Consider the following 55,544-nt stretch of genomic DNA (forward strand, 5'->3'; position numbering starts at 1 on the left):
ATACCTTATTAATCCATTTATGGGGAAGTAGGAAAAAATGCACCCCATTTTATATTTGTCACTTGTCAGAAATAGAAATTTATTGTATAATTAAGTGGTTGTGATGTTATAACAGCGATGAAGCAAGAGGTTGCCGGACTTCCGGGTAATTCTTGATTGAGTATGCCATGGTCTTGAACCAGGTGACGGTGCTTTTGTAAAAGGTCACTTTGCGTAAATTAAATGAAACGCCTGGTACAGTTTACAGAATGTGTCCGCTGTTGTACGTAAGAAGCATAGCGTGCATGAAAAGGAGGGAAATAATAATGGCAAAACAGAAAATAAGAATAAGATTGAAGGCTTTTGATCATACCATATTGGATCAATCATCTGAGAGAATAGTGGAAACTGCTAAATCCACGGGAGCAAAGGTAGCGGGACCAGTACCACTGCCGACTGAAAAAGATGTAGTTACAATCTTAAGGGCTCCACATAAATATAAGGATTCAAGAGAACAGTTTGAGATAAGGACTCACAAAAGGCTTATAGATATAATAAGTCCATCACCTAAAACTGTTGATGCTTTGATGAGATTGGACTTACCGGCGGGCGTAGATATAGAGATTAAATTATAAATTAAGAATTATTACTGACTATTATGACCGTTTATGCGATCCGCTAATACGTTTAGGAGGTGTATTTAAATGAAGAAGGCTATACTGGGTAAAAAACTCGGAATGACCCAGATATTTGATGAAAGTGGGAAGGTAATTCCTGTTACAGTTATTGAAGCAGGTCCTTGTGTAGTTGTTCAGAAAAAAACAGTAGAAAAAGATGGATATAATGCTATACAGGTGGGATTTAATGATATAAGAGAAAAGCTTGTTAACAAACCGTTAAGGGGTCATTTTGCTAAAGCAGGTGTTCCGCTAAAAAGATTTATAAAAGAGTTTAAAGTTGATGATGCAGACAAATATGAAACCGGACAGGAAATAAAGGTAGATGTATTTGTTGAAGGTGATAAGGTAGATGTGTCAGGAGTTTCAAAAGGTAAGGGATTTCAGGGTACTATAAGAAGATGGAATGCTCAAAGGGGGCCAATGTCACATGGTTCAAAATTTCATAGGGCTGTTGGTTCGATGGGAGCTTCGTCTGATCCATCTAGAACTTTTAAAAATATGAAAATGCCGGGACATATGGGCAATAAAAATGTCACGGTATTAAATTTACAAGTTGCGAAAGTTATTCCTGAAAAAAATGTTATTTTAATAAAAGGTGGAATACCAGGGCCTAATAAAAGTTTTGTAATGATAAGAAATACTGTTAAGGCTTGATTTTAATAGAAAGGAGGATGCAGAATGCCTAATGTAGGATTATTTAATAAAGAAGGACAAAAAATTGGAGAATTTGAATTATCAGATAATGTATTTGGAACTAGAGTGAATCAATATGCTCTCCATCAAGTAGTGGTAGCACAACTTGCAAATAAGAGACAGGGAACACAGTCAGCGAAAACTAGAGCTGAAGTTTCTGGCGGTGGAATTAAACCTTGGAGACAAAAAGGAACTGGTAGAGCAAGGCAGGGATCTATAAGAGCTCCTCAGTGGATTCACGGTGGTATAGTTTTTGCAGTGAAGCCAAGGGATTATAGAATTTCAGTTCCAAAATCAGTTAGAAAAGTAGCTATGAAATCAGCTTTATCCAGTAAGGTTGAAGAGAACGAAATGGTAGTCCTGGATAATTTGGAGATAGATGTTCCAAAAACAAAGGAAATAGTAAAATTGTTGAATGTATTTGACGCAAAAAAAACATTGATTGTTACAGTTGAATCAAGTCAAAATGTATACAGATCAGCGAGAAATATACCAGGAGTATCAGTTATTCCTGTTAATAATTTAAACGTGTATGATATATTAAAATTTGACAAACTTATGATAACTAAGGATGCTGTATCAAAAATTGAGGAGGTGTATGCATAATGAAATATACTAATTATGATATCATAAAAAGACCTGTTATAACAGAAAAAAGCATGGGCTGCATGAATGATAAAAAATATACCTTTATAGTTGATATACATGCCAATAAATTAATGATAAAAAAGGCTGTAGAAGATGTATTTGATGTGACTGTTGAAACTGTAAATACAGCAAGATATGTGGGAAAGAAAAAAAGAGTTGGTGTTCATATTGGAAAACGACCTGATTATAAGAAGGCCATTGTTAAACTTACAGAAGACAGTAAGACTATAGAATTTTTTGAAGGAATGCAGCAGTAAATAAAGCAATGAATGAAGCAGTTATTGGAGAAATCCAGATAAGCGAAAAAAGGGAGGGAATACCGTTATGGCAATTAAAGGATTTAAGCCTACCACACCTTCAAGAAGACATATGACAGTAAATGCATTTGAGGAGATAACTACAGATATGCCAGAGAAATCACTTCTAGTGGCTTTAAAGAGAAGCGGTGGTAGAAATGCTCACGGTAAAATAACAGTTCGCCATATAGGTGGCGGTACAAAACAAAAATATAGAGTAATAGATTTTAAAAGGAATAAGGATGGAATACCAGCGAAGGTAGCTACAATAGAATATGATCCTAATAGATCAGCATTTATAGCTCTTGTAGCCTATGTGGACGGAGAAAAAAGATACATAATAGCTCCAGTGGGTTTAAAGGTTGGAGATATAATAGTATCTGGATCGGATGCGGATATAAAGATTGGAAATTGTCTTCCACTCTCAAATATACCTGTTGGTACGATAATTCACAACGTAGAATTACAAGTTGGGAAAGGAGCACAGCTTGTAAGATCTGCAGGTGCCTCTGCACAACTTATGGCTAAGGAAGGCAAGTATGCTACATTGAGACTTCCAAGCGGTGAGATGAGACATATAAGAATAGAATGTAGAGCGACTATAGGAACAGTTTCCAATTTAACTCATGAGATAGTCAACATAGGTAAGGCAGGAAGAAAAAGACATATGGGAATAAGGCCAACAGTCAGAGGTTCTGTAATGAATCCTAATGACCATCCACATGGTGGTGGTGAAGGTAAAGCACCAGTAGGACACCCAGGACCACTTACTCCTTGGGGGAAACCTGCTCTTGGATTTAAAACCAGAAAGCATAATAAATATTCAGATAAACTTATGGTAAAAGGGAGAAATAGTAAATAGTTTGAAGAGAATGTACATTCTCTTCACTGGTTTAATTTATTGCTTATTTTAATATAAAAATAGTTTCATAATTAGTTATATATTTTATGAAGGGAGGCTAAAAAGTGAGTAGATCAGTTAAAAAGGGACCTTATGTACAGGAATCACTTTTAAAGAAGATAAATGAGTTAAATAAAAATGGTGAAAAAAAGGTTATAAAGACATGGTCGAGAAGTTCAACGATATTTCCTCAGATGATAGGCCATACTATAGCAGTGCATGATGGAAGGAAACATGTCCCAGTGTATATATCAGAAGATATGGTTGGACATAAATTAGGGGAATTTGCATTAACCAGAACATACAGAGGACACTCTGCTGAAAAAGTTGATAAGACTGAAAAGACAACTAGTGTTGCTCAACAATAGGGGACTAGGAAGGAGGTAGTGTACAAATGGAAGCTAAGGCTATAGCTAGATACGTAAGAATGTCCTCAATGAAAGTAGGAATTGTACTTGATTTAATTAGAGGAAAAAATGTAAATGAGGCTTTTGCCATATTGAAATATACTCCAAAAGATGGAGCGGTAGTGGTCAATAAGCTTTTGAAATCGGCAGTTGCAAATGCAGAGAATAATTTGGATTTAGATAAGGATAATTTGTATATTTCAGAAGCGTATGCCTGCGAGGGTCCAACGTTAAAGAGATTTCAAGCACATGCTCAGGGAAGAGCATTTAGAATAAATAAAAGAAGCAGTCACATAACTTTAATAGTTAAGGAAAGAGAGTAAAAAGGAGGGAACTAGATGGGACAGAAAGTACATCCACATGGCTTAAGAGTTGGTGTAATTAAAGACTGGGATGCTAAATGGTATGCAGATAAAAAAAATTTTGCAGATAATCTGATTGAAGATAATAAAATTAGGACATTTGTAAAGAAAAAAACTGCTGTAGCTGGAGTTTCAAAAATTCAGATTGAAAGAGCAGCTAAAAGAGTTAAATTAAATATATTTACAGCTAAACCTGGAATGATAATAGGTAAAGGCGGTCAAGGGATTGAAGCTTTAAAATCTCAGCTTCAGAAAATAGTTGAAGGTAAAACTATATTGATAAATATAGTTGAAGTAAAAGTTGCAGAAGCTGATGCCCAGCTTATGGCAGAAAATGTAGCACTACAGCTGGAAAAGAGAATATCTTTTAGAAGAGCTATGAAGCAAACTATACAGAGATCAATGAAATCTGGTGTTAAGGGAGTCAAAATTACATGTTCCGGTAGGCTTGGGGGAGCTGAAATTGCAAGAGCTGAATCCTACCATGATGGAACAATTCCGCTTCAGACATTAAGAGCTGATATAGATTATGGATTTGCAGAGGCAGATACAACATATGGGAAAATTGGTGTAAAAGTATGGGTATATAAAGGAGAGATACTTCCAACTAAAAAATCTGTTGAGGATAAGAAAAAAGCTAATGCATAGGAAGGAGGAATAGGATTATGTTAATGCCTAAAAGGGTTAAGCATCGTAAAGTGCAGCGTGGTAGAATGAAAGGCAAAGCTACAAGGGGCAACTTTATAGCATATGGTGATTATGCTATACAGGCTACAGAATGTGCGTGGATAACTGCTAGCCAAATAGAAGCAGCCAGAGTAGCTATAAATAGATATATAAAAAGAGGAGGAAAACTTTGGATAAAGATTTTCCCAGATAAGCCAATTACTCAAAAACCTGCTGAGACACGTATGGGTTCTGGTAAAGGAGCACCGGAATATTGGGTGGCAGTTGTTAAGCCAGGCAGAGTATTGTTTGAATTGTCAGGTGTATCTGAAGAAATAGCAAGAGAAGCAATGAGACTTGCATCACATAAATTGCCTATAAAAACTAAGTTCGTCACAAGAAAAGATTTTGAAGAAGTGGGTGGTGAAAGCAATGAAGGCTAGAGAATTGAAAGAATTGAGAGAAAACAGTCCTCAAGATTTACAAGCTAAGGTACTGGATCTTAAATCTGAATTGTTTAATTTGAGATTTCAATTAGCTACAGGCCAGCTGGAAAATCCCATGAGGATAAAGGAAGTTAAAAAGTCTATAGCCCAAATTAAAACCATTCTCAGAGAAGAAGAACTAAGATCGTTAGAACAGTAGGCTGAAAGGAGGTTTATTCTGTGGAAAGAGGATATAGAAAGACAAGAGTAGGAAGAGTTATTTCCGATAAAATGGATAAGACTATAGTAGTTGCAGTTGAGACAAAAGTTCGTCATCCGTTATATGGTAAAACAGTCAACAGAACTACTAAATTTAAGGCTCATGATGAAAAAAATGAAGCTAAAAATAATGATAGAGTATTGATAATGGAAACAAGACCTTTATCTAAAGATAAAAGATGGAGACTTGTAGAAATAGTGGAAAAGGCTAAATAGTAGAATAGCTGAAAGGAGGGTTTTCAATGATTCAACAACAGACATTATTGAAAGTTGCAGATAATTCCGGTGCTAAGGAAATTATGTGTGTAAGAGTTTTAGGCGGCTCCAATAGAAAATGGGGAAATATCGGCGATATAATAGTTGCCAGTGTTAAAAATGCAACACCAGGCGGTGTTGTTAAAAAAGGAGAAATTGTGAGGGCTGTTATTGTGAGATCTGTGAGAGGACTTAGAAGAACAGACGGTTCATATATAAAATTTGATGAAAATGCTGCTGTTATAATAAAAGATGATAAGCAGCCAAGAGGGACTCGTATATTCGGACCAGTTGCAAGAGAGCTAAGGGATAAAGATTTTACGAAAATATTATCGTTAGCGCCTGAAGTTTTATAGATGAGGAGGTGGCTATAATGGCAAAAGTGCATGTTAGAAAAAAGGATACGGTTATGGTAATATCAGGTAAAGACAAAGGAAAGACAGGAGAAGTTCTGTCAGTAATGCCTAAAGTGGGAAGAGTTATTGTCAAGGGTGTCAATATAGTTTCAAAACATCAAAAACCAAATAAGCAGAATATGGAAGGTGGTATAATTCATAAAGAAGCTCCCATATACAGCTCTAAGGTTATGTTGTACTGTGACAAGTGTAAAAATGTGACTAGAATAAGTCATAAAATATTGGAAGATGGAACAAAGGTAAGAGTATGTAAAAAGTGCGGAGAAACATTCTAATCTTTGAAAGGAGGGCAAAAATATGAGTTCGAGATTACAGGAAAAATATAAAAAAGAAGTAGCTCCTGCTTTAATGGAGAAGTTTAAATATACCAATGTTATGCAAGTACCAAGACTTGAAAAAGTGGTTATTAATATGGGTGTAGGAGAAGCCAAAGACAATCCGAAAGTCTTAGAATCAGCAGTAAATGATCTTGCTATAATTACGGGTCAAAAGCCAGTATTGACTAGAGCGAAGAAATCCATAGCAAATTTTAAGATAAGAGAAAATATGCCTATAGGATGTAAAGTTACTTTGAGGAAGCAGTATATGTATGAGTTTGCAGATAAATTAATAAATGTTGCACTGCCTAGAGTTAGAGATTTTTCGGGAGTTTCGGATAAATCTTTTGATGGCAGAGGAAATTATTCATTGGGAATTAAAGAACAGTTAATATTTCCTGAGATAGAGTATGATAAAATAGATAAAGTAAGGGGCATGGATGTAGTCTTTGTTACTACGGCTAATACTGATGAAGAAGCAAGGGAATTACTTAAATTCCTCGGGATGCCATTTGCTCAAAGATAAGGAGGGAAAAATATGGCACGTAAAGCTTTAATAGAGAAATGGAAGAAACAACCTAAGTATGCAACTAGAGCCTATACAAGATGCAGAATATGTGGTAGGCCCCATGCAGTACTTAAGAAATATGGTATATGTCGTATATGTTTTAGAGAATTGGCATATAAGGGTGAAATACCTGGATGTAGAAAAGCAAGTTGGTAAAATGTTAGTTATTGATGAAAGGAGGCACAATAAATGGTAATGACTGATCCTATAGCAGATTTACTTACACGTATAAGAAATGCAAATGTTGTTAGGCATGAGGTGGTAGAAGTACCTTCTTCAGTTATTAAGAAGGAAATATTGAATATAATGCTTCAAGAAGGATATATAAAGGATATAGAGGAATATGCGGATGGTTCTGTTAATATGATAAGATTTTCCATGAAATATGGTAAAAATAAAGAGAGAGTTATAACTGGACTCAAGAGGATATCTAAACCAGGGTTAAGAGTTTATTGCAGAAAGGAAGAAATCCCTAAAGTGTTAAATGGTCTTGGAATTGCAGTGATATCCACTTCCCGAGGGATTGTTACTGATAAAGAAGCAAGAAAATTAGGTGTGGGCGGAGAAGTACTATGCTACATATGGTAGTTCATTTTAATGTGAGATAAGATTTATGTGGAATATAAAAAGAGTAGCAACGATCGACGATAGTTGTTACCAACCTATGAGTAATACAGGAGGTGTAATGATGTCAAGAATAGGAAGGCTTCCAATAGCTGTTCCAAGTGGTGTCACCGTTACAGTAACGCCAGATAACGTTGTTACTGTAAAAGGGCCTAAGGGCCAGCTTGTTAAAGCTATGAGAAAAGACATAAATATAACTTTGGAAGACAATACAGTAATATGTAAGAGAAATGATGATGAAAAACAAACTAAAGCTCTGCATGGACTTACAAGAGCATTGATAAATAATATGATTATTGGCGTAACTGAGGGATATTCAAAAACGCTGGAATTAGTAGGTGTTGGATATAGAGCTCAATTACAGGGTAAAAAATTAGTTCTACATTTAGGATATTCCCATCCAGTTGAAATAGAATCAATTGAAGGCATAACTTTTGAGACACCGGCTGCTACAAAAATTGTAGTTAAAGGTATTGACAAGGAATTAGTAGGGTATGTTTCGGCAAATATAAGATCATGGAGAAAACCTGAGCCTTATAAAGGAAAAGGTATTAAATATGAAGATGAAGTTATAAGGCGTAAAGAAGGGAAAACTGGTAAGAAGTAGTAGAAAGGAGTGAACCTTATGTTTAAAAAAGATGATAGAAAAAAGTTGAGGGAAAAACGTCATCTTAAAGTTCGTAAAAAGATTTTTGGAACAACTGAAAGACCAAGACTTTCGGTATACAGAAGTGATAAGAATATATATGCTCAAATAATAGATGATATAAAGGGAGCAACTCTAGTTTCTGCTTCAAGTTTGGATAAGGATTTTCAAGGTATAGGGAGTAATAAAGAAGCAGCAAAAGTTGTTGGAGAAGCTATAGCAAAAAAGGCTATGGAAAAAGGAATTAAAAGAGTTGTTTTTGACAGAGGTGGATATGTATACCATGGAAGAGTACAAAATTTAGCTGATGGAGCAAGAGAAGCTGGATTGGAATTTTAAAAGAGGAGGGAAGTAAATGAGAATTGATCCTAGCACTTTAAATCTTAAAGAAAAAGTTGTATTTATAAATAGAGTTGCTAAAGTTGTTAAAGGTGGTAGAAACTTTAGATTTAGTGCTCTAGTTGTAGTGGGCGACGAAAACGGCCATGTAGGAGTGGGAACGGGAAAATCTATAGAAATACCCGAAGCAATTAGAAAAGGAATAGAAGATGCAAAAAAGAATTTAATTGATGTACCAATTTTCGGTACAACAGTGCCACACGACATAACAGGTCAATTTGGAACAGGAAAAGTATTTATAATGACAGCACCTGAAGGTACTGGAATTATAGCAGGTGGACCTTCTAGAGCGGTGCTTGAACTTGCGGGATTAAAGGATGTTAGAGCAAAATCAGTGGGTTCTAATAATCCACGAAATATGGTAAATGCTACTATTGATGGTTTATCAAAACTAAAGACAGCAGAACATATAGCTAGTCTTAGAGGTAAAACTGTCGAAGAGATTTTAGGTTAGGAGGGAATGACCTTGGCTAAACTTAAAATAACTTTAAAGAAAAGTTTAATAGGCAGAAAAAAAGATCACATTGCTACTGTTAATGCTCTTGGATTAAAGAAAATAGGGAAGATTGTAGAGCAAGAGGATACTCCTCAGATAAGAGGCATGATCAAAAAAGTTAGCTATCTTTTAGATGTGGAAGAAGCATAGTACAGAGGAGGTGTAAGTATAAATGAAACTTCATGAGTTAAAACCAGCAGAAGGCTCAAGAAAATCACGTAAAAGAATTGGAAGAGGTACTGGTTCAGGTTTTGGAAGAAATGCCGGAAAAGGTGAAAAAGGTCAAAAAGCCAGATCCGGCGGTGGAGTGAGAATAGGATTTGAAGGCGGACAAATGCCACTTTATAGAAGACTTCCTAAAAGGGGCTTCACTAATATATTTGCAAAAGAGTATTTTGAATTGAATGTTGAACGATTGAATATATTTGAAGATGGGACAGAAGTTACACCGGAATTACTTTTAGAAAAGAGAATTATAAGAGGATCAAAAGATGGATTGAAGGTACTTGGAAATGGCGAGCTTAAAAAGAAGCTCACGGTAAAAGCAGCTAAATTTACAAAAACTGCAGCAGAAAAGATAGAAGCGGCTGGAGGAAAAGTAGAGGTGATATAAGGTGCTATCGACCTTACGTAATGCTTGGAAGGTTCCTGAACTTAGAAAGAGATTGATATTTACTATACTTATGGTAGTAGTATTTAGGTTGGGTAATTTTATTCCTGTTCCAGGGATTGATACCACTAAATTGACTAATTTAACTCAAAATGGATCGTTATTTGGATTCTATGATCTTTTAGCAGGAGGTGCATTTAGCAGATTTAGTATATTTGCTATGGGAGTTATCCCTTTTATCAATTCCTCCATTATATTTCAATTGCTTACAGTTGCTATACCTCGTTTAGAACAATTGTCTAAAGAGGGAGAGGAAGGAAGAAAGAAAATACAGGAATATACAAGATATGCATCAATACCACTTGGAGTAATTCAAGGCTTTAGCATATATGCTATAATAAGTAGAGCTGGTGCGCTGGTAGATCCATCTAATAAAATAAATATAATTATGATAATATTTACTGTAACTGTGGCATCGACTTTTCTCATGTGGCTTGGTGATAGAATCACGGAGCATGGCATTGGAAACGGAATTTCTCTTATAATATTTGTAAATATTATTTCGAGGTTTCCGTCTGCTGTATCCAGTATATTTAATCTTCAGCAAGTTGGAACGGTTAATTTTGTGGAATTAATAGGATTTGGAGCGGCAATAATTATACTGTTTATAGCAGTTGTACTCATGAGTTTGGCTGAAAGAAGAATCCCAATACAATATGCTGGCAAAACCAATGGTGGTAGAATGTATAAGGGACAGTCAACGCATATCCCCATTAATGTAAATGGAGCAGCTGTTATTGGAATTATATTTGCCATATCGGTTATGCAGTTTCCAGCTACTATAGGTCAGTTTTGGCCTGATTCTGCTTTTAATAACTTTATAACAGTAAGCTCATTTAGTCCATTTAAAGAGAGCAATTGGCAATATTCGGTGCTGTATTTCTTATTGACAATTTTTTTCACTTGGTTTTATACCGAAGTTACTCTTAAGCCGGAGGAAATGGCTGAGAATATGAATAAATCATCTGGGTTTATACCGGGAATAAGACCAGGAGAACCAACAACCATATTCATAGAAAGGGTTTTGGCTAGAGTATCATTTTTAGGAGGAGCTTTTGCCGGCATAGTGGCTATATCACCTATAATAGCAGAAACCTATACTAATTTTAAAGGTATATATTTTGGTGGAACAGGATTGCTTATCATAGTGAATGTTGCTATTGAGACTGTAAGGCAGATAGAATCCCAGCTGTTAGTGCGTCATTATCGTGGATTTTTGAATTAATAAATTATTTTGGAGATGATGCTATTTGAAGATAATCTTATTAGGACCTCCGGGAGCAGGAAAGGGAACTCAGGCTAAATTTATCAGCGAGAGGTATTTTATACCACATATATCTACTGGTGATATATTTAGAAAGAATATTTCAGAAAAAACTTCCCTTGGGGTTGAGGCTAAAAAATATTTAGATGAAGGAAAATTAGTACCTGATGAAATTACTATAAGTATGATGAAAAATAGATTGGCTGTGGATGACTGTAAAAAAGGGTTTTTGCTAGATGGATTTCCAAGGACAGTAACTCAAGCCAAAGCTTTAGATTTATTTCTGAGTAATACAGGGGGAAGGATAGATGTAGCTCTTCTTATTGATGTTCCTAAAGACTTGATTCTTAATAGGATAACGGGAAGAAGGGTTTGCCCATCTTGTGGTGCAAGCTATCATATAAAATTTAATCCACCTAAAGTAGAGGGAAAATGTGATGTGTGTCATAATGACATTGTACAGAGGAAAGATGATACCGAAGCCACTGTTAAAAGTAGGTTGGATGTGTATGACAAGCAGACTGAACCCTTGATTGACTATTATGAAGCCCAGGATGTACTTTCTACAGTGAATGGGACTGGTGAAATAGATCAAGTTTTTCAGAATATAAAAGATGTTTTGAAAGATATTCACAAATAAAAATGTTCTAGAAGGTTATATTGTCTAGTTATGAGGCATTATATGATAAGTTGGTGAAATGTAGAATAAACTATTGAAGGGTTGGATAGAATTTCAAAGAGGCTGTAGACAGAAATATTGTTGAAGTTGAGTGATTATTGTTGCTACAGGTGTAGTGTAAAAATTCATTTTTGAAGTATTCAATAATGGAGTATTGACTAATGTAAATTAAAAGAGTATAATATTATCTTTATAATATACTAGAAGTGATATTAAAGAATGGTTTCGCAGTCAGCAATAACAAGGAGGTTTGATTACCTTATGTCAAAAGATGATGTTATTGAAATGCAGGGTACTGTCTTGGAGGCTTTGCCCAATGCAATGTTTGAAGTAGAATTAGAGAGCGGACATAAAATATTGGCACATATATCGGGTAAATTGAGAATGAATTTTATAAGAATACTTCCAGGTGACAAGGTTACAGTAGAACTTTCCCCATATGATCTAACTAGGGGAAGAATAACCTGGAGGGCAAAGTGATTGAGGGGAGGGTTAGCGATGAAAGTAAGGCCATCAGTTAAGCCTATGTGTGAAAAATGTAAGATCATAAAGCGAAAGGGAAGAGTAATGGTTATATGTGAAAACCCTAAGCATAAACAAAAACAGGGATAAATTAGTTAAAAATGAGGCTAAGTATAAAATGTATATTATATAGATAGAACAAATAATGTGCTAAATTGATATTTTATAATGTAAATTTTACGCTAATCATGTTTTAAAGTGCGGCTGCAGCAAAATATTTTATATATTCTGCTGACTTTAAAACTTTATATAATAAATATAAATAAATCTTTATCCATTAGATACTCAGGAGGTGTAAATTTTAATGGCAAGAATAGCAGGTATTGACCTACCAAAGGAAAAAAGAGTTGAGATAGGTCTCACTTATATATATGGTATAGGGTTACCTACTTCTCAAAAAATCCTAAAAGAAGCTAATGTCAATCCAGATACCCGAGTTAAGGATTTAACAGAAGAGGAAATTAACTCGCTGAGAAATTATATAAAAAATTTAAGGATTGAGGGGGATTTAAGAAGAGAAGTTGCTCTCAATATAAAGAGATTAGTAGAAATAGGTTCATATAGAGGAATAAGACATAGGAAGGGTCTGCCAGTTAGAGGGCAAAAAACTAAGACAAATGCGAGAACTAGAAAAGGACCTAAGAAAATAGTAGGAGCTAAAAAGAGGTTAGTAAAATAATAAGGAGGCAAGGGAAAAGATGGCAGCTGGAAAAGTTAAAAAGACTACCAGAAGAAAAAAAGAGAAAAAAAATGTTGAACATGGCTGTGCACATATAAGATCAACTTTTAATAACTCAATAGTTACTATTACAGATGCTGCTGGAAATACTTTATCTTGGGCCAGTGCAGGCGGTTTAGGATTTAAAGGTTCTAGAAAAAGTACGCCATTTGCTGCACAAATGGCAGCTGAAACATCAGCTAAGGCAGCTATGGAACATGGATTGAGGAGTATTGAAGTATATGTAAAAGGGCCAGGTGCGGGCAGAGAAGCGGCAATAAGATCACTCCAAGCAGCAGGACTTGAAGTTACTTTAATTAAAGATGTAACTCCAATACCGCATAATGGATGTAGACCACCAAAGAGAAGAAGAGTTTAGTAATAGGAGGTGTAAATTTTAATGGCAAGATATACTGGGTCAGTATGTAGACTTTGCAGGAGAGAGGGTTTAAAACTATTCCTCAAAGGCGATAGATGTTATACAGATAAATGTGCATTTTCAAGAAGAGGGTATGCACCGGGACAGCATGGGCAGGGAAGAAAGAAAATATCAAACTATGGCCTGCAATTAAGAGAGAAACAGAAAGCTAAGAGAATATATGGAATATTAGAAGGACAGTTTAGAAGATACTATGAAAAAGCTGATATGAAAAAGGGTATAACAGGTGAAAACTTATTGGTTTTGCTTGAAACAAGACTCGATAATATAGTTTACAAACTTGGCTATGGTCAGTCAAGATCAGAGGCTAGACAATTAGTAACTCATGGTCATTTCTTAGTTAATGGTAAGAAGGTAAATATTCCTTCTTTTAAAGTGTCAATTAATGATGTAATAACTGTGAATGATAAGAGCAAAACATCAGAAAAATTTAAAACTTTTGCAGAAAATCCTAAAACTTTACCAGCTTGGTTAGAAGGAGATATAGAGAACTTTCAGGGAAAGGTTATTAGAGAACCATCAAGAGATGAAATAGATGTCCCTGTTAATGAAACATTAATAGTAGAGTTGTACAGTAAGTAATTAATATAGAATCAGTTGCCCTCGAGGATACATTATTAGATAAATAGAAGGAGGGTTATATTCATGTTAGAAATAGAAAAACCCAAAATTGAATGTGTTGAAACTAGCGAAGATGGTAGCTACGGAAAATTTGTAGTAGAACCGCTGGAGAGAGGTTATGGTATTACTCTTGGAAATGCACTTAGAAGGATTCTTCTCTCTTCACTTCCAGGAGTGGCTGCTAACTATATAAAAATAGATGGTGTGCTTCATGAGTTTTCAACTGTACGTGGGGTAAAGGAAGATGTAGCAGAGCTAATCTTAAATATAAAGGAATTAGCTTTAAAAATGAATGGAGAAGGTCCTAAAACAATATATATAGATGCTCAGGGCCCAGGAGAAGTTATAGCGGGAGATATAAGGACAGATGGCGATGTCGAAATAATCAATAAAGATTTACATATAGCTACTCTGGATGAAGATGCTAAGCTCTATATAGAAATTACCGTAAATAGCGGTAGGGGATATGTTTCTCAGGCAAGAAATAAATCTGAAAATATGCCAATAGGTACAATCCCTGTAGATTCAATATATACACCTATTAGAAGAGTTAATTTTGCTGTAGAAAATACGAGAGTTGGCCAGATAACTGATTACGATAAATTGTCCTTGGAAGTGTGGACAAATGGAACTATATTGCCGGATGAGGCTGTAAGTTTATCTGCTAAAATTCTTATAGAGCATTTTAAGTTATTCATGACTTTAACTGATCATGCTAATAATGTAGAGATAATGGTTGAAAAAGAAGAAGATAAGAAAGAAAAAGTCCTTGAGATGGCAATAGAGGAGTTAGAGCTTTCTGTAAGAAGCTATAATTGTTTAAAAAGAGCTGGCATAAATACAGTACAGGAATTAACTGAGCGAACTATGGATGATATGATGAAAGTTAGAAACTTAGGTAAAAAGTCCTTAGAAGAAGTTGAACAAAAACTTGATGCTCTGGGATTATCGCTAAAGCAAAACGAAGATTAAAAATTTGGAGATAAATTCTGATAGGATTATTTAATAACAACAGTAGTAAGGAGGGATATAAATGGCACAGTACCGTAAGTTAGGGCGACCATCTGATCAAAGAAGAGCTATGCTTAGAAATCTTGTTACTAGTTTTCTTAAACATGGAAAGATACAGACAACGGGAACAAGGGCGAAGGAAACGAGAAATATAGCAGAAAAAATGATAACTCTTGCCAAAAGAGGAGATCTTCATGCTAGGAGACAAGTACTTTCTTTCGTAACTGAAGAAGAAGTTGTAAAAAATTTATTTACTGATATAGCTCCTAAGTATGCTGAAAGAAATGGCGGTTACACCAGAATGTATAAAATAGGTCCAAGAAGAGGCGATGGAGCTGAGTTAGTTATACTAGAGTTAGTATAATATGGAGGGAATATGGAGGGATTAAGTAAGTTAGCTTAATCCCTGTTTTTCTATTATGATATTAAAGCGCTTATCCAATTAGCGAGGTGTTTCTATGGAAAAAAAGATGATATTATGTGAAAAAGTAAAATATAGGTATGAGGACAGTGATAAGGGGAATTCTAAATTTGCCATAGATGACGTTAGTCTTCAAGTAGAAAAGGGAGAATTTCTTGTGATTTTGGGAAGAAATGGTTCGGGAAAGTCTACCATAGCAAAGCATATGAATGCGTTGTTAAATCCAACTAGCGGTAAAGTGTATGTAGAGGGGTTGGATACGTCAGATGAGAAAAATACCTGGAGTATTAGAAATAAAGCAGGAATGGTTTTTCAAAATCCCGATAATCAGATAGTTGCAACTATTGTGGAAGAAGATGTTGCTTTTGGACCGGAAAATTTAGGTGTGCCACCTGAGGAAATAAGATTGAGAGTTAATGAATGTTTAAAAAGAGTACATATGTATGAATATAGAAAACATGCACCTCATTTGCTTTCAGGAGGGCAGAAACAAAGAGTAGCTATTGCTGGGGTACTTGCTATGAGACCGGATTGTATAATATTTGATGAATCTACTGCAATGTTGGATCCTTCAGGTAGGAAGGAAGTACTGAATACAATAAAAGAGATAAACAGTAAGTATGGTATGACTGTGATTCTTATTACTCATTATATGGAGGAAGCAGTTGATGCTGATAGGATAATTGTCATGGATAAAGGTAAAATTATAATGGAGGGTTCTCCGAGAAATATATTTAGTCAAGTAGCTAAAATGAAAGATATTGGACTTGATGTGCCTCAGATAACTGAATTAGCTTATGAACTCAGAAATAGTGGAGTCAATATTAGAACCGATATATTAACTATAGATGAGATGGTGAGTGAATTATGTCAATTAAAATAGAAAATTTAACTCATGTATATATGAAAGGTTCGCCTTTTGAAAAAAAGGCATTGGATAATATAGATATTGAAATTAAAGATGGAGAATTTGTTGCTCTTATAGGACACACCGGCTCAGGAAAATCTACACTTATTCAGCACATAAATGGTCTTTTAAAACCAACTTCAGGAAAGATCATAATAGATGGTGTGGATATTACCGAAAAAAAGATCAATTTGAATTTTATCAGAAAAAAAGTTGGACTTGTATTTCAATATCCAGAATACCAATTGTTTGAAGAAACCATAGAAAAAGATATTGCTTTTGGGCCTAAGAATTTGGGATTAACCAATGATGATATAGTTAAAAGAGTAAAAAGAGCTATGAATATGGTTGGGCTAGAATATGAAGAGTATAAGGACAAATCTCCTTTTGAATTAAGTGGCGGACAGAAAAGAAGAGTTGCCATAGCTGGAGTAGTTGCTATGGAACCTAAAGTACTTATACTAGATGAACCTACTGCAGGCCTTGATCCCAAGGGAAGAGATGATATCCTAGGAGAAATAAGGAGTTTACATGATGAATACAATATGACTATAATACTTGTGTCACATAGTATGGAAGATGTAGCTAAACTTGCAGATAGAATAATAGTAATGAATAAGGGAAAGTGTATATTGGATGGATCACCAGCAAAAGTTTTTAATAGAGTTGATGTTTTAGAAAATGTGGGGCTTGCAGTACCGCAAGTAACTTATATGGTAAAAAAGCTTAGGGAAAAGGGAATTAATATATCAAAAGATGTGTTTACTGTAGAGCAAGCAAAAGAAGAACTGCTTAAAATACTGAATAAAAGTTAGGAGAGCTGGCAAATGATTAAAGATATTACGATAGGACAGTATATACCTGGAGATTCTTTTGTTCATAAATTGGATCCGAGAGTTAAGATATTGATATCTTTAATATATATTGTGGATTTGTTTATAGTGAACAGCTTTAAAGGGTATATATTTATAGTAGCATTTACTGTAATTTCAATACTTGTATCTAGGGTACAATTTGTATATATATATAGAGGGCTTAAGCCCATATTTATTTTGGTACTTATAACTGCAATATTAAATATGTTTATGACCGGCGGAGTCAATCCACCAATATTTAAATGGAAGTTTTTAGTTGTATATAGAGAAGGATTGATTATGGCTGCATTTATGACTATCAGACTTATATTTTTAATTGTGGGAACATCGCTTCTAACATTGACTACATCTCCAATTGAATTGACTGATGGCATAGAAAAACTTTTAAATCCGATGAAAAAAATAGGTGTACCTGCTCATGAGCTAGCTATGATGATGACTATTGCTCTCAGATTTATACCTACTTTAATGGATGAAACGGATAAAATAATGAAAGCACAGATGGCAAGAGGAGCAGATTTTCAGTCAGGAAGTATTATTCAGAGAGCTAAAAGTCTTGTACCAATTTTAGTTCCACTTTTTATAAGCTCTTTTAGGCGGGCAGATGAATTGGCCATGGCTATGGAGGCCAGATGTTATAGAGGTGGAGAAGGCAGGACCAGAATGAAACAGCTTAAATTGACCAATAGAGATTTTATAGCATCAGCATGCACTGCAGTATTAGTATTTATTTCTGTACTAGGTAGAATGTGGTGGCATTGATGAAAAATATTAAATTGACAATACAATACGATGGTACCAATTATTCTGGTTGGCAGAGACAAAAAAATGCTGTTACTGTTCAGGAAAAGCTGGAAGATGCAATTAGAGAAACTACAGGTAGTTTCTCAGAAACCATAGGTTCCAGTAGAACTGATGCGGGAGTTCATGCTAAAGAATTTGTGTGTAATTTTTTTACGGACAGTAAAATACCTGCAACTAACTTTAAAATGGTATTGAATGGAGTACTTCCAGAAGACATAGTTGTACTAAAATCCGAAAGAATGGATGATAATTTCCATGCCAGATTTCACAGTATAGGCAAAAAATATGTCTATACTATAATAACAGGGAACAACAGGCCTGTTATAGGAAGACAATATGTCTACTATTTTAGAAGAAAATTGGATATAGAAAAGATTAAAATAGCATGTAAATATTTTTTGGGAATGCATGATTTTTCTGCTTTTAAGAAAAAAGGAGGTTCAGTGAGATCTTCTGTTAGAACTATAAGTGAAATGACAGTTGTACAAGAGGGAAAATTGATTAAATTCAATGTAATAGGAAATGGATTTTTGTATAATATGGTAAGGATAATGGTGGGAACTCTTTTGGAAGTAGGAGTGGGAAGATTTAAACCCGAGGATGTGAAATATATTTTGGAATCAAAGGACAGATCAAGGGCAGGTAAACCTGTTCCAGCAAGGGGTCTTTGTCTTGAGAAGGTGTTTTATTAATTGACACGCCAGGATCATTGTATTATAATATAAATGTTTGTAATTTTGATTATAAAGGATCCACTAGCCCCGGATCTTTCTATAGAGAAGCGTGTATTAAAATTATTAAATTAAAAGAGAAGTTAATTAAGAGAGGAGTTGAGAACCGTTATTTTTTAACGGGAAAGATGAAATCATATATAGCAAAACCCAATGAGATTGAAAGAAAATGGTACATTGTCGATGCTGCGGGAAAACCACTTGGAAGAGTAGCGAGTCAAGTTGCATCCATATTGAGAGGTAAAAATAAGCCTATATTTACACCACATGTGGATACGGGAGATTTTGTAATAATAATAAATGCTGAGAAAGTAGTTCTGACTGGGAAAAAACTGGATCAAAAAATGCTGAGACATCACACATTATATCCAGGTGGACTAAAAGAAATTCCCTATAGAGATGCATTGACAAAAAAACCTGAATTTGTATTTCAAGAAGCTGTCAGAAGAATGCTTCCAAAAGGAGTACTTGGAAGACAGATGTTGAAAAAGTTGAAGGTATACAGAGGCAGTGAGCACAATCATGAGGCTCAGAAGCCAGAAGTATTGGAATTAAGATATTAATTGGAGACTGAAGGGAGGATAAAAAATGGCTAAAGTTCAATATTGCGGAACAGGAAGAAGAAAAGAATCAATAGCAAGAGTTAGACTTGTACCTGGAGAGGGTAAAGTAATTATAAATAAAAGAAGTATAGAAGATTATTTTGGATTGGAAACTTTAAGAGTTATAGTTAATCAACCATTTGAATTAACTTCAACTGCCGGTAAGTTTGATGTTCTGGTGAATGTTCATGGTGGAGGCTTTACTGGCCAGGCTGGAGCTATACGACATGGCATATCAAGAGCGCTGTTGAAAGCAGATGAAAATTTAAGATTAGAACTTAAAAAAGCAGGCTTTTTAACTAGAGATCCTAGAATGAAAGAGAGAAAGAAATATGGTCTTAAAAAGGCCAGAAGAGCTCCACAATTTTCAAAGAGATAATGGAATTATGTCTAAGCTTCTAGAGGTAAAAGGTATTCTTACTTTTATCTCTAGAAGCTTTTTAATTTAGTGTAAATTTTATTAATATTTCTTAAAGATGTAGGTAAAGATATATAGTAAAGCTTTCAGACTATTATAAGGAGTTGATATAAGTGGTATGAAGGAGAAAAAAACCAATTTTACTATATTGTTAATATTATTACTTACATTTAGTATTGATATTTTCAGTTCTGCCAGGGTTTTAGGAAGCTATGACACTGCTGCTGGATGCGATAATAAAAATATAATTCTCATAGATCCTGGACATGGAGGTATTGACAGCGGTGCGGTATCAAAAGATGGAGTGATGGAAAAGGAAATAAATTTAAAAATAAGTAATAAACTTAAGAATAAGTTAACAAAAAGAGGTTATAAAATATTTATGACTAGAGAAGGGGACAATGGTCTTTATACTGAAGAAGGTAGAGTTAGAAAGAAAAAAATTGAGGATTTAAATAACAGATGTAAATTGAAAGAAAGTACAAAATGTGATATGTTTATAAGCATACACTTGAATATGTTTCCTCAATCTAAATATTATGGGGCACAGGTATGGTATTCAAAAAATGAAAATAGTAAAAAACTAGCTGCTATCCTTCAGAACAATTTAATTAATGATTTAGATAAAAACAATAACAGAAAAGAAAAAGCCGCATTGAATTCATATAAGGTACTTAGATGCAAATACGATATACCTTCTGTATTGATAGAATGTGGTTTTTTATCTAATGCTGAAGAAAAGAATAAATTGATTAAGGATGAATATCAAGATAAAATAGCAGAATCTATAGCTAAATCTATTGATAAATATTATATTTCTAATTGAGATTTCGTCAAATTAAAAAGAGCAGGTTTTAAATCTGCTCTTTTTAATAAGCTTAATTTCTAATTGTGGAATTAATGAGTTCCAAGTAAGGTCATTATAGTGATTTTTCTGAAGATTGTAAATTAATGCAAAACAGCTAATTGATTTTTACCCTGCATTATGGTATTCTGTAGGTAAAGCAATGTTTTAAGCTATTAATTTAGTGATTTTGGGGTGATGATTATAGAGATTAAAATAGATAAAGACAGTGAAATACCACTATATTTGCAGGTAAAAAAGACAATAATGAATTTGATAAACCGGGGTAAATTGAAAGTAGGAGAGAAAATGCCTACAGAAAGGGAACTGTCCGAAAAGCTTAAAGTGAGTAGAAATACTGTGAGTACAGCTTATGATGAATTAGAACAAGAGGGGGTCTTAAAGTCCTATCAGGGAAGAGGAACTTTTGTGGCGGAGGAAGCTAATCCCTGGAAAGCTCAGGATATAAGGCAGAAAATAATGAAATTTATTGATCTTGGATTTGAAGAGGCAATAGAATCTGGGATGGATGCTAATGAGTTTTTGGAAATTGTGATTCAAAGAGTAAGAGAAAAGAAAGAACTTATGAGTAAAATAACTGCTGTATATGTGGAATGTAATATTGAACAATCCAGAATGTTCAGCAAACAGATCATGGAAAGTACAAATATGAATGTAATTCCATTTACTCTTGATGATATAAGAAATATAAGTGATTCTACTAAAAAAATTATAGAAAAGAGTCAAGTTATAATAGCAACCTTTAATCATGTCAATGAAGTTGTTAAATTGACTAAAAGATTTCAAAAGGAAATAATAGGAGTGGCAATAAATGTAGATTTGGAAACCATAGTTAAGATTGCCAGGTATTCTGAAGGTACTAAGTTTGCATTTATATGTATCTCGAATGAATTTATGTTTAAAGCCAGGGGTGCATTAGAAAAAGCCGGGCTTGGAAATATAGACATTCAATTTACTAATTCTGCAAATGAACAGGAAATTATAAAGATTATAAATGATGCAGATGTTCTTATAGTATCACCAGGAAGGTATAGAGATGTTCAGCGGCACAATGTGGACAATAAATGTATAATGAAGTTTTTATATAGTCTTGATGACAATTCAGTTAAAGCATTAAAGTCAAAGATAATTGATCTTAAATATCAAAAGTGAAACTAATACAATTAGAAGAATGTATTGGTATAATTTGAACTTGTAAACTTCTCATAGAGAAAGTATAATATAAATAACCATATAGTCAATGCATAAATGATAAGTGTTCCAGATGATAATTGTTCTGAAATACTTATTTGCGTTTTTTAGGAGGAAAGTACATGGCTTATAAAAATAGGAAGGGCATAGGTACAAAATTATTTGGAAGATTTTCTCTAAAGACTAAGGTGATAATATTTTGTATCTTATGTATTTTTGCTGTGGTTTTGGTTATGAAGACTTCATATTGGAATAATAAAAATAAAGCTGCATTGGAAAATACACGTAAAGATGTCACTCAGGACACTGTGATAAAAGATAGCAATAATAACACTGGTGCAGCTGAGAATAAAGAGAACGAACACAACAAATTGGAAGAAGAGTGTAAAACTGCAGAGGAGTTTTTTAGAAATAAAGAATATTCTAAAGCTATAGGTAAAGCAAATGAGATTATAAGTCAAAATAATGAATTCTACAAGGCTTATAATATAAAAGGAATTGCACTTTGTTACAGCGGTAACTATGAAGAAGGAATGAAAAATATAGATAAAGCTCTTGAACTTAATCCTGATTTTGGCTATGCGCGATTTAATAAGGCGCTTGCCTATGAACTTTACGGCAAATATGATGATGCGCTTAACTGGTATGATAAAGATCTCGAAATAGAGAAATATATTTGGAGTTATTATGGAAAAGCCAGTATATATGGGAGGCGAGGAGATGTTCAAAATACGGTTAAATTTCTTAAGATAGCTATAGATATGTCTTCAGATGTTAAGGATATAGCGAAAGATGAAAAAGATTTTGAACCAGTGAAAAATTCAAAAGAATTTCAAGACTTGCTTAAATAGTATAATTTAATAAAATAAAAGATCTTAGGAGAGAAACTTATGAAAAAAGGTATACCTGCTTCTAAAGGTTATGCAATAGGTAGTGTACTCATAAAAAGGGAAAGCAAGATAAATGTAAAAAAAAGGTATGTAAAGGACGTCGATAAGGAAGAAAAAAGATTTCAGAAAGCTCTGGATTTATCCAGAAAGCAGCTTGAGAAAATAAAAATAAAATCTGAAAGGGAAATGGGAAGGGATAAAGCAGAAGTATTTGAAAGTCATATCATGCTTTTAAAGGATGAAGAATTTACAGGTGCTGTGAAAGTGAGAATAAAAACAGATCATATAAATGCAGAAGTAGCCCTTTATGAGGTAGTAAACTCTTATATGAAAATTTTTAATTCCATGAAAGACGAATACATTAAGGAAAGAGGTGCTGATGTAAAAGATGTTGGAGATAGAATATTTGCCAACCTTACAGGACGTGGATCTTTTTTGAATAAAATTAAAAATGACAAAGTGGTAATAGTGGCTCATGATTTGACACCTTCGGATACTGCACAGCTGGATAAGAGCAAGATATCAGCATTTGTTACAGATATTGGAGGCAGGACTTCACATAGTGCTATTATGGCCAGGACTCTTGAAATACCGGCGGTAGTAGGTACTATGAATATAACGGATTTAGTTAAGGATGGAGATATTGTGATTGTAGATGGCGTTGAAGGCAATGTTATAATTAATCCTGATGAGAATACAATAAAAGAGTACAAATCTAAAATAAAAGTTTATAATATGGAAATAGAAAAGCTTAGGCCTCTAAGAGATGTGGAGACCATTACGAAGTCAGGTAGAAAAGTAAAAGTTCTTGCCAATATAGGTAAACCTCAAGATGTGGAACAGGTATTGAAAAATGGAGGTGAAGGTATAGGACTTTTTAGAACAGAATTCTTATATATGAATAGAGGAGATATGCCGCCAGAAGAAGAACAATTTGAAGCTTATAAATATGTAGTGGAAAAAATGGGAAACAAACCTGTGGTTATAAGAACTTTAGATATAGGTGGAGATAAGAAACTTTCTTATCTGCTGCTTCCTGAAGAAATGAATCCTTTTTTGGGATACAGGGCCATAAGACTTTGTCTCGACAGAGAGGATATATTTAAACCTCAATTGAGGGCAATGCTCAGGGCATCGGCTTTTGGAAATTTAAAAATAATGTTTCCCATGATAAGCTCTGTAAAAGAATTTTTACAGGCTAAGAATGTATTAAGGCAATGTATGGAGGAACTTGAAGAGGAAAAACTGGAGTTTAATAGAAATTTGGGAACTGGAATAATGATAGAAGTACCATCTGCTGCCTTAGAGGCAGCAGAATTGTCTAAATATGTGGATTTTTTTAGTATTGGAACTAATGATTTGATACAGTATACTTTAGCAGCAGACAGAATGAATGAAAAAGTATCTTATCTGTATGATCCAATGCATCCTGCCGTATTAAAGCTCATAAAAAATACTATAGATGCTGCCCATAGGAGAGGAAAACCATGTGCAATGTGTGGCGAAATGGCGGGAGATGAAAATTCCATACCCATTTTAGTAAAGTATGGCTTAGATGAATTTTCCATGAGTGCCTCCTCCATGTTGAAAGCCAAACAGATTATAATGGAAAATTAATTTTAAAAACTACTGATATATTTATGAATATCGGTAGTTTTTAGTATATATTTATTATGGTATAATTTAATTAAATATCCAATTGAGCTGTGGTTTTCCATATGTCTATAATATAATGCACGATTGTGTTACTTTGTATTGGGAGGAATATTATATGAAAATTAAAAAATTTGGTTATTTAATATGTATACTATCAGTCATTTTAGCCATGGGGTTTACTGGATGCTCTGACAGCAAAAACAACTCTGATTCTACAAAAAATGTATCTAAAAATAATTCCACCGGTTCTGAGAAAACTAACTCAAATAGTACAAGCAATGAGAATAGAGAAGTTGAAAAGCCCAAAAACAGTATAGAATCAAATACTGTTGCTAAGAATTCAGAAGGAATAAAATTTTCAAAAAAGGAATTGAGCAGTGATACTAAAATAAATTTTAATACTCCCTGGAAAAGCTCTGAAGATGGAAGTTATAGTGCTTGCATAGAGGGAAAAGGTAGCAGTGCATTGGAAGAGGGACAGGGAAGAATAATAGTAAAAAATGGACAAAAAATTTACAGTTTTCAAATTGAAGGGAACACTGCAATATCTCCTAAATATTTGGAATGGGCTGACAGTGAAAATATTTTTGTCATTATAGGATCTTCTCATGGCACGATGTCAAAAGGAGGAGATTTGTATATGTTAAATGTAGGTAGGAATGAAGTTGTACTGTTGATAAAAACACCTAGTAAAAAACAGCAGATAATATCCGTACAAAAAAGTGGAAGTAATGTAAATCTAAAAGTAAATGTATATGATGATGATGCATACAATAAATCTCATGTAGAAGATTGGGTCATCAATTCTTTTAATACAGAATTAAATGGCGAAATGGAAGTAAAAAATTCTGATGGGAAAGTGGTATATAAAATAAATGAATAAGTCTCAAAAAATATATAATAAGGCTCTGGATAAATATAATAAGGGATGTATAAAACGCTCATTAGAATTATGTGATAAAAGTATATCTATAAATATAAAAAATAAAGCAGCTATTAACTTAAAGGGACTTTTACTATATTTGAAAGGTGACTTATTGAATGCAAGAAAAATTTGGAACATGAATTATAAAGTCAACAATGATGAAGTGGCTCAAAAATATATTGAAGGCTCGAAAGATGATGATACAAGATTTGATCTATATAAAAGAGCTCTAATGTTAATCAAAGAATTGAGAATAAATGAAGCATTGATGCTGCTTGAAAAATGTGCTGAAAGTGATTTTAATTATATCGAAGTAAATAATTGCAGTGCACTGTGCCACATAAAAAGAGGCAGCTACAATAAGGCACTGGAGAAGATAAATAATGTTTTTAAAGTGGATGTGGATAACCCTCAGGCAAAAAAAAGTATGAAATTGCTTAAAGACATGGATGTTATAAAAAAAGGATTAAATATAAAAAAAGTAGTATGTATTTTTGTAGTTGTTTTATTTGCAGCATCTCTATGGTGGGTGTGTATTTACAGTGGTAGATTGAATTTTAGAAATAATTCTGAAAGCAAAGATAATGTGGTCAAAGTGGAAAAAGTGAAAAATAGTTTAAAAAACAATCAAAACGTAGGCAATGTGGATGTTTTTCCGAAGAAAAATATGGAGAATTATATACAGAATAAAGATTATAATTCTATGTACTTGCAATTTGTTAAATGGAAAGACAAGAAGCTAAATCCGAATGATAAGAAAATTCTATTAACAGCTTATAAGATCCTAAGTGAAGATGGATGTTTGTATTTTTATAATTTAGGTAGTAAATATTTGGACAGTGGAGATCATAATAATGCTGTTTCTTATTTTAAGAAAGCCTATGTAGTTGGAACTAAAAGTTATTTATACCCTCATATAACATATTTCCTTGCAAGGTCTATTGATTTATCAGGAGATTCTAGCAGTGCATTAAAGTATTATTCTCAGTATGATAAGAGCTTTTCTGAGGGAAGCTATGAAGATACAGTTTTGTATAGGCTTGCTGTTCTATATAAAGGTATGAATATGAATATATCCAAAAATTATGCCCAAAAATTAGTAAATAAATATCCAACATCCATTTACAATAATTCTGTAATAGACGATATTTTAAATGGTTAAATAAAGACTAAAAATTAGTTACTAGACAAATAATAAAATTGTTATCTAAATTTGATGAAGCACTGCTATTTTCAACCTTAAAGAAAAAATGAGAAATTACAGTGGCTAATCATTCAGGTAAAATATAATTAGGGGAAATATCCCTATAATTTGTAAGGAGGAAGAATAATGGTAGAAGAAATAAAGGATTCAGATTTTTCCAGCTCAATTAAAAATTCATCTACTCCTGTAGTTGTTGATTTCTGGGCTTCTTGGTGTGGACCTTGTAAAATGCTGTCACCTGTAATAGAGGAGGTTTCAGATGAAATGCAGGGAAAAGCAAAGTTTTTTAAGCTGAATGTAGATGAAAACCCAGTTACTGCAGCCCAATTCAAAATTGCCAGTATTCCAACTGTCATGGTATTTAAAGATGGAAATATAGTAGATAAGTTTATTGGATTTAGACCAAAGGATACTATAAAAGATGTTTTGAAAAAACATGTTTAATTGTGGATAGTTGTCAAAAATCTAAACATGCTAAAATGACAAATTGACACTGTTGATTTGTCATTTTAATTATAGCGGTAAATGGATCAGGAGGTGTATACAAGTGGATTCTAGATATGATATTGCCATAGTGGGCAGTGGGCCAGCAGGACTTTCTGCAGCAATCAATGCTAAGATAAGGAATAAAAATATTATTCTCTTTGGAAATGCGGAACTTAGTGAAAAGCTGGTGAAAGCTGCCCAAATCAAAAATTATCTTGGACTTCCAGATATAACGGGACTGCAGCTAAAAGATAAGTTTGAGAAACATATAAAATCTATGAATATAAATATAATTTTAGAGAGAATAAATGAAATATATGCCATGGGTGAATATTTCGGCCTTATGGTCAACAAAAAAATGTATGAGGCAAAAACTATTGTATTGGCTACTGGTATTGAATATACTAAACCTTTAAGGGGAGAGGAGAAGTTTTTGGGAAGAGGGGTAGGGTATTGTGCTACTTGTGATGCTCCTCTATATAAGGGAAAGATTGTGACTATTATAGGATATAACAAAGAAGCTGAGAAAGAGGCTAACTATGTAAATGAACTGGTTAAAAAGGTCTATTATGTACCTATGTATAGAGATAAATTAAAATTGGATGGGGATATAGAAGTAGTAAGAGGCAAAGAACTAGAAATATATGGAAAAGAAAAAGTGGAAAAGGTACTTTTGAAGGATAGAGAAATAATTACAGATGGAGTATTTGTATTAAAGGACAGTATTTCACCGGCACAGCTTGTTCCAGGAATTGCTATGCAAGATAATCATGTGAAAATAGACGTAAATATGAATACGAATATACCAGGGTGTTTTGCAGCCGGAGATTGTGCCGGAAAACCCTATCAATACATGAAAGCTGTGGGCCAGGGGCAGATAGCGGCGTTAAATGCCGTTTCGTATTTAGATAATTTAAGTGATTCATAATTTCAAATTACAATGAAAAGTTAATGGTGAATTGAATAAATAAGTTTTATAAAAAAGTGTACTTCTGCAAGTTTATTTTGCAAAAGTACACCTCTTTATTTAATTTACTACAAAAAATACGTGATTTCCTATAGATTTGACATTTTTTTTGCGTATATTTTTCATCCATTGAGATGTAGCTATTTTAGGATTATAGAAAAAAATAGACTTATTAGTTGGATCTACTCCTTTTAATGCCTGTAAGACTGCATTATAACTATCTTTGTTTGCTACTACATCTATAGTTCCATTTCTGACACAGGAAAAAGCTCCTTTTTGTGTTACTACTCCCTTTACTGTTTTTGGGAATTCCGGATATTGTAATCTGTTGAGTATTACAGAAGCCACTGCCACCTTACCTTCAAAGGGTTCACAATTACTTTCGGCATAAACTACCTTAGCCATTAAATTTACATCATCTTGTGTTATAGGTATCTTTTGGTCAGAGTAGTTAAATACCTGTACAACCTCCTCCTGTTCATTAAATAAAGTGGAGTTTGCATTGTTGAGAGTACATGAGCTTACATTCTGTAATGGCATAAATAGCATCAAAAAGAGAATAATAAAATAAAAAAATTTTTTCAAATCAAATCATCTCCTTATTACCGGCGGGGTTAGCTGACGGGTTCGGTAAAGGCATAACCTACGTATAATACGATTCACCCCAATATTACTGGTTTCCCCGTGTTTTTTATTTAAACTTAGGTCAATGATATTGTACCCATTTATTAAAATAAAATACATTTTATTAAAATTTTTTTAAAATACTTTAAAGTATTGATATAAACAATATTAAATAGTGTATAATTATTAAGAGATATTTTTATAGGACGGTGGAACGGGTGGAATTATTGCAAATAATAGTTAATTCAGTAAGGAATATAAGTTTGTGGTCTATTGTGGATATATTAGTGGTATCATACATACTTTATAAAGTGTATATGCTTATAAAAGAAACTAGAGCCGAGCAGCTCTTAAAGGGAATTGTGCTTATAATATTTCTTATACCCATAAGCAGCTTTTTTCATTTGGTAATGCTTAACTGGATACTTACAAAAACGCTGACTATAGGTGTTCTTTCTTTTGTTATTATATTTCAGCCTGAAATTCGCCGTGCACTTGAACATCTTGGAAGAACAGCCTTTAATGATAAACATATATTACAGGATGAAGAGGTAATGGAAAGAGTTGTAACAGAAGTTGTAAATTCTGTAGATAATTTATCGAAGAGCAAAACAGGAGCTCTCATTGTAATTGAACAGATTACAGGACTTGAAGATATAATAAATACAGGGACTAAAATAGATGCTGTAGTATCTTCGGCTCTTTTAGAGAATATATTTGTAGTAAATACACCTTTGCATGATGGGGCAACTATAATAAGAAATGACAGAATAGTGTCAGCGGGGTGTTTTTTGCCTCTTACAAATAATAATGAATTGAATAAAAAATTAGGTACAAGACATAGAGCAGCCCTTGGTATATCAGAAAATTCTGATGCCCTGATTATAGTAGTTTCTGAGGAAACAGGAACTATCTCTTTTGCCGTTAATGGAAAATTAATAAGGAATTATACTAAGGATAGACTTAAAAAAATTCTTATTAATATAATGAAAAGAAGATTTCAAAAAAAGTTCACATGGAGAGAGAGGGTGATTGAGTGGAAGAAGAAAATAAAAAGAACCAGATCTTAATAAAAGTATGCTGTGTTATTGCTGCATTTATCTTATGGTTATATATATTTAATATAGAAAACCCTATGACAGAAAGAAAAATTGTAGTTCCTGTAACTATAGTAAATAAAAATGTACTTGCTCAATCAAAGCTTGTTCAGGTGGGTAATGAACAGCCTAATGTATCTCTCGTAATAAAAGGAAATGCTTCTGATGTATATTCAGTAAGGCCCAGTGATTTTCAATTGAACTCGGATTTAAGTGCTTATGTTATGAAAAAGGGAGAAAATAATATACCGGTAACTGTAAAAAAGAGCCCCAGTAATATAAGTATAATAAATAATCAAAATTTATGGATAAAAATACAGTTAGACGAATTAAAGGAAAAATTTGTATCCATAAAAATAATACTAAGAGGAAAACCCAAAGAAGGATATTATGCTCTAGATCCTGTCTTGAAAACAGAAAAAGCAAAAATAAGCGGTGCTCAAGATTCAATAAATGCGGTGAAATATGCTGCAGCTATATATGATTTAAAATATGCTCAAAATGACATAAGTACAACATTATCGCTTCAACCTCAAGATGTATCTGGAAATTTAATAAAAGATACCAGTATAAGTCCTTCTGCTGTTAAGGTTGTCATACCTATTGGAAAAATAAAAACCGTTCCAGTAAATATTAAAGTTCGTGGTAATTCTATAAATGGTTCGGAAACTAATTTGATGACTGCTGTGCCGGATAAGGTAGATATAGCTGGCAATGAAAGTGTGATAAAGAATATAAGTGGAATAGATACAGAGCCTGTTGATTTAAGCAAAATAGGAAGTGCAGAAAGTACACAGATCAAGTTAGTAGTTCCAGAAGGGGTAAAATTAGTAAATAGTGATGGAGTGATACAATTAAAATTGAATTCGAGTACATTTAAAGTTGATGGGGAATCGCAGAGGCAATTAAATTTGAATATACTTGTTAGGAATTTAAGTGACAATTATACAGCCAAATTGAGCAGCGGGAGTGTATCGATAGTAGTTTCTGGATCTGATAGTATTCTGAATAATCTAAATGAAAATAGTATAGCTTGCTTTGTAGATGCGGATTCGATGGATGAAGGGGTTCACTCCGCCAATGTAGTGATATCTCTACCTCAGGGATTGACATTAGTATCTCAAAATCCGCAGAGTGTGAATTTAGAAATAAGTAAAAAAACGTCGGAGGGACAAAATGGCCATTAGAATTAATAATTTGATTATGGGTATAGATGGAAATTTAGAAGAATTGAAAAGTAAATCTGCAAAAAAACTTAGAATAAGTAAAAGTGATATTGAAAAATTTAGAGTACTGAGAAGATCTATAGATGCCAGAAGAAAGAACAGTATAAAATTTAATTATTCTGTAGAAGTAGTATGCTCAGCAGAAAAAAAATTAAAGTCAGTGGATAAAGATGTAATAATAGAAGGAAGAACTGTACGATGGAAAATAATTCCGGGGAGAAAGGAAATGGATTCCAGACCTGTAGTTGTTGGAATGGGGCCTGCAGGTATGTTTGCAGGCCTTCTTTTGGCAAGAAAAGGATACAGACCGCTTATAATAGAAAGAGGGGAAAAAATTGAAGATAGAGCAAAAACAGTAAATAGATTTTGGACCACCGGCAAGCTGAATTTAGAATCCAACGTTCAGTTCGGAGAGGGTGGAGCGGGTACTTTTTCCGATGGCAAATTGACTACTAGAATAAAGGATAAAAGATGTGATTTTATTTTGGATACATTTTCGAAATATGGTGCCCCTGATGAAATTACATATGATGGCAAGCCTCATATAGGAACAGATAACTTAAAAATTGTGGTTAAAAATATAAGAAATAAAATATTAAAATTAGGGGGAGAAATACTATTTAACAGCAGGCTGGAGGATTTAATGATAGAAAACAAAAAATTAAAGGGTCTAATTGTAAATGGAAGTGAAATTCCCTGCAGCAATTTAATACTTGCTATAGGACACAGTTCTAGAGATACATATGAAATGCTTTTTAGAAGAAAAGTATTCATGGAGCCCAAAGCTTTTGCTGTAGGTGTTAGGGTGGAGCATTCACAGCACATGATAGATATAAGTCAATATGGGAAATTTGCAGGGCATCCTAAATTGGGCCCTGCAGATTATAGGCTTACATATAAATCTAAAAGTGGAAGAGGGGTCTACAGTTTTTGTATGTGTCCTGGAGGAGAAGTTGTATCTGCGGCTTCAGAAGAAGGGGCACTTGCGACTAATGGAATGAGCTATTATAAGAGAAATCTTGATAATGCAAATTCTGCTGTGGTAGTAACTGTTGATGAGAATGATTTTCAAGGTAATTCCCCTCTAAAAGGTATGGAATTTCAAAGATATTATGAAAGGTTAGCGTACAAATTAGGGGGAGGAAATTACGTTGCTCCGGTGCAGTTGATCAGGGATTTTATAAGGGAGAAAATTTCTACTGGATTTGGTGAAGTAAAGCCTACTTACAGACCGGGATATGAGTTTAGAGATTTAAAACAGTGCCTTCCATCAAAGGTAGTTATAGGATTGAAGGAAGGTTTTATCTACTTTGAGAAGAAAATACCCGGATATGCGGAGGGTGATGGAGTAATAACAGGTATTGAAACTAGAACTTCTGCGCCTGTTAGAATACTTAGAAACAATAGTTTTGAAAGTATATCCTTAAGTGGACTATATCCCTGTGGAGAAGGTGCAGGATATGCAGGGGGTATAGTATCTGCTGCAGTAGATGGTATTAAGGCAGCGGAAAGCATAATTGAAAACTATAGACCTTTCTGAGCAGTTGTGGGTATACTGGTACGTTTTCTTTTTAATATATATCTGGTAAAATGTGATTGTTGAAGAATATATTTTACGGGGGTATTTTATATGGACAATATTATACTGGTAATTAATCCTGGTTCTACATCAACTAAAATAGCATTATTTGAAAATGAAAAATGTAAAATTTCAGATAATATATTACATGATGTGGATAAAATAAAAAAGTTTAAAAGCATATATGCTCAAAAGGAAATGCGCACTGAAGTTGTATTAGATTGGCTTAGATCCAACAATGTAGTATTAAACAGATTGTCTGCTGTAGTAGGGAGAGGAGGGCTGCTGCGTTCTATGCCTGGAGGAACCTATAAGGTCACGCAGAAAATGCTGGAGGATCTGAAGATAGGTTATCAAGCACAGCATGCCTCTAATTTAGGAGGAATTATTGCAAATATAATAGCCCAAAAAGCTGGCGTACAGGCATTTATAGTGGATCCAGTAGCAGTAGATGAAATAGATGACATTTCAAGAATATCAGGCATACCACAGATTGTAAGAAAATCTCTCGTTCATGCGTTGAATACCAAAGCCGTTTGTAGAAAAGTATGCCGTAAGTTTCATAAAGATTTTGACAGAAGCTCTTTTGTGGTTGCACACATAGGTGGAGGCATATCTGTATCTCCTGTTAAGAATGGAAGAATAATTGATACAAATAATGCCAATGAAGAAGGGCCTTTTTCACCAGAAAGAGCAGGGACTCTGCCCTGTGGAGATTTAATAGAATTGGCCTTTAGCGGTAAATACACCCGTGAAGAACTGAGAGAGAAAATAGTAGGTAGGGGAGGACTTGTAGCTTATTTGGGAACTAATAATGGTAAGGAAATAGCAAATAGGATTGAAAATGGGGACAAAAAGGCTAAATTCATACTTGAAGCAATGGCATATCAGATTGCTAAGGAAATAGGGGCCATGTCAGTGGATCTTAATGGACAAGTAGATGCGGTAATATTAACCGGAGGAATGGCTTATAGTAGAGTTCTTACGAATGTCATAAAAAATATGGTAGCTTTTATTGCCCCTGTTGAAATAATACCAGGTGAACTTGAAATGCTGGCCTTAGCTCAAGGGGCGCTAAGAGTACTTCAGGGAAAAGAAAGGGTAAAAATTTATGATGAAGAGGTATCTTTTACATAGGTACATATTATCAATGAAACGGCCAATAGGATTTTGAGGAGGGAAAATATGGAATACAGAATTTTAGTGATTGATCCTGGTTCTACATCTACTAAAGTATATGTTTGTGAAGGTAAAAAAGAGATATTGAAAGAAACTATAATGTATTCATCATCTTACATAAATAAATATGATAGAGTTTATGACCAGTTTCAGTTCAGAAAAGAAGATGTATTAAAAATATTGAGGAAAAGAAGTTTTGATTTAAATACCTTAAGTGCAGTTGTTGGGAGGGGTGGTCTTTTAAATCTTAGAGAAGATAAAATTTATAGGATAAATGAAGCTATGATAGAGGATTTAAAAGTGGGGATACAGGGTGAACATGCTTCAAATTTAGGAGCTATAATAGCAGATAGTATAGCAGGCCCTTTGAAAATACCTGCATTTACAATAAATTCAGTTACTGCAGATGAATTATGGGACATAGCGAGGATATCAGGCATGCCTGATATAACTAGGAAAAGTAAATTTCATGCTTTGAATCAAAAAGCGGTAGCGAAAAAATATGCTGCTGATATAGGTATGGATTATGCAGATTTAAATTTGATAGTTGCTCATATGGGCGGCGGAGTCTCAGTAGGGGCACATAAAAGAGGGAGAGTTGTAGATGTAAATAATGCATTGGATGGAGATGGACCATTTACTCCAGAAAGAGCTGGTGGAATTCCGGTAGGAGATCTGGTAAATCTTTGTTATAGTTGCAAATATAGCTACCACAAGATGAAGAGAATAATAGCTGGAGAAGGTGGAATGGTGGCTTACCTGGGTACAAATGATTTTAGGAAATTGGAGATGATGGTGAATATGGGAGACAAAAAGGCCCGAATAATTTTAGATGCCTTTATACTTCAAGTATCCAAAGAAATAGGAAAATGTGCAGCGGTTCTTTCGGGAGATGTGAATGCTATAATTTTAACAGGCGGCATAGCCTACAGCGAAAATGTGGTAAATAAATTAAAAGAGAGGGTATCTTTTATCTCATCTGTGATTTGTATTCCTGAAAGATATGAGCTGTTGGAACTGGCACAAGTGGGATTTAGAGCTTTGAATGGAGAAGAAATTAAAGAATATAAAATAATTAGTTAGAAATGTGAGAAATTTGTGATATAATATATTTAAGAAAGTATAAAAAAATCATATGAATCTTTAATTGACAGTTATTATTCATATTTTTGATAATTATCAGGTATTTTAAATGTTTTGCCTAAAGGATAGAATTGTTTTATGCTCTATATGAAACCGTTTACCAGATGCGCAACGTTGGGTATAAGTTCTTCAAATGAGGTGATAAAATGAGTAGAATTAAGATATTTACAGGTCATTTTGGAAGTGGTAAAACTGAAATAGCTATTAATTCTGCAATAAATACTGCAAATGAAAATAAAAAAACAGCAATAGTAGATTTAGATATAGTAAATCCATACTTTTGTACAAGAAGTTTGAAAAATGAACTAGAAAAAAAAGGTGTAAGAGTTATATCATCAGATCCTAATCTATTGAACGCAGAATTGATGGTAATACCTGCTGAAGTGCTTTCAGTATTCAATGACAAAAGCTATCAGGCATTTTTTGATGTAGGGGGAGATGACCAAGGAGCTGTAGCACTTGGACAATTTAACAGATTTTTCAATAGTGAACCCTATGATATGTATTATGTAATTAATAACAAAAGACCGTTGACCTCAAATGAAGAGGATACTGAAAGATATATAAAATTCATAGAAACTTCATCTAGATTAAAAGTAACTCATCTCATTTCAAATAATAATTTGTCCTATGAAACTACTGTATCGGATATACTGGAAGGGGATAAACTGGTTGAAAAATTATCTGGCAAATTGAAAATTCCCCATGCATATACTGTATGCAGGAAGGATCTAGCAGATGAAGTTCAGGGTAAGATAAATACAAAAGTATTTCCTATAGATATTTATATGAAGACACCCTGGGAATAGGATATTTGGAAATTAGGTATTTTAAAACAATCAATATGCTAGAAATAAAATTCATATAAAGTTAAAGGTGTTAAATTTATTATCTAGAGACATTACAATCAATTACAATTATTTAATAGCTAAATTTTTAGGAGGGGATTTCTCATGCCAAAAGTAACTTTTAGGGAAGAGAGATGCAAAGGCTGTGGACATTGTATAGAAGTCTGTCCAAAAAAGATTGTGTCATTTTCCACCAAGTTAAATGCAAAAGGGTATCATCCGGCTACTGTTCCAGAAGATAAAATGGAAGAATGTGTAGCATGTGCATCTTGCGCTAGAATATGTCCAGACTGTGTAATAACTGTTGAAAAATAATAAGGAGGTAGGCTTTTTATGGGAAAGAAGGTATTAATGAAGGGCAATGAGGCCATAGGTGAAGCAGCTGTAAAAGCAGGATGTAAAGCTTTTTTTGGATATCCCATTACCCCGCAAACAGAAGTCGCAGCTTATATGTCCAAGGTTATGCCAAAGATAGATAGAGTTTTTATTCAAGCTGAAAGTGAAGTAGCTGCTATAAACATGGTTTATGGTGCAGCTGGTAGTGGTGTCAGGTGTATGACATCTTCAAGCTCACCTGGAATTAGTTTGAAGTCAGAAGGTATATCATATATTGCAGCAGCGGAATTACCCTGTCTTATTATGAATATAGTAAGAGGAGGTCCAGGCCTTGGAAGCATACAGCCAGCTCAATCAGATTATTTTCAGGCGACAAAAGGCGGTGGACATGGAGATTATAATATGCCCGTATTTGCACCAGCTTCCATACAGGAAATGATAGATTTAATACAGGATGCCTTTGACGTGGCTGATATGTACAGGACTCCCTGCATGGTAATGGGAGATGGAATGCTCGGACAGATGATGGAACCTGTGGAGTTTAAAGAAAGACCACAGAGAAAATTACCTGAGAAAACCTGGGCAGCTAATGGCCTTAATGGAAGGAAGAAGCATAATATTATAAACTCCCTGTACTTAGCACCTGAGGAATTAGAGAAACACAACAACAAACTTCAAGAGAAATTTAAGAGGATAAAAGAAAATGAAGTTAGATATGAATTGTATAATTGTGATGAAGAATGTGATCTGATATTAGTGGCATATGGAACTACATCGAGAATATGCAAGAATGTAATTAAGATGGCTAAAAAAGAGGGAATAAATATAGGATTGATAAGACCGATAACCTTGTGGCCGTTCCCAGTTGAAGCTTTTGAAAAAACTATAGATAAGACAAAACATGGTTATCTGTCTGTAGAGATGAGCTGTGGCCAGATGGTCTATGATGTAAAGTTGGCAGCTAACGGTAGAAAACCAGTAGATTTTTATGGAAGATCTGGAGGTATGGTTCCAGAACCTTCGGATATTTTAAAAAAGGTTAAGGCCATGATAGGAGGGGAAAAATAATGACTGTAGTATATGAACCACCAAAATCACTGCTGGATGTGCCGACACATTACTGTCCAGGGTGTACTCATGGAGTAATCCACAAATTAGTTGGAGAAGCAATAGACGAGCTTGGGATATTGGACAAAACTATTGCAGTTGTACCAGTAGGATGTTCAGTTCTAGCCTACAATTATTTTGCCTGTGATGTATTTGAAGCGTCCCATGGAAGAGCACCGGCAGTTGCTACAGGTGTAAAGAGAACTAATCCTGATAGTGTAGTATTTACTTATCAAGGGGATGGAGATTTAGCAGCTATAGGTACTGCAGAAATAGTTCATGCAGCTACAAGGGGAGAAAATGTGACTACTATATTTGTGAATAACTGTATTTATGGTATGACTGGAGGTCAAATGGCTCCAACCACTTTACCGGGACAAGTTACTGAGACTACTCCTTATGGAAGAGATACAAAAATAGCTGGATATCCAGTGAGGGTTTCTGAAATGATATCCACCCTTACAGGAGCATGTTATGTGGAGAGAGTTTCTGTAGATACTATACCTCATCTTTTAAAAGCTAAAAAAGCTATAAAAAAAGCATTTCAAAATCAATTGGAAGGAAAGGGATTTTCACTGGTTGAGGTTCTTTCAATATGCCCTACTAACTGGGGACTGTCGCCTAAAGAGGCAATGCAGTGGTTGAGAGATAACATGATACCATACTATCCTTTAGGAGTAAAAAAAGACACTACTGAGGAGGTGAAGTAAGGTGGCATCACAACAGATTATTTTTGCAGGATTTGGTGGACAGGGTATTTTGTCTATGGGTAAATTCTTGGCTTATGCAGGTATGGATGCCAACTTAAATGTTTCCTGGCTTCCTTCTTATGGACCTGAGATGAGGGGCGGGACAGCTAACTGTTCTGTAATATTGACCAATGAGGATATAGGCTCTCCCATAGTTTTGAGGGCGGATAGTATAGTTGTAATGAACAGACCTTCTCTAGAAAAATTTGAAAACTCTGTAGAACCTAATGGTATAATAGTAATGGATTCGGATTTAATAGATATTATGCCAAAGAGGAAAGATGTAAAGATCATAGCGATCCCGGCTCAAAGTCTAGCAGAAAAAATAGGGAGCAAAAAAATAGCTAATATGATTTTGTTGGGAGCCTTAGTAAAAGAAACTGGAATAGTTTCTATGGATCAATTGCTCAGTTCTTTAAAAGATCATGGAAAAGAGAAATTCTTTGAATCCAATAAGGCAGCTGTGGAAAAAGGTATTGAATTTGTGAAGTAGGCTTTTGTTAAAGCACTTTATTGAATGCCATTTTGGTTATTTAATAAGGTGCTTTTTTAAGTTATGGAAAAGTACGTTGTGGAAATATTTTTAATGTAATATAATATAAAAAGACAAATTAACTTTTAATAAGTGAGGTATTAGTATGCAGAGAATGTTTGGCACTGACGGTGTAAGGGGAATTGCAAATGGGGAATTGACTTCAGAATTGGCTTATAAATTGGGAAAAGCAGGAGCCTATGTATTGACGGAAGCAGTACATAAGCCTAAGATACTCGTTGGAATGGACACCAGAATATCTGGAGATATGCTGGAAAGTGCATTGGTTTCAGGTATACTTTCCATAGGAGCGGAGGCCATTTGCATTGGAGTAATACCAACACCAGCAGTAGCTTATTTGACAAGAAAATATAAAGCAGATGCGGGAGTAGTGATTTCAGCCTCTCATAATCCTGTGGAATACAATGGCATAAAATTTTTTAATGGTTCAGGATATAAATTATCTGATGAACTAGAAGATAAAATACAGTACATAATTGAAAGTGATTTTAAGGGAATATCTGTGCCTTTTGGTGCGCAAATAGGAAGAAAGATAGTTGAAAAGGAAGATGCATTGAAAAGCTATGTGGATTTTGCAAAATCAACTATTGATGGAGATCTAAGGGGATTGAAGGTTGTGCTAGACTGTGCCAACGGTGCCTCTTATAAGACTTCTGTAAGGGCTTTTGAAGAATTGGGAGCTGAATTAAAAGTTATAAATAATAATCCGGATGGAATAAACATAAATGACAACTGCGGTTCTACCCATCCTGAGCAACTTATGAGAACTGTAGTGGAATCAGGATTTGATTTAGGGCTTGCCTTTGACGGAGATGCGGACAGATGTATTGCTGTGGACGAAAGAGGAAATCTCGTAAATGGAGATTTTATTATGGCTATAATAGGGAAAAACTTAAAGGAACAGGGCAAGTTGTATAAAAACACTGTGGTGGTTACTGTTATGAGTAATATGGGACTTGATATAGCACTTGAAAGAGAAAAAATGAATACAGTAAAAACCAAGGTGGGAGACAGATATGTGCTTGAGAAGATGGTGAAGGAAGGATATAAATTAGGCGGAGAGCAATCGGGACATATAATCATGCTGGATTATAATACCACAGGAGATGGACTTGTCACTGCACTGCAGATATCCTCCATAGTTAAAAAAAGCGGCAAAAAATTATCCCAGCTTGCTTCCATGATGAAGAATTTGCCCCAGGTACTGGCAAATGCAAAAGTGTCTAATGACAAAAAAAACATATATGAAGAAGATGCAGAGATAATAAAAAAAATAGAAGAAGTAAAGAAAAAGTTAGATGGCTGTGGGAGAGTACTGATAAGACCTTCAGGAACAGAACCACTTGTCAGGGTCATGCTGGAGGGAGAAAATCAAAATGAAATAGATAAAATTGCTCGTAATTTAGCTGAAATGATTCAGCAGAAGGCCAGTTTGTGAAACATTAAAAAATATATAAATTTTAATACACTGCTGTAAAATACTAAGCAGTGTATTTTTATTTTTTAATTAAATATTTTTAGCTCTATTATAATGTAAAATTGGGAAGTATATTAATTAGAGACCTAAATGATTTTTGCCTATTTTAATGCTAATATATGATATTTGGAGGAGTTATAGAGAAATGGTATGGGAATATAAAGTATTTACAGCAGAGAATTTTCTGGGTTCAGATGATGATTTGACTTTAGAAGAAAAATTGAATAAATTTGGTAAAGATAATTGGGAATTTTCAGGAATTATACAAAAACCATATACCACACTGGGTAAAGATTCCAAAGTGGACGGCGACTGTATAATATTTAAAAGGCGTATAGAAAATTAAATTACAAAGAATTAGATTAGGGCAAAAATCATTTGGTCAAAAATTTAAACACTATTATAAACTATGTTAATACAAAATTAATAATTGAATTTAATATGTATTTACATAGTATGATCTTAGGAAACGACCATATTTCAAGATGATTTAGAATAAATTCCATATTGAGGATGCATATATTTCACAATTGCGATAGTTGACAAAAAATTAAATTAAATAATATAATGTATTGATGACAGATTTGAGGTTGTCAATTATATTAAAGGCAGGTGGTTATTAGTTAGTAGTAATGTAACAAAAGCGCCAGAACTTAAGTTCGACTGACCAAATCGAAGATTTGGAGTCTCACTTGAGTTGACGAGGATGGGGAGTATCGAATCTTCGGCGGGTGCCCCACGGTATCGCACTACCGTTAACAACTGATAAAACCAGGAAGCAATTTCTGATACAACATCAGTTTGGTGTAAAAACCTTTAATAGGAGTCGAATATGCGATTCCAAAAGTACGATTTCCTGAAAAATCAATAATAATTCGGGTTTTATTTGATTATGACTTTTTGATTTCATATTGAAAGAAACTACCGTGTTATTAGTGGAGAATTGTGCTGTATTTAATATATTAAATATTGAAAGGAAGATTAATATGTGCGGAATAGTTGGATTTGTTGGAAAAAAACAGGCATCACCCATTTTAATTGAAGGTCTTAGCAAACTTGAATACAGAGGATATGATTCAGCAGGAGTTGCTATAATAGATAAAGATCACATCAATGTGGTGAAGTGTAAGGGAAGACTTAAAAATTTGGAAGATAAATTGTCAAAACATCCATTAAAGGGTATAGTTGGAATCGGTCATACAAGGTGGGCGACCCATGGTAAACCCTCTGATTTAAATGCACATCCACATAACAGTCAGGACGGAACAATAAGTGTAGTTCATAATGGTATAATAGAAAATTATGTACAACTTAAAGAGTGGCTCACATCCAAGGGATATAAATTTATATCTGAAACTGATACAGAAGTTATTCCACAACTTATAGAATATTTCTACAATGGAGATATAGTAGAGGCGGTCATGAAAGCAATATCAAGGATAAGAGGAAGTTATGCCATCGGGGTTATTTGCTCGAAAGAGCCTGGAAAACTGGTTGCAGTGAGAAAAGACAGCCCCCTTATAGTGGGTCTTGGTAAAAATGAATACTATATAGCATCGGATATTCCGGCTGTGTTAAACCATACGCGGGATATATATCTTTTGAATGAAAATGAATTTGTGGTTATAACAGAAGATGGTGTGAAACTTTTATCTGAAGATAAGAAAGAAATAAAGAGGGATGTTTATCATGTTACCTGGAGTGCAAATGCTGCCGAGAAAGGTGGATTTGAGCATTTCATGATGAAAGAGATACATGAACAGCCAAAGGCTATAAAAGATACTATGACATCCAGAATCATGCTGGGAAAGCCTGTAACTTTAGATGATATAAAAATAACAAAAGAACAAATTAAAAATATAGATAAAATATATATAGTGGCCTGCGGAACTGCATACCATGCGGGAATGGTTGGAAAGTATGTGATAGAAAAACTGGTGAGAATGCCTGTAGAAGTGGATATTGCTTCAGAATTCAGGTACAGGAATCCTATAGTAAATGAAAGAACTTTGATGATAATAATAAGCCAGTCTGGAGAAACTGCTGATACCCTTGCAGCCTTGAGAGAAGCAAAGAAGCAGGGTGCCAGGGTAATAGCCATAACAAATGTGGTGGGAAGTTCTGTATCCAGGGAAGCGGATGATGTGCTCTATACCTGGGCGGGTCCTGAAATAGCAGTTGCTTCTACGAAGGCATATGTAACCCAGCTGATTGCAATTTATATAGTAGCTCTCTTTTTCGCGCAGCATAAGGGGACCATTAGCACAGAAAAAATAGAAAAGATAAAAGAGGAAATGCTTTCCCTGCCTGTGAAGGCGGAAAAAGTGCTTGCAAATAAAGAGATCATCCAGGAGTTTGCAGAAAAAACCTACAAAAAGGAAGATGTATTTTTTTTGGGAAGAGGCCTTGACTACGCTGTTGCATTGGAAGGATCCCTGAAACTGAAGGAGATATCTTATATCCATTCGGAAGCTTACGCCGGCGGCGAACTGAAGCACGGTCCTATAGCGTTGATTGAAGATGGAACTGTGGTGATTGCAGGGGCTACACAGGAGAAACTGGTTGAAAAGATGGTAAGCAATATCAAAGAAGTGACTACCAGGGGAGCTAAGGTTCTGGCTTTTGCTTTTGAGGGAAACAAGAATGTTGAGAAGGCAGCTGACTCTGTCATATTCCTTCCCAAGACACTGGATATATTTGCTCCGGTACTTGCGGTAATTCCACTTCAGCTTCTGGCCTATTATATTTCCATAAAGAAAGGCTGCGATGTGGATAAGCCTAGGAATTTGGCCAAGTCCGTTACAGTAGAGTAGACTATAATGGTGGATAGTTGCTTTTACTGGCTTGAAATAAAATTCAATTGCAGTGTGTAAAGTAAGTTAAATATAGAGACCGTACCTAGCTTTGATTTAAACAAATCCAGGTACGGTTTAATAATTATTTAGAAAAACAGTAATAGTACAACTCTCCATTTTTATCCAAGCTAAAATCTAATAAATGGAGTTCTGGTGCAAATAAAGAAATAATTTCGTTTTTTGAACGTTTTGCCGGCCCAATTGGAAAAGAAAATGGCAATTTTCTTCCGAAATGGACGAGGATAAAGTATGATTTACTATTCATTAACTTAAGAACAATATTTTTGTATTCTTTTCGTTGTAATCCTCTAAAATTATGCAAACATCCTGAATCAAGTACTATGTCAAAGGTCTGAGATACTTTCCAATTAAAGATATCCGCATGAACGAAATCAATATTGACATTTGCTTTTTTAGAGTTTTTTTCTGCAAATTTTAAAGCCTTTTCTACAAAGTCCAATGCGGTTACTTTAAAGCCAAGTTTTGCTAGGTAAACAGCATTTGTCCCTGTACCGCATCCTATATCGAGTACGCTTTCGGTTCCTTTGAAACTCTTGGCCAACTTTTTTAAAAACTCGGGTGCATCCTCTCGATACCAGGAAAGTTTGCTCTCATCACTAGTGTTATACAACATTTCATAAAATTTTTTTCTTGATGGCATTTTACTCAATCCTCATTTCTTCAATTTCGTCTCTAACGTATTGATTAAGTTTTTGTATAGAACATAATAGTTGATGAATTTCTTTATAATTTAACTTTGCAAGTATTTTAGAGTCTCGATTTTTCCATTTTTCATGAATTTCCTGATGCTTTTTATATATCTCTTTACCCTTCTCAGTTAGTTCAAAATAGAGTTCCTTATTATTGCCTGGTTTTTTAAACGATACGATAGTATTTTTAACCTGCAATCGTTTGAGCATTTTACTAACTCCACCTTTAGTTATGCCGAAAACATCTGAAATTGCCGAAAGATTGCTTCCCGCGTTTTTGTATATGCAGTCTACTAAATGGATTTCAGCAGGCTTAAGGTCTGTTTCCCAAGTATCGTACTCACTTTGATTCATTCTCTGGATGTTTTCTATTAGTTCATGAAAGATAAATAATAATTGTTCAATATCCGACATAATATCGCCCCTTATTTTTTCCATGGAAACAATATAAGTATAGATCGTTTTAATTGAAAAGTCAAAAAATAATCATAGTTAAATTAGAATTCATTGTTCAAGGTGAATATATGATATAATATACATCAGAAATTTATTATTTAGATCACATTCTGTATGTTAGTTTCTTACAATTGTGTATTGAAGGAGGAGAGATTCAAATGCCGAATATTAAATTTGATATTGTTGAAAATATAGGAACACTGTCTGAAGGTTCGAGAGGATGGAAGAAAGAAGTCAACATCATCAGCTGGAACGACAGAAAGGCGAAAATAGACATTAGGGATTGGGACGAAACACATGAGAAAATGGGGAAAGGGATAACTTTAAATAAAGAGGAGATATCAAAGTTAAAGGACTTGTTGAGTAAGATTGATATTGATGAACTAGATGTAGAATAGATCTTTTATTCTGTCAAGGAGGGAATGATGGTGAAGGATATTGAAAAATACAGGGGATGTCCCATTGGCCTTTATTTTGAGGGGAAGGGACATTTACAAAAAGAGGTGGATCTCATCGGGGCAGAAGCAGCAGCTTTGAAAAAGCCATTATCGCCCCCGTATTATGGCAGTAAAATGTGATATTTTGATTTTGCCGTATTAAACTCCAGAGGAGTTTAATATAAACATAGTAATAAGGTAAAAACCCACATCCTCCATAGTTGGGAGGGTGTAGGGCTTTTTAATCAGAGATATATTGCATATAAAGGCAATCAAAATCATTTTATTAATTTATGAAGTTGCCTTCTTTTTATCATCTGGCAGTTTGGGAAGATAGGGTTTTTCATTGTCTTTATCCCCATAATATCCACAAACATGATCTCGGGGTGAATTTTCATAATCTAGTTTTTCCAGCATTTCTTCATCACCTGAAAAATTTTCTGCACAATTTTCACAGAGATATTCTTCATTTTCACAGTCATAATAGAAGGCTTTTCTCCCGCATTCGGAACATTTTATCGGTGGCTCGTTATTTCTTGCCATCAATTCTATTTGTTTTCCTGTATTCGGAGATAGCTCTTTATCCACAACTCTTATTCTCAAATATGTAGTGGATCCAAAATCATATTCATAGTCCATTTTATCTCCAACATCTATTACATTTTTAAGTTTTATGTTCATATCTTTAGAGTTCATCCAGTTATCTTCGAAATCTGTTGTGGATTCATAATATTCTCCATTTATCTTGAAACTGCTCAAATGACCGCAGCATTCCACCCAAACATCCCTTATAAATTGATCCAGATCTCTTAATTGAGCATTGCTGTTTATGGATATATACATCCAGTATGTAGAAGAGTGGGGAGTTTCTGCTACAAGTATGTATTTGTCTATGTCTGATTTAGAATTAACTGCGATAGTAGTTAAATATTTTTTCCTTTCTCTGCAGCTTTTCAGATGCCGTAAAATTCCCGATTTGCTGAATTCATTATTGCAATAATAACATTTCCCTTTCAAAGTTATTCCTCCTGACTAAATGAAGTTCGTGATATTATTTGTTTTTATTATAACCTATTTTATAAGAGTAAGTAAAATATTTTTAGGCAGAAAATAACATATTTGAGTATATAAATAATATTATTCCGTGTTATAATATGTTTATAGAGTGTTAAATTTTAAACCTCACTATTTTATAGGTTTTTTGGTACCATTTGAGTGATATAATAATATGATGAATATAGGTTGTATTTATGTAACATAGTGTAATATCTTATCGTCATTATTATTAAAGGAGGAATTTTATTTTTTAAATTAAACCGCAATAAGAGGAATGGGAGAGCCATATGAAGCGAATTTTATTAATAGGAATTGTAGGTGTAATAATTTTTAGTTTTTCTGCATGCAGCAATTTATCTAGTATATATAATAGAGAAGATGCTCAAAAAGTAAATGTTGGTAGTAACATAACTCCGCATCCAAAAGAAAAAAAACCGGTATCACCACCTAGAAGCATTCTTAAGGCAGGGGATAAGGGGAATGATGTAAAAGATATTCAAAAGAAACTTAAAAAATTTGGTTACACTGTAAATGAAGATGGAGATTTTGGGGAACAGACAGTATATGCTGTGATGGACTTTCAGCACAAACATGGTCTTACTACAGATGGAATAGTAAGTGGAGCCACGTTGAAGGATTTGAAAAAGAAGCCTACTGCAGATATAATGTACAAGCCTACGGCAGAAGTAGTGTCTAATTTTAATTCAGCTTATTCGGAAGGCATAGTAAATAAGTTGGATACTCAGAGCTATACTGATTATTATGTTATGGTCAGTACATCAGAACAGATGGTATACATTTTTAATGGGAGCATCCATAAATGGAGACTGATAAATTCATTTCAGTGTGCATCAGGAACAGGCGGTACACCAACAGTTAAGGGTCAATTCTTTGTAGGGATAAAGGGTCCGCAATTTGAATCAGAAAATGGAGCCATACTTAAATATTTTACACAATTTCAGGGGAATTATTTATTTCACAGCGTTTTATTTGATAAGAACGGAAATCTGGTAGATGGTACTCTTGGGAAATCTGCTTCCCATGGTTGTATAAGACTAGCTCTTGAAAATGCAAAATATATTTACGATACTGTCCCTATAGGTTCAGGAATCTTGATACGATGATCTGATCTAATACTATTAAATTACTGGAATGATAGTAATTTAATAGTGATTTTTTATATTTATGAATTGTTATAATGATAATATAAAGAAAATATAATGATTATTTTATATGTATTTGATTTGAGGCGAAATTATGGAATATACGGTAAAAACAAAAAGAGCTCAGGAGTTTGTGGATATAACAGGTTTTGTCAATGAGGCTGTAGCTAAAAGTGAAGTCAAAAATGGAATAGCAGTGATTTTTGTTCCCCATACTACTGCTGGAATAACGATAAATGAAAATGCTGATCCCGATGTTGTGAAAGATATTTTATCAGGATTAAACAAAGCATTTCCTGAAAGAAATGGATACCTTCATGTGGAAGGTAATTCCCATGCTCATATAAAGGCTTCACTGACAGGTTCCTCCTGCAATATCATTATTGAAAATGGAAGATTAAAACTTGGAACTTGGCAGGGAATTTATCTATGTGAATTTGATGGGCCGCGAAATAGAAAAGTATATATAAAAATAATTAGCGGCTGATTTATAAAATAAATTTTCGTAATTTTTATATAATATTGAAGGGGTGGATAAAAATGATTGATTCAGAAGCTGAAAATGTAAAAAATACCAGCAAAAAAATCATTGGAATATTAGGGGGAATGGGCCCACTTGCTACTGCTGATTTGTTCTATAAAATAATTACATTGACAGATGCTAAAAGTGATAATGAACATATTCATGTAATCATAGATAATAACACTGAAATACCTGATAGGACAAATTATATTTTAGGAACTGGAGAGGATCCCAAAAAATATTTGATTGAATCTGCATTGAAACTTGAGTTGATGGGTGCGGATGTTATAATCATGCCCTGTAATACTGCCCATTATTTTTATGATGAAATAGTAAAATATATTCATATACCTTTTTTAAATATGATATCGGAGACTGTAAAGGAGATAAGAAGGACAAATACTGAAATAAAAAAAGTGGGCTTATTAGCTACAAAAGGTACATATTTTGCAGAAATATATGAGAAAATATTTAATAAATATAATATTGAGGTGATTAAACCGGATGACACCAATGAAAATATTGTCAGCGACTTAATATATAGTGTCAAAAAAGGAGTTAAAAAGTACGACTTAAATAGTGTACAATCTGTTCTTTCATATTTTAAATCAAAAGATGTTGATACTGTAATTTTGGGTTGTACTGAATTGCCAGTGGCTTTTAAAATGTTGAATATAAAGGGCAATTATGTTGATCCCACTAAGATATTGGCACAAAGTGCAATTAAATTTGTCGGGAAGAAAATAGTTGAATGTGAATAGATGCTGTTTCTAGTCAGAAAGTGGAGAAATCATTGTAGGTCCTGTAGATATAAAAGGGGTTATAAGGTATGAAAGATTTTAAATGTATCATGTTCGATTGCATGGAGACAATCGTAGATATGACCAAGCTTCCGGAAAAAAGTGATTATGCCCTATGGGCATTTAAAAATTCAAAATGTGAAGAGTATTTTAAAAGCTTCCAAGAATTTTACACATATTATAAAAAAGCTGAAAAAAGTATTTTATCTAGTATTCCCAGGTACAAAGAATACGATTTTGAAGATATATATGTACAGATTATGAAAGAGAGGCATTTTGCTCAAGAGGATGGCAGAGTGTTAGTCGAAAATCTTCTTGCGAATTTTTGGGAGAACTATAAAAACAGGTGTTATGTTGAGAAAGAAATTAAAGATACTATATCCAGCTTAAGGAATAAATATGTTTTAGGAGTGGTGTCGAATTTCAAGGTAAAAAGAGGAATAGAAGAACTATTAAAATACACCGGTGTGAGAGAGTACTTCAGCTTTGTCATAAATTCTTCAGAAGAAGGATGGAGGAAACCTCATCCTCAAATATATACAGCTGCTTTGAAAAAATCCGGGTTTTCACCAGCAGATGCAGTATTTGTAGGAGATGACTTTACAAATGATTATACAGGACCTAGGAGAATAGGAATGGACAGTATTCTTTTTAATAAAGGGAAAAAAGGCAGAGAAGACTGTAAAAAAATAGATAAATTTGTAGAACTTAAGGAAATATTATGAATCCTTGGAGCTTGAAAAAATTAAGTGTTTCTGATAAAATAATAAGGTAGAGTAAGTGTTTGATTTTTTATGTCTATATCTTAGATTGTTAAAAAAAGAACAAAATATAGTGAGATACCTATGGTTTTAGAATGAGGTAAAGTATAATGGATTTTAACTAGGAATACCTTTATCTGAAAATTTGTATTTTAGGTGTTGTTTTTATATAAATTTTCATAATTGTTTTTTATGAATAGCTTTTTCTCTGCCAGCTTTGATTTTTCATTGTTAGCGGTGAAAATTCTATAATATATTTGTCAAGTGATTCCAATGTGGCAGCTTTTGGATAAGTTAAATGCCGGATTAATAAAAAACAAGGGATTTAAGGTTATGTTTAAATCAGTAGAATTTGGGAAGAAGGTGATAAGATGTCGACAGTACAATCGGTGCAGTCAACTATCGCTAAACATGGTTTAGTGATGGTAATTACGGGTAATGGCAAGGGTAAGACAACTTCCGCATTTGGCCAAGCTTTACGTGCTATTGGGCATGGATATAAAGTATGTGTTATCCAGTTTATGAAAGGTAGAAAATATGGGGAAATAATAGCAGCAGAAAAGTATATTCCGGATATTACGATTATTCAAAGTGGCCTTGACAGTTTTGTAATGAAGGATAATCCAGCTCCTATAGATATTGATCTTGCCAAACAGGGTTTTAAAAAGGCTCAGGAAATTGTGAAAAGTAAAAAATATGACCTGGTTATCCTAGATGAGATCAATGTTGCTGTCAATTTTAATTTAATTTCAGAACAAGAGGTAATAGATTTAATCAAACAAAAGCCCCTTGAAGTAAACCTGTTATTAACCGGTCGTTATGCTTCTGACAAAATTGAAGAAGCTGCAGATATGGTAAGTGATATAACAGAAGTTAAACATCACTATAATGCTGGAATTAAAGGTCAAGCAGGAATTGAATATTAATTTAATTTTTATAATTGATTTTTTAAACTAAGAATGGAGGTAGGAAAGTTGTTTGATAAACAAGTTCTCGATGAATCTAGTGAATTGCGCAAAAAGTGGGAAGATGCAGTTAAAAGGACAATTGCTAAACACCCGGATCAGAAGGAAAATTGGGCGACTGTTTCAGATCAGCAGATAAAGAGGATATATGGTCCGGAAGATATTAAAGATATGAATTTTGAAAATGACATATCTTATCCCGGACAGTATCCGTTTTTAAGAGGAAACCAGCCTACGGGATATCGTGGAAAGTATTGGACTTTCAGAATGTTTTCAGGTATGGGTACAGCTATAGAAACCAATGAGAGGTGGCATTATCTTTTATCTACGGGGCAGACTGGACTTAGTACTGCTTTCGATTTCCCAACTCTGATGGGTTATGATAGTGATTCTCCTAAAGCCAGAGGTGAAGTTGGAAAATGTGGAGTTGCCATAGATACCATTGCTGATTTTCAGGATCTTATAAAAGGTATCCCCCTGGATAAAATAAGTACTTCCATGACTATCAATCCGCCGGCTACAGTACTTTGGGCAATGTACTGCGCATCGGCACAGATACAGAATGTCCCTCTTACAAAGATAAGCGGTACTATACAAAATGATATGCTTAAAGAATTCATTGCTCAGAAGACATTTATGTGTCCGCCGGAACCATCGGTAAAACTTATCAGTGATACGGTAGAATTTGGAACTAAATATGTACCTAGATGGAATACTATAAGCATCAGCGGATATCATATCAGAGAAGCAGGCTCCACTGCTGTTCAGGAATTGGCATTTACTTTGAGGGATGGTGTGGAATATGTAGAAGATGCCATAAATCGTAAGGGATTGAATGTAGACGATTTTGCACCTAGATTGTCATTCTTCTTTAATTCTCACATCGATTTCTTTGAAGAAATTGCCAAGATGAGAGCTGCCCGTAGAATGTGGGCAAAGATCATGAAAGAACGTTTCAAGGCAAAGAATCCTCGTTCACTGTGGATGAGATTCCATACGCAGACTGCAGGATGCTCACTTACAGCACAACAGCCTTATAACAATGTGGTAAGGACAGCTGTGGAAGCTCTGGCTGCTGTTATGGGAGGAACTCAGTCCCTTCACACCAATTCACTGGATGAAGTGTTGTGTCTGCCTTCTGAACAGGCAGTACAAATTGCTCTTAGAACCCAGCAGATTCTTGCAGAGGAGACTGGAGTAGCAAACACCACGGATCCACTGGCGGGATCTTATTTTGTTGAAGCTCTTACAAATAAGATGGAAAAAGAGGCCTGGGATTATATAAATAAAATTGACGAAATGGGTGGAATGGTTGCTGCCATAGAAAAAGGATTCCCTCAGATGGAAATATCGGATGCGGCATACAAGTTCCAGCAGCAGATAGATGCAAAGAAAAAGGTTGTAGTTGGAGTCAACAAATATGTAGAGGAAAACGAAAAAGTGGATATTCCAATGGTGGAAATTGATGAGTCTGTAGAAAAAGAACAGCTTAAACGTCTGGCTGATGTGAAGAGACAGAGGGATGGACGTCAGGTTTCCAAATGTCTCAAGGATCTGGAAAGCGCATGTAAAAAGGGAGAAAATGTTATGCCCTATTGTATAGAAGCAGTTAAAGCCTATGCAACTGTTGAGGAAATCTGCAATGTCTACAGAGATGTTTACGGTGAATACCGTGATCCTGGCATATATTAATCAAATAACTCAAGGAGGAATATGTGATGTCAAATAGAAAAATTCGTGTATTGTTGGCTAAACCAGGACTTGATGGTCACGATCGTGGTATTAAGGTACTGGCTAGGTGTTTTCGTGATGCTGGTTTTGAAGTGATTTATACAGGATGTCATCAGACTCCTGATCAAATTGTATCTGTTGCTCTTCAGGAGGATGTAGATGTGGTTGGTTTGAGCTGTCTGTCCGGAGCACATAAGACTCTGTTTCCTGAAGTAACTAAAATATTAAAGGAAAAGGGTGCTGATGATATTACCGTCATAGGGGGAGGCATCATACCTGAACAGGATATGGATGCGCTTCATAAAGCTGGAATTCAGGCTATTTTTACACCGGGAACTCCATTGGAGGAAACCGTGGACTGGATCAATAAAAATGTAACTCCGAGGGCGTGAATATGATGAATGAATTGAGCAAAAAGGTTTTAGAAGGAAATGTACGAGCAGCTTCACATATTATAAGAAATCTGGAGGATCAGATTCCAGGTACTGATGAAATTATGAGAGAGCTTTTTACGGCTTCCGGTAAATCCCACATTGTGGGATTTACCGGTGCACCTGGAGCTGGTAAAAGTACTTTGATTGATGAACTTATCACAGTATACCGCAAGAAAAATAAAAGCATTGGTGTACTGGCTGTTGATCCAACCAGTCCTTTTACAGGAGGTGCAATTTTAGGTGACAGGATTCGTATGATGAATCATTCACAGGATGAGGATGTGTTTGTCAGAAGTATGGCTACAAGAGGATACATGGGAGGACTTTCCAAAGCTGTAGGTGAGGGTATCCATGTTATGGAGGCCCTTGGAAAGCAGGAGGTCATCGTAGAGACCTGTGGAGTGGGACAGCAGGAAGTGGATATAATAAACCATGCCCATACAGTGGTAGTGGTGCTTGTACCTGGAATGGGTGATGAGGTCCAGGCTATCAAGGCAGGTCTCATGGAAATAGCCGATATCTTTGTCATCAACAAGGCAGATCGTGATGGAGCAGGCAAACTTTATCAGGAGCTGATAAATATGATAGCCATGTCATCCAAAAAGGGCAGCTGGAAAATTCCGGTTGTGAAGGTAACCGGCTTTAAGGATCCCAAGAAATTTTCTCAAGATGTAGAAGAGGTATACAGCAAGATAGAAGAGCATCATAAGTATTTGATAGAGAGCAATCTTCTATCGAGTCGTATAAGAAGAAAGGCTGCAGCAGAGCTCAATGAGGCGCTGTGGGCTAAAATACTTCAGCCGGTGCTGGATGATTTGAATTCCAGCGGGGAAATTGAAAAGCTGGTTGATAAATTGGTCAGCAGGGACACAGACCCTTATACTGCTGCTGAGAAAGTAGCACGTAAATATATGAAATGATTAATTATATTAGGTAATAAGGGGGAAAAACATATGAAATGTACTCCAAAATCTGAGGTATATACTAGAATTTCAAATTTTCAAAGAGAGCTGCAGGATAAAAATATAGATGGTGCAATTGTTTTGTTAAACAGTGACATGTTTTATTTTACAGGTACAGTCCAAAAATCATTTTTGTATATGCCTTGTGATGGTGAACCTATACTTATGGTAAAAAGAAGTATGAGAAGAGCTTTAGATGAATCTCCTCTTAAGAATATAGTACCAATTAAAAGTCCCAGACAAATTCCTCAAGTTTTATCAGACTTTGGATATGATTCTATTAAAAAGATAGGACTTGAGCTGGATGTATTACCGTTCAATATTTATACAACTTATAAAAATATGTTTCCAGATGCCAAATTTTATGATGTTTCTCCTCTTATAAGGGGTATAAGAGCTGTAAAATCACTTTATGAAATACAACTTTTACAAAATGCAGTAAGCATAATAGGTGAGTCATTTTTACAGGTGCCTTCTTTTCTTCGAGAAGGTATGTCGGAGATGGAACTGGCTGCGTTATTTGAAGCTGAAATGCGCAAACGTGGATATTCTGGATTCTGTAGGACTAGGGCTTTTAATCAGGAATTCTTTTATGGAAATGTATGTACCGGAGAAAGCGGATTTTATCCAAGCTTTTTTGATGGACCTGTAGGAGGATCAGGTCCTTCAGTATCCCATTCCCAAGGAGCAGGATGGAAAAGGGTAAATAAAAATGAAGTTGTTTACATAGATTATACCTGTGTCATTGAAGGGTATGCTGGAGATCAAACCAGAGTATTTTGTATGGGGCAGCTTACTCCAAAAATGGTGAAGGCATTTGATGATGCGGTGCTTATTGAATCTGAAGTGGCTAAATCCATTAAGCCGGGTACACTGGCAGAGGAGCCCTATTTTTTAGCTCTCAAGATGGCAGAGGAAATGGGATATAAGGATAATTTTATGGGATACAAAGAAGATAGGGTCAAGTTTTTAGGTCATGGTATTGGCTTGGAATTAGATGAGTGGCCAGTACTTGCTAAGGGATTTAAATCTCCTATTATGCCTGGAATGACTTTTGCCATGGAGCCTAAATTTGTATTTCCTGAAGGTTGTATTGGTACTGAAAATAGTTTTGTTATGACGGAAACAGGATTGAAAAATATGGCTACAATTCCTGAAGTAATTACTTATTTAGATAAATAGATTAAAAATAGAATTTATTGCAAGTTAGAAGGGGGAAATAAATTGAGTAAGCCTAAAAAGATTACATTAAAGGAAGCGGCTTCTTTAATAAATGATGGTGATGAGATAACTTTTAGCGGTTTTACCATCTGGAGACGTCCTGTGGCAATTTGCTATGAGTTAATTAGACAGCACAAGAAAAATTTACATCTATTTGAAGTACAGGGCGGATTTCACAGTGATCTATTGGTAGGCGCAGGATGTGTGAGCATCTGGGAAGGTGCCTGGATGGGTCAGGAAATGTTGGGCAAGATAGGAGAAAATCTGGCACGTAAGCAGATGAGTGGTGAAATTCTGGTTGATGATTACAGTCATGGTCAGACTGCTGGAAGACTTATGGCAGGAGCATTGGGACTGCCCTTTTTCCCCTGTGCACTCTCCATGGGTACGGATATTTTCAACCCTGAATATGATCAGCTTGCTAGAGCGGGTTTAAGGGATGGAAAACATCGTAATATTCCCGCTAAAAAGTATGTAATAGCAGATGATCCCTTTTTTGGAAGGGGAAAATGTGCACTGTTTCCTGCTGTAAATCCTGACGTAGCTTTGGTCTATGCACCTATAGTAGGAGATGAAGGTACTGTGCGTGTACTTGCACAGCCATATAATGATGAGGAAGTTATAAAAGCTTCCAAAAAGGTAATTGTGATATGTGAAGAAATTGTACCTGATGAGTATTTAAGAAGAGATCCTGCTGCCAATATAGCTTCCGGCTATCAGATTGATTATGTGGTGGAATGTCCTTGGGCCGCACATCCAACCGGTTCACAGTATTACTATGATACTGATGCAAAGTTCTTGAAAGATTATAACCGTAATGTGCGTGATCAGAAGGCTTTTGACGAGTTTGCAGAAAAATGGATATTCAGTGTGAACAGCCATGAGGAATATCTGGAGAAATTAGGTGTGAGGAAGCTGGAAGAACTGCGAGCCAGTTCCATTATGGGTTATTCAACCAGGGCTAAAAGGGGGAAGAGATAAATGGCTAATTCAGAAGAGTATTGTAAACCCGGGGAGTTCAAACCTATAGATTTGCTGGCTGCTGCAGCTGCCCGGGAAGTTAACGATGGAGACGTTGTATTTGCAGGTACCGGTCTGCCGATGCTTGCTATAACTTTGGCCCAGCATCAGCATGCACCTAATGCGGTATGTGTATACGAAGGAGGAAGTATTGACGGAAGACCACTTGATATACCCACTTCTGTAGGTGATGCACGATGTGTTTATCAGGCTTCCAGGGCTACCGGATTGTTTGATGCCTTTTATGGACAGTTACATTCAGGTTATGTGGATTTGGGCTTTTTAGGCGGAGCTGAAATTGACAAATATGGGAATGTAAATTGTACGGTAATAGGCGATTACAATCATCCTAAAAAGAGATTTACAGGAAGCGGGGGCAATGCGGATATCTGCTCCTTCGCAAAAAAAACCGTGTTTATCATGGTTCAGGAAAAACGTAGATTTAAAGAACATGTTGATTATGTAACTTCACCGGGCTGGAGAATAAGAAACTGGCCCTCTGGAGAATGGGTTTCCAAAAAGGAAGTTTACGGTTCATATTTTCAGGGAGGAGTGTCTGCTGTAATTACGGATATGGCAGTATTTCGCTTTGATGAAAATGGTGAGATG

At 34.7% G+C, this 55,544-nt stretch carries 74 protein-coding genes and 1 riboswitch (1 of these 75 running past the window's edge); of the genes, 70 read left to right on the forward strand and 4 right to left on the reverse strand.

Annotated elements, in window-relative coordinates:
* Positions 1-305: 305 nt before the first annotated feature.
* The 44 genes from rpsJ to ACFHWD_RS11620 all read left to right on the forward strand — a co-directional run bounded on the left by rpsJ (position 306) and on the right by ACFHWD_RS11620 (position 27,884).
* Positions 306-614, forward strand: a complete 309-nt coding sequence (gene rpsJ / locus ACFHWD_RS11405; protein WP_106007705.1) for a 30S ribosomal protein S10 — start codon at positions 306-308, stop codon at positions 612-614.
* 69 nt (positions 615-683) lie between these two features.
* Positions 684-1,313: a 50S ribosomal protein L3 gene (gene rplC / locus ACFHWD_RS11410; RefSeq protein WP_150355426.1), complete on the forward strand. Its 630-nt coding sequence runs from the start codon at positions 684-686 to the stop codon at positions 1,311-1,313.
* A 24-nt stretch (positions 1,314-1,337) separates the two neighbouring features.
* Entirely contained in the window at positions 1,338-1,958 is a 621-nt protein-coding gene (gene rplD / locus ACFHWD_RS11415; RefSeq protein WP_378061962.1) for a 50S ribosomal protein L4, read from the forward strand.
* Positions 1,958-2,257, forward strand: a complete 300-nt coding sequence (gene rplW, locus ACFHWD_RS11420; protein ID WP_150355424.1) for a 50S ribosomal protein L23 — start codon at positions 1,958-1,960, stop codon at positions 2,255-2,257. The genes rplD and rplW overlap by 1 nt, the downstream gene beginning before the upstream one ends.
* A 67-nt stretch (positions 2,258-2,324) precedes the next feature.
* Positions 2,325-3,158 (forward strand): 50S ribosomal protein L2, encoded by an 834-nt coding sequence (rplB, locus tag ACFHWD_RS11425; protein ID WP_378061964.1) that lies wholly within the window; start codon positions 2,325-2,327, stop codon positions 3,156-3,158.
* Between the two features lie 104 nt (positions 3,159-3,262).
* A complete protein-coding gene (rpsS, locus tag ACFHWD_RS11430) occupies positions 3,263-3,565 on the forward strand; it encodes a 30S ribosomal protein S19 (protein WP_150355422.1) in 303 nt (100 codons plus the stop codon).
* A 26-nt stretch (positions 3,566-3,591) separates the two neighbouring features.
* Positions 3,592-3,927 carry a 50S ribosomal protein L22 gene (gene rplV, locus ACFHWD_RS11435; RefSeq protein WP_150355421.1) on the forward strand — a complete coding sequence of 112 codons (336 nt, stop codon included), beginning with the start codon at positions 3,592-3,594 and terminating at the stop codon, positions 3,925-3,927.
* Between the two features lie 15 nt (positions 3,928-3,942).
* Entirely contained in the window at positions 3,943-4,614 is a 672-nt protein-coding gene (rpsC, locus tag ACFHWD_RS11440) for a 30S ribosomal protein S3 (RefSeq protein ID WP_150355420.1), read from the forward strand.
* Positions 4,615-4,631: 17 nt separating this feature from the next.
* The gene (gene rplP, locus ACFHWD_RS11445) at positions 4,632-5,075 is read left to right on the forward strand and encodes a 50S ribosomal protein L16 (RefSeq protein WP_150355419.1); all 444 of its coding nucleotides are present in this window, start codon (positions 4,632-4,634) and stop codon (positions 5,073-5,075) included.
* A complete protein-coding gene (gene rpmC / locus ACFHWD_RS11450) occupies positions 5,065-5,277 on the forward strand; it encodes a 50S ribosomal protein L29 (RefSeq protein ID WP_150355418.1) in 213 nt (70 codons plus the stop codon). Before rplP ends, rpmC begins: the two co-directional genes overlap by 11 nt.
* A gap of 20 nt (positions 5,278-5,297) precedes the next feature.
* On the forward strand, positions 5,298-5,552 hold the full coding sequence (rpsQ, locus tag ACFHWD_RS11455) for a 30S ribosomal protein S17 (protein ID WP_150355417.1): 255 nt from the start codon (positions 5,298-5,300) through the stop codon (positions 5,550-5,552).
* Positions 5,553-5,578: 26 nt separating this feature from the next.
* Positions 5,579-5,947, forward strand: coding sequence for a 50S ribosomal protein L14 (gene rplN / locus ACFHWD_RS11460; protein WP_150355416.1), 369 nt, complete (start codon positions 5,579-5,581; stop codon positions 5,945-5,947).
* Between the two features lie 17 nt (positions 5,948-5,964).
* Positions 5,965-6,282 (forward strand): 50S ribosomal protein L24, encoded by a 318-nt coding sequence (rplX, locus tag ACFHWD_RS11465; RefSeq protein WP_378061968.1) that lies wholly within the window; start codon positions 5,965-5,967, stop codon positions 6,280-6,282.
* A gap of 22 nt (positions 6,283-6,304) precedes the next feature.
* Complete coding sequence (gene rplE, locus ACFHWD_RS11470) at positions 6,305-6,850, forward strand: 50S ribosomal protein L5 (protein WP_150355414.1); 546 nt, start codon at positions 6,305-6,307, stop codon at positions 6,848-6,850.
* Positions 6,851-6,862: 12 nt separating this feature from the next.
* Positions 6,863-7,048, forward strand: coding sequence for a type Z 30S ribosomal protein S14 (locus ACFHWD_RS11475; RefSeq protein WP_150355413.1), 186 nt, complete (start codon positions 6,863-6,865; stop codon positions 7,046-7,048).
* Between the two features lie 33 nt (positions 7,049-7,081).
* Entirely contained in the window at positions 7,082-7,480 is a 399-nt protein-coding gene (gene rpsH, locus ACFHWD_RS11480; protein WP_150355412.1) for a 30S ribosomal protein S8, read from the forward strand.
* Between the two features lie 100 nt (positions 7,481-7,580).
* A complete protein-coding gene (rplF, locus tag ACFHWD_RS11485) occupies positions 7,581-8,123 on the forward strand; it encodes a 50S ribosomal protein L6 (RefSeq protein WP_150355411.1) in 543 nt (180 codons plus the stop codon).
* An 18-nt stretch (positions 8,124-8,141) separates the two neighbouring features.
* Complete coding sequence (rplR, locus tag ACFHWD_RS11490; protein ID WP_150355410.1) at positions 8,142-8,501, forward strand: 50S ribosomal protein L18; 360 nt, start codon at positions 8,142-8,144, stop codon at positions 8,499-8,501.
* Positions 8,502-8,517: 16 nt separating this feature from the next.
* Positions 8,518-9,015: a 30S ribosomal protein S5 gene (gene rpsE, locus ACFHWD_RS11495; protein ID WP_150355409.1), complete on the forward strand. Its 498-nt coding sequence runs from the start codon at positions 8,518-8,520 to the stop codon at positions 9,013-9,015.
* A 12-nt stretch (positions 9,016-9,027) separates the two neighbouring features.
* Complete coding sequence (rpmD, locus tag ACFHWD_RS11500; RefSeq protein ID WP_150355408.1) at positions 9,028-9,207, forward strand: 50S ribosomal protein L30; 180 nt, start codon at positions 9,028-9,030, stop codon at positions 9,205-9,207.
* Positions 9,208-9,229: 22 nt separating this feature from the next.
* On the forward strand, positions 9,230-9,670 hold the full coding sequence (gene rplO / locus ACFHWD_RS11505) for a 50S ribosomal protein L15 (RefSeq protein ID WP_150355407.1): 441 nt from the start codon (positions 9,230-9,232) through the stop codon (positions 9,668-9,670).
* 1 nt (position 9,671) lies between these two features.
* Positions 9,672-10,952 (forward strand): preprotein translocase subunit SecY, encoded by a 1,281-nt coding sequence (gene secY, locus ACFHWD_RS11510; protein ID WP_150355406.1) that lies wholly within the window; start codon positions 9,672-9,674, stop codon positions 10,950-10,952.
* Between the two features lie 25 nt (positions 10,953-10,977).
* Positions 10,978-11,631, forward strand: coding sequence for an adenylate kinase (locus ACFHWD_RS11515; RefSeq protein WP_150355405.1), 654 nt, complete (start codon positions 10,978-10,980; stop codon positions 11,629-11,631).
* 300 nt (positions 11,632-11,931) lie between these two features.
* Positions 11,932-12,150, forward strand: a complete 219-nt coding sequence (infA, locus tag ACFHWD_RS11520; RefSeq protein WP_011988826.1) for a translation initiation factor IF-1 — start codon at positions 11,932-11,934, stop codon at positions 12,148-12,150.
* A gap of 18 nt (positions 12,151-12,168) precedes the next feature.
* Positions 12,169-12,282 (forward strand): 50S ribosomal protein L36, encoded by a 114-nt coding sequence (gene rpmJ / locus ACFHWD_RS11525; RefSeq protein ID WP_007062395.1) that lies wholly within the window; start codon positions 12,169-12,171, stop codon positions 12,280-12,282.
* Between the two features lie 214 nt (positions 12,283-12,496).
* Positions 12,497-12,871 (forward strand): 30S ribosomal protein S13, encoded by a 375-nt coding sequence (gene rpsM / locus ACFHWD_RS11530; RefSeq protein WP_150355404.1) that lies wholly within the window; start codon positions 12,497-12,499, stop codon positions 12,869-12,871.
* A 19-nt stretch (positions 12,872-12,890) separates the two neighbouring features.
* On the forward strand, positions 12,891-13,289 hold the full coding sequence (gene rpsK / locus ACFHWD_RS11535; protein ID WP_150355403.1) for a 30S ribosomal protein S11: 399 nt from the start codon (positions 12,891-12,893) through the stop codon (positions 13,287-13,289).
* A gap of 21 nt (positions 13,290-13,310) precedes the next feature.
* Positions 13,311-13,931 (forward strand): 30S ribosomal protein S4, encoded by a 621-nt coding sequence (gene rpsD / locus ACFHWD_RS11540; protein ID WP_150355402.1) that lies wholly within the window; start codon positions 13,311-13,313, stop codon positions 13,929-13,931.
* A 63-nt stretch (positions 13,932-13,994) separates the two neighbouring features.
* The gene (locus tag ACFHWD_RS11545) at positions 13,995-14,942 is read left to right on the forward strand and encodes a DNA-directed RNA polymerase subunit alpha (RefSeq protein WP_150355401.1); all 948 of its coding nucleotides are present in this window, start codon (positions 13,995-13,997) and stop codon (positions 14,940-14,942) included.
* A gap of 61 nt (positions 14,943-15,003) precedes the next feature.
* Complete coding sequence (gene rplQ / locus ACFHWD_RS11550) at positions 15,004-15,345, forward strand: 50S ribosomal protein L17 (RefSeq protein WP_150355400.1); 342 nt, start codon at positions 15,004-15,006, stop codon at positions 15,343-15,345.
* Between the two features lie 94 nt (positions 15,346-15,439).
* Positions 15,440-16,285 carry an energy-coupling factor transporter ATPase gene (locus ACFHWD_RS11555; protein ID WP_150355399.1) on the forward strand — a complete coding sequence of 282 codons (846 nt, stop codon included), beginning with the start codon at positions 15,440-15,442 and terminating at the stop codon, positions 16,283-16,285.
* The gene (locus ACFHWD_RS11560) at positions 16,270-17,124 is read left to right on the forward strand and encodes an energy-coupling factor transporter ATPase (RefSeq protein ID WP_150355398.1); all 855 of its coding nucleotides are present in this window, start codon (positions 16,270-16,272) and stop codon (positions 17,122-17,124) included. Before ACFHWD_RS11555 ends, ACFHWD_RS11560 begins: the two co-directional genes overlap by 16 nt.
* A gap of 12 nt (positions 17,125-17,136) precedes the next feature.
* Complete coding sequence (locus ACFHWD_RS11565; protein WP_150355397.1) at positions 17,137-17,946, forward strand: energy-coupling factor transporter transmembrane protein EcfT; 810 nt, start codon at positions 17,137-17,139, stop codon at positions 17,944-17,946.
* Positions 17,946-18,680: a tRNA pseudouridine(38-40) synthase TruA gene (gene truA / locus ACFHWD_RS11570; protein ID WP_150355396.1), complete on the forward strand. Its 735-nt coding sequence runs from the start codon at positions 17,946-17,948 to the stop codon at positions 18,678-18,680. The genes ACFHWD_RS11565 and truA overlap by 1 nt, the downstream gene beginning before the upstream one ends.
* A gap of 167 nt (positions 18,681-18,847) precedes the next feature.
* Positions 18,848-19,282 carry a 50S ribosomal protein L13 gene (gene rplM / locus ACFHWD_RS11575; protein WP_229981519.1) on the forward strand — a complete coding sequence of 145 codons (435 nt, stop codon included), beginning with the start codon at positions 18,848-18,850 and terminating at the stop codon, positions 19,280-19,282.
* Positions 19,283-19,307: 25 nt separating this feature from the next.
* A complete protein-coding gene (rpsI, locus tag ACFHWD_RS11580) occupies positions 19,308-19,700 on the forward strand; it encodes a 30S ribosomal protein S9 (protein ID WP_150355394.1) in 393 nt (130 codons plus the stop codon).
* A gap of 157 nt (positions 19,701-19,857) precedes the next feature.
* A complete protein-coding gene (cwlD, locus tag ACFHWD_RS11585) occupies positions 19,858-20,565 on the forward strand; it encodes an N-acetylmuramoyl-L-alanine amidase CwlD (protein WP_150355393.1) in 708 nt (235 codons plus the stop codon).
* Between the two features lie 216 nt (positions 20,566-20,781).
* The gene (locus tag ACFHWD_RS11590) at positions 20,782-21,756 is read left to right on the forward strand and encodes a GntR family transcriptional regulator (protein WP_150355392.1); all 975 of its coding nucleotides are present in this window, start codon (positions 20,782-20,784) and stop codon (positions 21,754-21,756) included.
* 161 nt (positions 21,757-21,917) lie between these two features.
* On the forward strand, positions 21,918-22,646 hold the full coding sequence (locus ACFHWD_RS11595; RefSeq protein WP_150355391.1) for a tetratricopeptide repeat protein: 729 nt from the start codon (positions 21,918-21,920) through the stop codon (positions 22,644-22,646).
* 39 nt (positions 22,647-22,685) lie between these two features.
* Entirely contained in the window at positions 22,686-24,302 is a 1,617-nt protein-coding gene (gene ptsP, locus ACFHWD_RS11600) for a phosphoenolpyruvate--protein phosphotransferase (protein ID WP_229981518.1), read from the forward strand.
* 154 nt (positions 24,303-24,456) lie between these two features.
* The gene (locus ACFHWD_RS11605; protein WP_150355389.1) at positions 24,457-25,224 is read left to right on the forward strand and encodes a DUF4652 domain-containing protein; all 768 of its coding nucleotides are present in this window, start codon (positions 24,457-24,459) and stop codon (positions 25,222-25,224) included.
* On the forward strand, positions 25,217-26,428 hold the full coding sequence (locus ACFHWD_RS11610) for a tol-pal system YbgF family protein (protein WP_150355388.1): 1,212 nt from the start codon (positions 25,217-25,219) through the stop codon (positions 26,426-26,428). Before ACFHWD_RS11605 ends, ACFHWD_RS11610 begins: the two co-directional genes overlap by 8 nt.
* Positions 26,429-26,596: 168 nt before the next feature.
* Complete coding sequence (gene trxA, locus ACFHWD_RS11615; RefSeq protein WP_150355387.1) at positions 26,597-26,914, forward strand: thioredoxin; 318 nt, start codon at positions 26,597-26,599, stop codon at positions 26,912-26,914.
* Positions 26,915-27,017: 103 nt separating this feature from the next.
* Positions 27,018-27,884, forward strand: a complete 867-nt coding sequence (locus tag ACFHWD_RS11620) for an NAD(P)/FAD-dependent oxidoreductase (protein WP_150355386.1) — start codon at positions 27,018-27,020, stop codon at positions 27,882-27,884.
* Between the two features lie 99 nt (positions 27,885-27,983).
* Here ACFHWD_RS11620 and ACFHWD_RS11625 read toward each other — a convergent pair whose 3' ends face one another.
* Positions 27,984-28,508 (reverse strand): cell wall hydrolase, encoded by a 525-nt coding sequence (locus ACFHWD_RS11625; protein ID WP_150355385.1) that lies wholly within the window; start codon positions 28,506-28,508, stop codon positions 27,984-27,986.
* A gap of 3 nt (positions 28,509-28,511) precedes the next feature.
* Positions 28,512-28,641, reverse strand: a riboswitch (cyclic di-AMP (ydaO/yuaA leader).
* Between the two features lie 124 nt (positions 28,642-28,765).
* On the opposite strand from ACFHWD_RS11625, the gene cdaA reads away from it, so the two are divergent.
* From cdaA to glmS, 13 genes are all read left to right on the forward strand, one after another.
* Complete coding sequence (cdaA, locus tag ACFHWD_RS11630) at positions 28,766-29,617, forward strand: diadenylate cyclase CdaA (protein WP_150355384.1); 852 nt, start codon at positions 28,766-28,768, stop codon at positions 29,615-29,617.
* Positions 29,584-30,831, forward strand: a complete 1,248-nt coding sequence (locus tag ACFHWD_RS11635; protein WP_150355383.1) for a YbbR-like domain-containing protein — start codon at positions 29,584-29,586, stop codon at positions 30,829-30,831. Before cdaA ends, ACFHWD_RS11635 begins: the two co-directional genes overlap by 34 nt.
* Positions 30,821-32,410: an NAD(P)/FAD-dependent oxidoreductase gene (locus ACFHWD_RS11640; protein WP_150355382.1), complete on the forward strand. Its 1,590-nt coding sequence runs from the start codon at positions 30,821-30,823 to the stop codon at positions 32,408-32,410. The genes ACFHWD_RS11635 and ACFHWD_RS11640 overlap by 11 nt, the downstream gene beginning before the upstream one ends.
* A gap of 90 nt (positions 32,411-32,500) precedes the next feature.
* Positions 32,501-33,586, forward strand: coding sequence for a butyrate kinase (gene buk, locus ACFHWD_RS11645; RefSeq protein WP_378061984.1), 1,086 nt, complete (start codon positions 32,501-32,503; stop codon positions 33,584-33,586).
* A 48-nt stretch (positions 33,587-33,634) separates the two neighbouring features.
* Positions 33,635-34,711: a butyrate kinase gene (gene buk / locus ACFHWD_RS11650; protein ID WP_378061986.1), complete on the forward strand. Its 1,077-nt coding sequence runs from the start codon at positions 33,635-33,637 to the stop codon at positions 34,709-34,711.
* Positions 34,712-34,917: 206 nt separating this feature from the next.
* Positions 34,918-35,580, forward strand: coding sequence for an ATP-binding protein (locus ACFHWD_RS11655; RefSeq protein ID WP_150355379.1), 663 nt, complete (start codon positions 34,918-34,920; stop codon positions 35,578-35,580).
* Between the two features lie 144 nt (positions 35,581-35,724).
* The gene (locus tag ACFHWD_RS11660) at positions 35,725-35,934 is read left to right on the forward strand and encodes a 4Fe-4S dicluster domain-containing protein (RefSeq protein WP_150355378.1); all 210 of its coding nucleotides are present in this window, start codon (positions 35,725-35,727) and stop codon (positions 35,932-35,934) included.
* Positions 35,935-35,952: 18 nt separating this feature from the next.
* Positions 35,953-37,023, forward strand: a complete 1,071-nt coding sequence (locus tag ACFHWD_RS11665) for a 3-methyl-2-oxobutanoate dehydrogenase subunit VorB (RefSeq protein ID WP_150355377.1) — start codon at positions 35,953-35,955, stop codon at positions 37,021-37,023.
* Positions 37,023-37,772 (forward strand): thiamine pyrophosphate-dependent enzyme, encoded by a 750-nt coding sequence (locus ACFHWD_RS11670; protein WP_378061989.1) that lies wholly within the window; start codon positions 37,023-37,025, stop codon positions 37,770-37,772. The genes ACFHWD_RS11665 and ACFHWD_RS11670 overlap by 1 nt, the downstream gene beginning before the upstream one ends.
* Before the next feature lies 1 nt (position 37,773).
* Positions 37,774-38,304 (forward strand): 2-oxoacid:acceptor oxidoreductase family protein, encoded by a 531-nt coding sequence (locus ACFHWD_RS11675; RefSeq protein WP_150355375.1) that lies wholly within the window; start codon positions 37,774-37,776, stop codon positions 38,302-38,304.
* A 145-nt stretch (positions 38,305-38,449) separates the two neighbouring features.
* The gene (gene glmM, locus ACFHWD_RS11680; RefSeq protein WP_150355374.1) at positions 38,450-39,802 is read left to right on the forward strand and encodes a phosphoglucosamine mutase; all 1,353 of its coding nucleotides are present in this window, start codon (positions 38,450-38,452) and stop codon (positions 39,800-39,802) included.
* 184 nt (positions 39,803-39,986) lie between these two features.
* A complete protein-coding gene (locus tag ACFHWD_RS11685) occupies positions 39,987-40,187 on the forward strand; it encodes a DUF4177 domain-containing protein (RefSeq protein WP_150355373.1) in 201 nt (66 codons plus the stop codon).
* A gap of 640 nt (positions 40,188-40,827) precedes the next feature.
* Entirely contained in the window at positions 40,828-42,654 is a 1,827-nt protein-coding gene (gene glmS / locus ACFHWD_RS11690; RefSeq protein WP_150355372.1) for a glutamine--fructose-6-phosphate transaminase (isomerizing), read from the forward strand.
* 124 nt (positions 42,655-42,778) lie between these two features.
* Here glmS and ACFHWD_RS11695 read toward each other — a convergent pair whose 3' ends face one another.
* Entirely contained in the window at positions 42,779-43,357 is a 579-nt protein-coding gene (locus ACFHWD_RS11695) for a class I SAM-dependent methyltransferase (RefSeq protein WP_150355371.1), read from the reverse strand.
* Between the two features lies 1 nt (position 43,358).
* Positions 43,359-43,820 carry a MarR family winged helix-turn-helix transcriptional regulator gene (locus ACFHWD_RS11700; RefSeq protein ID WP_190972138.1) on the reverse strand — a complete coding sequence of 154 codons (462 nt, stop codon included), beginning with the start codon at positions 43,818-43,820 and terminating at the stop codon, positions 43,359-43,361.
* A gap of 200 nt (positions 43,821-44,020) precedes the next feature.
* Between ACFHWD_RS11700 and ACFHWD_RS11705 the strand changes: the two genes are divergently transcribed.
* Together ACFHWD_RS11705 and ACFHWD_RS11710 are read left to right on the forward strand one after the other, a co-directional pair.
* On the forward strand, positions 44,021-44,260 hold the full coding sequence (locus tag ACFHWD_RS11705) for a YdbC family protein (protein ID WP_150355369.1): 240 nt from the start codon (positions 44,021-44,023) through the stop codon (positions 44,258-44,260).
* Positions 44,261-44,287: 27 nt separating this feature from the next.
* Positions 44,288-44,440: a hypothetical protein gene (locus tag ACFHWD_RS11710; RefSeq protein WP_190972137.1), complete on the forward strand. Its 153-nt coding sequence runs from the start codon at positions 44,288-44,290 to the stop codon at positions 44,438-44,440.
* Between the two features lie 150 nt (positions 44,441-44,590).
* On the opposite strand, the gene ACFHWD_RS11715 is transcribed toward ACFHWD_RS11710, so the two are convergent.
* Positions 44,591-45,316 (reverse strand): plasmid pRiA4b ORF-3 family protein, encoded by a 726-nt coding sequence (locus tag ACFHWD_RS11715; RefSeq protein WP_150355368.1) that lies wholly within the window; start codon positions 45,314-45,316, stop codon positions 44,591-44,593.
* A gap of 326 nt (positions 45,317-45,642) precedes the next feature.
* Between ACFHWD_RS11715 and ACFHWD_RS11720 the strand changes: the two genes are divergently transcribed.
* From ACFHWD_RS11720 to ACFHWD_RS11770, 11 genes are all read left to right on the forward strand, one after another.
* Positions 45,643-46,479: a peptidoglycan-binding protein gene (locus ACFHWD_RS11720; protein ID WP_378061994.1), complete on the forward strand. Its 837-nt coding sequence runs from the start codon at positions 45,643-45,645 to the stop codon at positions 46,477-46,479.
* A 133-nt stretch (positions 46,480-46,612) separates the two neighbouring features.
* Positions 46,613-47,005, forward strand: a complete 393-nt coding sequence (locus ACFHWD_RS11725; RefSeq protein WP_378061996.1) for a secondary thiamine-phosphate synthase enzyme YjbQ — start codon at positions 46,613-46,615, stop codon at positions 47,003-47,005.
* Positions 47,006-47,058: 53 nt separating this feature from the next.
* Positions 47,059-47,802 carry an aspartate/glutamate racemase family protein gene (locus ACFHWD_RS11730; protein ID WP_378061998.1) on the forward strand — a complete coding sequence of 248 codons (744 nt, stop codon included), beginning with the start codon at positions 47,059-47,061 and terminating at the stop codon, positions 47,800-47,802.
* 68 nt (positions 47,803-47,870) lie between these two features.
* A complete protein-coding gene (locus ACFHWD_RS11735) occupies positions 47,871-48,566 on the forward strand; it encodes an HAD family hydrolase (protein WP_378062000.1) in 696 nt (231 codons plus the stop codon).
* 407 nt (positions 48,567-48,973) lie between these two features.
* Positions 48,974-49,528, forward strand: a complete 555-nt coding sequence (gene cobO, locus ACFHWD_RS11740; RefSeq protein ID WP_378062002.1) for a cob(I)yrinic acid a,c-diamide adenosyltransferase — start codon at positions 48,974-48,976, stop codon at positions 49,526-49,528.
* A gap of 33 nt (positions 49,529-49,561) precedes the next feature.
* On the forward strand, positions 49,562-51,259 hold the full coding sequence (locus tag ACFHWD_RS11745; RefSeq protein WP_378062004.1) for a methylmalonyl-CoA mutase family protein: 1,698 nt from the start codon (positions 49,562-49,564) through the stop codon (positions 51,257-51,259).
* A 26-nt stretch (positions 51,260-51,285) separates the two neighbouring features.
* Positions 51,286-51,690, forward strand: coding sequence for a cobalamin B12-binding domain-containing protein (locus ACFHWD_RS11750; protein WP_378062006.1), 405 nt, complete (start codon positions 51,286-51,288; stop codon positions 51,688-51,690).
* Positions 51,691-51,692: 2 nt separating this feature from the next.
* On the forward strand, positions 51,693-52,652 hold the full coding sequence (gene meaB, locus ACFHWD_RS11755) for a methylmalonyl Co-A mutase-associated GTPase MeaB (RefSeq protein ID WP_378062008.1): 960 nt from the start codon (positions 51,693-51,695) through the stop codon (positions 52,650-52,652).
* A 33-nt stretch (positions 52,653-52,685) separates the two neighbouring features.
* Positions 52,686-53,876: a M24 family metallopeptidase gene (locus tag ACFHWD_RS11760; protein ID WP_378062010.1), complete on the forward strand. Its 1,191-nt coding sequence runs from the start codon at positions 52,686-52,688 to the stop codon at positions 53,874-53,876.
* 42 nt (positions 53,877-53,918) lie between these two features.
* Complete coding sequence (locus ACFHWD_RS11765; RefSeq protein WP_106007780.1) at positions 53,919-54,896, forward strand: CoA transferase subunit A; 978 nt, start codon at positions 53,919-53,921, stop codon at positions 54,894-54,896.
* On the forward strand, positions 54,897-55,544 hold the 5' portion of the coding sequence (locus ACFHWD_RS11770; RefSeq protein WP_378062013.1) for a CoA-transferase subunit beta. The gene runs 165 nt beyond the window's last position; only the first 648 of its 813 coding nucleotides appear in the window; the start codon lies at positions 54,897-54,899; its stop codon lies off the right edge, out of view.

Origin of the sequence: Clostridium sp. MT-14 (genome assembly GCF_042436595.1) — a bacterium.
Lineage (GTDB): Bacteria > Bacillota > Clostridia > Clostridiales > Clostridiaceae > Clostridium_B > Clostridium_B aromativorans.

Excerpts from the sequence above, each read along its gene's own strand:
- rplX (WP_378061968.1), top strand. The coding sequence starts at position 5,965 with ATGGCAAAAGTGCATGTTAGAAAAAAGGATACGGTTATGGTAATATCA.
- buk (WP_378061984.1), top strand. The coding sequence starts at position 32,501 with ATGGACAATATTATACTGGTAATTAATCCTGGTTCTACATCAACTAAA.
- rpsD (WP_150355402.1), top strand. The coding sequence starts at position 13,311 with ATGGCAAGATATACTGGGTCAGTATGTAGACTTTGCAGGAGAGAGGGT.
- ACFHWD_RS11475 (WP_150355413.1), top strand. The coding sequence starts at position 6,863 with ATGGCACGTAAAGCTTTAATAGAGAAATGGAAGAAACAACCTAAGTAT.
- ACFHWD_RS11605 (WP_150355389.1), top strand. The coding sequence starts at position 24,457 with ATGAAAATTAAAAAATTTGGTTATTTAATATGTATACTATCAGTCATT.
- ACFHWD_RS11685 (WP_150355373.1), top strand. The coding sequence starts at position 39,987 with ATGGTATGGGAATATAAAGTATTTACAGCAGAGAATTTTCTGGGTTCA.
- ACFHWD_RS11660 (WP_150355378.1), top strand. The coding sequence starts at position 35,725 with ATGCCAAAAGTAACTTTTAGGGAAGAGAGATGCAAAGGCTGTGGACAT.
- rpsH (WP_150355412.1), top strand. The coding sequence starts at position 7,082 with ATGGTAATGACTGATCCTATAGCAGATTTACTTACACGTATAAGAAAT.
- ACFHWD_RS11730 (WP_378061998.1), top strand. The coding sequence starts at position 47,059 with ATGATTGATTCAGAAGCTGAAAATGTAAAAAATACCAGCAAAAAAATC.
- ACFHWD_RS11555 (WP_150355399.1), top strand. The coding sequence starts at position 15,440 with ATGGAAAAAAAGATGATATTATGTGAAAAAGTAAAATATAGGTATGAG.
- rplR (WP_150355410.1), top strand. The coding sequence starts at position 8,142 with ATGTTTAAAAAAGATGATAGAAAAAAGTTGAGGGAAAAACGTCATCTT.
- infA (WP_011988826.1), top strand. The coding sequence starts at position 11,932 with ATGTCAAAAGATGATGTTATTGAAATGCAGGGTACTGTCTTGGAGGCT.
- rplP (WP_150355419.1), top strand. The coding sequence starts at position 4,632 with ATGTTAATGCCTAAAAGGGTTAAGCATCGTAAAGTGCAGCGTGGTAGA.
- ACFHWD_RS11750 (WP_378062006.1), top strand. The coding sequence starts at position 51,286 with ATGTCAAATAGAAAAATTCGTGTATTGTTGGCTAAACCAGGACTTGAT.
- ACFHWD_RS11565 (WP_150355397.1), top strand. The coding sequence starts at position 17,137 with ATGATTAAAGATATTACGATAGGACAGTATATACCTGGAGATTCTTTT.
- ACFHWD_RS11610 (WP_150355388.1), top strand. The coding sequence starts at position 25,217 with ATGAATAAGTCTCAAAAAATATATAATAAGGCTCTGGATAAATATAAT.
- ACFHWD_RS11720 (WP_378061994.1), top strand. The coding sequence starts at position 45,643 with ATGAAGCGAATTTTATTAATAGGAATTGTAGGTGTAATAATTTTTAGT.
- ACFHWD_RS11595 (WP_150355391.1), top strand. The coding sequence starts at position 21,918 with ATGGCTTATAAAAATAGGAAGGGCATAGGTACAAAATTATTTGGAAGA.
- ACFHWD_RS11545 (WP_150355401.1), top strand. The coding sequence starts at position 13,995 with ATGTTAGAAATAGAAAAACCCAAAATTGAATGTGTTGAAACTAGCGAA.
- ACFHWD_RS11725 (WP_378061996.1), top strand. The coding sequence starts at position 46,613 with ATGGAATATACGGTAAAAACAAAAAGAGCTCAGGAGTTTGTGGATATA.
- rpsM (WP_150355404.1), top strand. The coding sequence starts at position 12,497 with ATGGCAAGAATAGCAGGTATTGACCTACCAAAGGAAAAAAGAGTTGAG.
- rplN (WP_150355416.1), top strand. The coding sequence starts at position 5,579 with ATGATTCAACAACAGACATTATTGAAAGTTGCAGATAATTCCGGTGCT.
- rplC (WP_150355426.1), top strand. The coding sequence starts at position 684 with ATGAAGAAGGCTATACTGGGTAAAAAACTCGGAATGACCCAGATATTT.
- rplV (WP_150355421.1), top strand. The coding sequence starts at position 3,592 with ATGGAAGCTAAGGCTATAGCTAGATACGTAAGAATGTCCTCAATGAAA.
- ACFHWD_RS11700 (WP_190972138.1), bottom strand. The coding sequence starts at position 43,820 with ATGTCGGATATTGAACAATTATTATTTATCTTTCATGAACTAATAGAA.
- rpsC (WP_150355420.1), top strand. The coding sequence starts at position 3,943 with ATGGGACAGAAAGTACATCCACATGGCTTAAGAGTTGGTGTAATTAAA.
- rplQ (WP_150355400.1), top strand. The coding sequence starts at position 15,004 with ATGGCACAGTACCGTAAGTTAGGGCGACCATCTGATCAAAGAAGAGCT.
- ACFHWD_RS11705 (WP_150355369.1), top strand. The coding sequence starts at position 44,021 with ATGCCGAATATTAAATTTGATATTGTTGAAAATATAGGAACACTGTCT.
- rplW (WP_150355424.1), top strand. The coding sequence starts at position 1,958 with ATGAAATATACTAATTATGATATCATAAAAAGACCTGTTATAACAGAA.
- rpsK (WP_150355403.1), top strand. The coding sequence starts at position 12,891 with ATGGCAGCTGGAAAAGTTAAAAAGACTACCAGAAGAAAAAAAGAGAAA.
- ACFHWD_RS11745 (WP_378062004.1), top strand. The coding sequence starts at position 49,562 with ATGGAGGTAGGAAAGTTGTTTGATAAACAAGTTCTCGATGAATCTAGT.
- ACFHWD_RS11655 (WP_150355379.1), top strand. The coding sequence starts at position 34,918 with ATGAGTAGAATTAAGATATTTACAGGTCATTTTGGAAGTGGTAAAACT.
- rplF (WP_150355411.1), top strand. The coding sequence starts at position 7,581 with ATGTCAAGAATAGGAAGGCTTCCAATAGCTGTTCCAAGTGGTGTCACC.
- ACFHWD_RS11695 (WP_150355371.1), bottom strand. The coding sequence starts at position 43,357 with ATGCCATCAAGAAAAAAATTTTATGAAATGTTGTATAACACTAGTGAT.
- ACFHWD_RS11760 (WP_378062010.1), top strand. The coding sequence starts at position 52,686 with ATGAAATGTACTCCAAAATCTGAGGTATATACTAGAATTTCAAATTTT.
- rplD (WP_378061962.1), top strand. The coding sequence starts at position 1,338 with ATGCCTAATGTAGGATTATTTAATAAAGAAGGACAAAAAATTGGAGAA.
- rplO (WP_150355407.1), top strand. The coding sequence starts at position 9,230 with ATGAAACTTCATGAGTTAAAACCAGCAGAAGGCTCAAGAAAATCACGT.
- buk (WP_378061986.1), top strand. The coding sequence starts at position 33,635 with ATGGAATACAGAATTTTAGTGATTGATCCTGGTTCTACATCTACTAAA.
- rplM (WP_229981519.1), top strand. The coding sequence starts at position 18,848 with ATGAAATCATATATAGCAAAACCCAATGAGATTGAAAGAAAATGGTAC.
- ACFHWD_RS11590 (WP_150355392.1), top strand. The coding sequence starts at position 20,782 with ATGATTATAGAGATTAAAATAGATAAAGACAGTGAAATACCACTATAT.
- glmM (WP_150355374.1), top strand. The coding sequence starts at position 38,450 with ATGCAGAGAATGTTTGGCACTGACGGTGTAAGGGGAATTGCAAATGGG.
- ACFHWD_RS11665 (WP_150355377.1), top strand. The coding sequence starts at position 35,953 with ATGGGAAAGAAGGTATTAATGAAGGGCAATGAGGCCATAGGTGAAGCA.
- ACFHWD_RS11560 (WP_150355398.1), top strand. The coding sequence starts at position 16,270 with ATGTCAATTAAAATAGAAAATTTAACTCATGTATATATGAAAGGTTCG.
- ptsP (WP_229981518.1), top strand. The coding sequence starts at position 22,686 with ATGAAAAAAGGTATACCTGCTTCTAAAGGTTATGCAATAGGTAGTGTA.
- ACFHWD_RS11735 (WP_378062000.1), top strand. The coding sequence starts at position 47,871 with ATGAAAGATTTTAAATGTATCATGTTCGATTGCATGGAGACAATCGTA.
- cwlD (WP_150355393.1), top strand. The coding sequence starts at position 19,858 with ATGAAGGAGAAAAAAACCAATTTTACTATATTGTTAATATTATTACTT.
- ACFHWD_RS11640 (WP_150355382.1), top strand. The coding sequence starts at position 30,821 with ATGGCCATTAGAATTAATAATTTGATTATGGGTATAGATGGAAATTTA.
- ACFHWD_RS11710 (WP_190972137.1), top strand. The coding sequence starts at position 44,288 with ATGGTGAAGGATATTGAAAAATACAGGGGATGTCCCATTGGCCTTTAT.
- truA (WP_150355396.1), top strand. The coding sequence starts at position 17,946 with ATGAAAAATATTAAATTGACAATACAATACGATGGTACCAATTATTCT.
- meaB (WP_378062008.1), top strand. The coding sequence starts at position 51,693 with ATGATGAATGAATTGAGCAAAAAGGTTTTAGAAGGAAATGTACGAGCA.
- cobO (WP_378062002.1), top strand. The coding sequence starts at position 48,974 with ATGTCGACAGTACAATCGGTGCAGTCAACTATCGCTAAACATGGTTTA.
- rplE (WP_150355414.1), top strand. The coding sequence starts at position 6,305 with ATGAGTTCGAGATTACAGGAAAAATATAAAAAAGAAGTAGCTCCTGCT.
- trxA (WP_150355387.1), top strand. The coding sequence starts at position 26,597 with ATGGTAGAAGAAATAAAGGATTCAGATTTTTCCAGCTCAATTAAAAAT.
- glmS (WP_150355372.1), top strand. The coding sequence starts at position 40,828 with ATGTGCGGAATAGTTGGATTTGTTGGAAAAAAACAGGCATCACCCATT.
- rpmJ (WP_007062395.1), top strand. The coding sequence starts at position 12,169 with ATGAAAGTAAGGCCATCAGTTAAGCCTATGTGTGAAAAATGTAAGATC.
- rpsI (WP_150355394.1), top strand. The coding sequence starts at position 19,308 with ATGGCTAAAGTTCAATATTGCGGAACAGGAAGAAGAAAAGAATCAATA.
- rplB (WP_378061964.1), top strand. The coding sequence starts at position 2,325 with ATGGCAATTAAAGGATTTAAGCCTACCACACCTTCAAGAAGACATATG.
- ACFHWD_RS11670 (WP_378061989.1), top strand. The coding sequence starts at position 37,023 with ATGACTGTAGTATATGAACCACCAAAATCACTGCTGGATGTGCCGACA.
- rpmC (WP_150355418.1), top strand. The coding sequence starts at position 5,065 with ATGAAGGCTAGAGAATTGAAAGAATTGAGAGAAAACAGTCCTCAAGAT.
- rpsE (WP_150355409.1), top strand. The coding sequence starts at position 8,518 with ATGAGAATTGATCCTAGCACTTTAAATCTTAAAGAAAAAGTTGTATTT.
- rpsJ (WP_106007705.1), top strand. The coding sequence starts at position 306 with ATGGCAAAACAGAAAATAAGAATAAGATTGAAGGCTTTTGATCATACC.